The organism is Bradyrhizobium sp. YCK136, from assembly GCF_044570075.1.
Lineage (GTDB): Bacteria > Pseudomonadota > Alphaproteobacteria > Rhizobiales > Xanthobacteraceae > Bradyrhizobium > Bradyrhizobium diazoefficiens.
The window spans coordinates 8,379,356-8,434,594 of the sequence record NZ_CP172424.1 but is presented as its reverse complement, the minus strand read 5'-3'; the positions used below and the strand labels follow the sequence as shown (position 1 = coordinate 8,434,594).

The following is a 55,239-nucleotide window of genomic DNA, read 5'->3' as shown; positions in this document are numbered from 1 at the left end:
CGATCAGCGACAGCGTGGTCGAGCCGATCGCAACCAGCATCGTCGTCCACAGCCAGCGCGGATAGGCGGTGTCGAACAGCAGGTGCTTGATGTGCGCCAGCGTCGGCGAGGAGATCCAGAACGGATTGTGCGCCTTGTAGTTCATCAGCTCGGCGTTCGGCTTGAACGAGGTGATCGCCATCCAGTAGAACGGAAACAGCAGGATCAGCACGAAGCAGCCGAGCGGCAGGTAGATCATCATCAGCCGCCGCAGCCCGGAATCCCAGGCCATGGTGTCGGGCGCCGCCTTGGTGTCGGGTGTGGCTTGCGCGACCGTATCAGTCATTGCTCTCTCCCTGCTGCCAATCGCGGCGCGCCAGGCCGAAATAGGAGAACAGCGTCGCGAACACCAGGAACGGGATCATCGACACCGCGATGGCGGCGCCTTCGCCGAGCTCGCCACCGGCAATGCCGCGCTGGAAGGCCAGCGTTGCCAGCAAATGGGTGGAGTTGCCGGGGCCGCCGCGGGTGATGGCGTAGACGAGCTGGAAGTCGGTGAAGGTGAAGATGATCGAGAACGTCATCACGATGGCGAGGATCGGCATCATCATCGGGAAGGTGATGTAGCGGAAGCGCTGCCAGGCGCTGGCGCCGTCGAGCATCGCAGCCTCGTAGAGCGAGGGCGAGATGGTCTGGAGGCCCGCCAGCAGCGAGATCGCGACGAAGGGAATGCCGCGCCAGATATTGGCGACGATCAGCGAGAAGCGCGCCGGCCAGGGCGAGCCGAGGAAGTCGATGTTGCTCGACCGCCAGTGCAGCACGTCGACCAGGAGATAGGAGATGATCGAGAATTGCGGATCGTAGATCCACCAGAACGCCAGCGCCGAGAGCACCGTCGGCACGATCCAGGGCAGGAGAATGATCGCCCGCAGCAGGCTCTTGAACGGAAAATAGTTGTTGAGCAGGAGCGCCAGCCAGAAGCCGAGCGCGAACTTCCCGAACGTCGCTATGCCCGGGTAGACCACGCTGTAGAATACCGCGTTCCACCACAGGGGGTCGGTGAGCAGATACTGGAAGTTTTCCAGGCCGACATAGTCGCCCTTGCGGCCGATCGTGGTGTCGGTGAAGGCGAGCCAGATGCCGAGGCCGAGCGGATAGGTCAGGAACACCGCCAGCAGCCCGATCGCGGGCGCAAGGCACATCACGATCAGGAACGGCTTGTAGTCGAACAGGCGCACCAGCCAGGACGGCTGCCGCTGGGCCAGGGCGAGAGGGGGAAGTGTGGTCACGGACATCGTGTCGTTGTCCTGTCGTTGAAGGTCACCCCGCCGTCATTGCGAGGAGCGAAGCGACGAAGCAATCCAGACTGCCTCCGCGGACACGCTCCGGATTGCTTCGCTTCGCTCGCAATGACGGCCGCGCCGCCGGCCGTTACTTCTGCCGCCGGAAGCACCGCTTGCAGCGCTGTTCGGCTTCCGCGGCTGCGGCCTCCGGCGTGGCAGCGCCGGTCGCGACCGACGCGCACATCTGAATCAGCACGTAGTCGGCGCTGACGGCGCCGGTCGCCGTCGAGATCGGGCCCCTGTAGCCGTCATAATAGGTGCTGTTCATGGTGTCCTTGAACAGCTTCACCTTGGGGTCCTGCGACCACACGGCGGCGTCGGCATAGGCGGCCAGCGGCTGGGCCCAGTAGCCGGAGTTGGCATTGAGCCACGGCTCGTACTGGTCCTTTTCCAGCATGTATTGCAGGAAGGCCTTTGCGGCGTTGGGATACTGGCTGTGCTTGAACACCATGGCGTTCAACGTCAGGCCGGCCATCGGCGAGATCTTGGCGACGCCCTTCGGCAGCAACTGATGCTCGCTGTCGTCGGCGATCGCCTTGGTCGCCGGATCGTTCTTCAGCGAGAAGTACAGCGAGACGCCGTTGGCGGTCAGCGCGATCTCCTGCGAGGAGTAGGCGCGGTTGTTGCTGACGTCGTTCCACGAGGTCGTGCCGGCGATGAAGGTCGGGTAGAGCTGCTTGACCCAGTTCAGCGCGGCAATCGTCTCCTTGCTGTTGATGGTGACGTTACCCTCTTCGTCGAGCAGGGCGGCGTTGTGTGACCACAGTGCCCAGTTCGCAAAACCGTTGCCGTCGCCCTTGGCGTTGCCGAGCGCGAAGCCGGCCGGCTTGCCGGCCTTCTGCAGCTTCTGGCAGAGGTCGACGATGCCGGCGTGGTCCTCCGGCACCTTGTCGAAGCCGACCGATTGCAGGATCGACTTGCGGTAGATCAGCGGACCCGCGGTGGCGCCGAACGGCAGTCCGATCCAGGCGTCGCTCTTGTTCCTCTTGCCGTAGCGCTGCGCCAGCGGCAGCCAGCCGCCGTAACGCTTGCCGACATAGTCGGCGACGTCGGTCAGCTCGATCAGCTTGTCGATGTAGATGTGCGGCGCGTCGGAGAAGCCGATGATGATGTCGGGGCCGGCACCGGAATTGGCGGTCACCGCGGTCTGCTGGTTGATGTCCTCCCAGCCGACGAAGTCGACCTTGACCTCGACCCCGGTCTCCTTGGTGAACTTGGCCGCGTTGGCGCGGAACACGTCCTCGTCGGCCTGTACGAAACGCACCGGCCGCAGCATGCGCAAGGACGCGCCCTTCTCGATCGCGAGCTTGGGGGCCGGGACATCGGCGGCTTTGATATTGGATGTTTGCGCTGCAACACCGGTGGCCGCGAGCGTTGCAGCGGACAGGCCCAGCGCCAAGGCATCACGACGTGTGATGTCGTTCCTCATCAGTTCCTCCCTGTTGTCTCCCTTCCCGGCGTTGATCGCCGGTGAAGGGTCGTTCCGTCCCGGCGCCTGTTGCGCCGGCCGCCTAGCTGTTCGGTCCGCGATCCATGCTGACGGGCTGCCAGCGGCGGAGCGCGGTGCTTTGCAGCACCGACGGATTGACGCAGCTTACCGGCCACATGCCCTGAAGCACCAGTGACAATTCGTAGCCCACGCGGCGCTTGCGTGCCTCGTCGAACCGTGCCGAGGCCGAGGCGACATGGGCGGTCAGGGTCACGTTCTCCATGCTGAGGATGGGATTGTTGTGCGAGGGCGGCTCCTTCTCCAGCACGTCGAGGGCGGCGTGCGCGATCCAGCCCTCCTGCAGCGCCTTGATCAGGCTCTCCTCGTCCACCGTGGCGCCGCGACCGGTGTTGATGAAGATCGAGCCCTTCTTCATCTGCCGGAAGTGCTTCTCGGTCAGCATGTGATGCACCTCGGGCCGCGCGGGGGCGTGCATCGAGACGAAGTCGGATTGCGACAGCACCTCGTTCAGCGTCGCGGGGATGACGCCGTGGTCGTACATCAGCGTTTCCTGGATGAAGGGGTCGTAGGCCATCATGCGCAGGCCGAAAGGCGCGGCGCGCTTCGCAACCGCGCGTGCGACGCGTCCGAACGAGATGAAGCCGAGCGTCTGGCCCATCAGCCGCGGGATCTTCAGCAACGTCGGCCGGCCCTCGGCCCAGCGGCCGCTGCGCACCATCCTGTCCTGCTCGACCAGGCGGCGGAAGCCGGCGAGCAGCAGCATCATGGCGTGGTCGGCGACCTCCTCGATGAAGGTGTCGGGGATGTTGGTGACGGGAATGCCGCGCGCGGTGGCGGCCTTCACGTCGACGCTGTCCACGCCGACCGAGCCGAGCGTGATGACCTTGCAATGCTCCAGTGCGTCGATGATCGACTTGGTGATCGGGATGCCCTTGGCATAGATGGCGTCGGCGTTTTTCGCGGCGGCAATGAACTCGGCCTCGTTGGCCGGAGCTTCGACGATCTCGGCGTCGATCGGATCGAGCGCCTCGCGCTCGTAGGAATAATCGCTGCCCGCGACCGTGAAGCTCGCGCCCTTCGGCGTCACCACCCTGTATTTCGGCATTTCCTGCTCCCGATTTGGTTTGTCGGTTCTTGTTGCGGCCCGGCCTTCTCGGCGGGCCTTTGCGTCTTTTACGCGAAATCGGGGTGCGTGCGTACAATCGCCGGTTGCCGGCTTGACCATTATTTGCCGGTTTTCGCGGCATCGTCAGGGCTTCTACGGAGGCACGTAAGTAACTTGCTAAGGGGTCACACACTAAAAGTTGATTCAAATAAAAAGGTTTGCGCGAGCCCGCGTCACCCGAGGAGCCCATCGTGAAGTTGAGCAATCTGAAGATCGCCCCCAAGCTTGGCATCCTTGTCGGTGTTACCCTGTTCGGCCTTTGCATCTCCGGAGTTCTCGCCGGCTACCTGATGAAGCAGGAGATGGTGAATGCGCGCATCGACCAGGCCAAGGCGATCGTCGAGTTGGGGCGCAACTACGCCGCTGCGCTGAAGAAGCGCGTCGATGCCGGCGAGATGACGAAGGACGCGGCCATGGCCGAGCTTCGCCGCTACGGCAATGCGATGACCTACGACAACGGCGCGGGCTACCTGTTCGGCACGTCCTATGACGGCATCACGCAGCTTGCCCCCGATCCGAAGCAGATCGGCGCCAACCGCATGGATGTGGTGACCAACGGCCGCAAGCTGTCGGTCGAGCTGATGGATGGCGTCAAGGCCAATGGTTCGATCCTGCTGTATTATGAATACATGAAGCCCGGCCAGGAGAAGCCGATCCGCAAGCTCGGCTACGCGGTCGCCGTTCCCGGCTTCGACATGTATCTCGGCACCGGCGCCTATCTCGAGGATATCGACGCCAAGATGGGGCCGGTCTACTGGCTGCTCGGCCTCGCCATGCTCGGCATCGTCATCGTCGCCGGCAGCGTCGCCTGGATGATCGGACGCAGCATCAGCCGTCCGCTGGCGCTGCTCGGCGCCCGCATGAAGGATCTCGCCGACGGCAAGCTCGAGGGTGACATTCCCGGCGTCGGCCGCGGCGACGAGGTCGGCGCAATGGCCTCGACCGTTCAGATCTTCAAGGACAATGCGGTCCGTATTCGTGACCTCGAGAAGACCGAGGCGGACGCCAAGGAACGCGCCGCGGCGGATCGTCGCAGCGCGATGGAAGAGATCGCCAACGACTTCGAACGCAGCGTCAACGGCATCGTTCGCTCGGTCTCCTCGGCCGCGGCCGGCATGCAGAGCACGGCGCAGTCGATGACGGCGACCGCGAGCGACGCCTCCTCGCGCGCGGCGACAGTCGGCGCGGCTTCGCAGAAGGCCTCCGGCAATGTCGGCACGGTTGCCGCCGCCGCAGAAGAGCTGTCGAGCTCGGTTGCGGAAATCTCCCGCCAGGTGACGCGTTCGACCGAAGTGGCGAGCCGGGCGGTCAACGACGCCGAGCGCACCAACGCCACGGTGCAGGAGCTCTCCACCGGCGCGGAGAAGATCGGCGAGGTGGTCAAGCTCATTCATTCGATCGCGGCGCAGACCAACCTGCTCGCGCTCAACGCCACCATCGAGGCGGCGCGCGCCGGCGAGTCCGGCCGCGGCTTCGCCGTCGTCGCCTCCGAGGTCAAGGCGCTCGCCAACCAGACCGCGAAGGCCACCGAGGAAATCTCCGCCCAGGTCGCGGCGATGCAGACCTCGACCAGCGATGCGGTCGCCGCGATCGGCGGCATCACCCAGACCATCGCCGAGATGAGCGAAATCACCGCGGGCATTTCCGCCTCGATCGAGCAGCAGGGCGAGGCGACGCGCGAGATCGCCCGCAACATCCAGTCGGTCGCGGCCGGCTCGAGCGAGATCAATGCCAATATTGGCAGCGTCACCTCGGCCGCGGAAGCGACCGGCACCGCCGCCACCGACGTGCTCACCAACGCCCGCGAGCTGGACAGCCAGTCCGGCGCGCTACGCAGCGCGGTGGACGGCTTCCTCGCCAAGGTGCGCGCGGCGTAAGGCTGAACGAACTCGCGCGACAATCCACGAATTCGTCATGCCCGGGCTTGTCCCGGGCATCCACGTTCTTGGGACAGTCATTCCGGGGCGATGCGAAGCATCGAACTCTGGTGCGCAATTGCGCACCCGAGAATCTCGAGATTCCGGGTTCGCGCTGCGCGCGCCCCGGAATGACAGCGCCTACTGCTTCTCGATCCCCGCTTCCCGGATCAGCCTCTCCCACAGCACCAGCTGCTCGTTCACGAAGGTGCCGAGCTGTTCCGGCGTGCCCGAGAAGGCATCCATGCCGAGGGTGGCGAGTTGCGCCTTGATCTCCGGCTTCTCGACGATCTTCCTGATCTCGGCGTTGAGCCGCGTCACGATCTCCTTCGGCATGCCGGCCGGACCTAAATAGCCCTGCCACGAGGAGATGTCGAAGTCCGGCACGCCGGCCTCCTGCATCGAGGGCAGGTTCGGCACCAGCGGAGAGCGGTCCTTGGTGGTGACGGCGAGCGCGCGCAGCGCGTTGCCGTTGACGTGCGGCAGGCCGGTCAGGATGTCCACGAACATCATCGAGACGCGGCCGCCCATGACGTCGTTGAGCGCCGGCGGCGAGCTCTTGTAGGGCACGTGCAGCAGGTCGAGCCCGGCATTGTGCGCGAAGGTCGCCCCCGACACGATCGCCGACGACGAGCCCGAAGCGTAGCTCAGCCTGCCCGGATTGGCCTTGCCGTAGGCGACCAGCTCGCCGACGGTCTTGGCCGGCACCTCGGGGTGAATGACCAGCATGAAGGGCAAATCGCCGGTGCGCGCGATCGGGGTGAAATCCTTGACCGGATCGTAAGTGAGACTCTTGAGCAGGTAGGGATTGGCCGAATGCGTCGTGTTGGTCGTCACCAGCAGCGTGTAGCCGTCGGGGGCGGCGCGCGCGACAAAAGTCGCCGCGATCATGCCGTTGGCACCCGCCTTGTTCTCGATCACGATGCCGACGCCGAGCGCCTGCGACAGATGCTGCGAGATCAGCCGCGTCGTGGTGTCGGTGCCGCTGCCGGCCGCGAAGGGCAGCACCAGCGTGATGTTGCGGCTGGGGTAATTGTCGGCCTGTGCGGCGGTCGAGGCGGCGAGGCAGAGCGCGGCCGTGCCGATGGTGCGCAGGTTTCGAATCAACGCTGAAAGCATGTCTGGTCGTTCCCTCTTTTTCGTTGGCGGCGAACCTAGTACCCGGAATCAGAGCTGAGTGATACGGCGGCCTTTGAAACGGCGTTGACGGACCTTTTTCTTGGTCCAGACGAAGGGCTCGGCTCTGTCGTTGTATGCGTTGACGTAGGCATCGATGTGTTCCTGAAGCTGCTTGAGGCTCGTGAAGGAGGTGCCGCTGAGCGACTGCCCCTGCAAGATGGAAAACCATACTTCGACCTGATTGAGCCATGACGCACTTGTCGGCGTGAAATGAAATTGCACGTTGGGGTGGGCCTTGAGCCAGTCCTCGTTCTTTTTATGGGTGTTGAGGTTGTCGAGGATGACGTGAAGCTTGCGGTTCGGAAAAGCCGCGGTGACGCTGTTCATGAAATCGAGAAACTCGACGCGGCGCCGGCGTTTTGAATGGGTCGCGATGATCTTTCCGGTGGCGACTTCGAGCGCCGCAAACAATGTTGTGGTGCCATGCCGCTTGTAATCGTGGCTTTGGCCGGTCAAGGCGCGGCCATTGGGCAACTTCAGATAACCCTGCGCTCGCTCCAAAGCCTGGATCGAGGGCTTCTCGTCCACGCACAGCACAATGGCCTTCGCCGGCGGCGCGACATAGAGGCCGACAACATCGGCGGCTTTGGCCGTAAAGTTCGGGTCGTTGCTCTCGCACCAGGACTTGCGAGCCACCAGGTCAATCTTGTGGCTGCGCAGGAACCGCCAGACATATTGGACATCGACATCGCCCAGCGCCTCGGCCAGCAGGGGGCCGGTCCAGCGCGCAAACCCTTGCGGTGGCGGCTTATCCAGCAGCTTCAGAATCCGCTTGTCGGTCGTCTTCGTATAGATCGGCTGCTTGCCAGGCCGCGGCTTGTCTTGCAGCCCTTCAAGGCCATGGTCGGCATAGCGATGCCGCCAAAGGCTGACAATCCGCGGCTGGACCCCAACTTCCTTGGCGATCGACCGGGTGCTGCGCCCATCCGCCGCCAACAGAACTATCCGCGCCCGCTTCAAATCGCGCTGCAACGTCACCGGTGAGCGACAGCACGCCTCAAGCACCTTGCGATCTTTCCTCGAAAGGTGGACTTCTCTTGCTTCGGGTATCATCCCGACCTTGAATCACGACTCACGTTCCAAGAAAAGTGGGTACTAGCTTCTCTTTGTTGGAATCGGAAGGCTCGAGTTTGTCGCCTTGTCTCCGCGTCGCGGAATTATTTCACCGCCGCACCCTGGCGCGAGGCGATCACGACGCCGGCGAGCACCAGCGCGTAGCCGATCAAATGAAACGGCTGGAGCTTTTCGCCGAGCAGCAGGATCGCCATCGCCGAGCCGAACACCGGCACCAGATGGAAGAACGGCGCGGCCCGGTTCGGCCCGATCAGCGCCACGCCGCGGTTGAAGAAGAGATAGGCGAGCGTCGAGGGGAAGATCAGGATGTAGCCGAACGTCGCCAGCGTCACCCCGTCGAATTGCATGACGTTGCCGCTCCAGGCCTCCCAGACGGCGGTGGGCAGCAGCATGATCGCGCCACAGCAGGTCGTGAAGGACAGGAAGGAGAGCTGATGGACTTTCGGCCGGCGCGGGATGAAGGCGGAGTAGAGTCCGAACGCCACCAGCGAGGACGCGAACATAATGTCGCCCCTGTTGAAGCTGATGCTGGCAAGGGCGGAGAGATCGCCGCGCAGGATGATGGTCAGCACGCCGAGAAGCGAGATCGCGATGCCGGCCAGCTGCGCAGCCGTCAGCCGCACGCCGAACAGCGCCAGCGACCACAGCGCGACGAACAGCGGTCCGGCCGACTGGATCAGCAGCGCGTTCAGCGCTTCCGTGTATTGCAGCGCCCAGTACGAGATCGCGTTGTTGAAGGCAAAACCCACCAGCGACAGGAACAGCATCAGGGGCAGGCTCTTGCGCAGAGCCGGCCAGTCGCGTTTCAGATGCGGCCAGGCGAACGGCAGCAGGATGAGGAACACGCCGAACCAGCGGATCGTGGTCACCGTCAGCGGCGGCACATGCGCGCCGACATGGCGCGCGAGCACGATGTTGCCGGCCCAGAACAACGAGCTCAGGCTGAGCAGCAGATAGGGCTGGTTGTTGAGCCAACTGGCCGGATTCGAGGCTGGTGGCGCGGGCGAAGCGATCGTCATTGGGGTCGGATACAACCTTGCGCCGGATTGCCGTCGCGACACAAGTCACGCCGCCGCAATGCTACAATGCACGCATGACCTGAGGAGGTGCCATTGGCGGTCAATATGTTGAACATCGCGGGCCTGGAAGGGCTCGATCCGAAGGCGCCGGTGGTGATGCTGAACCTGATGCGCTTCCACGCGCGTTCGCGCGACGGCGACGGTTCGGGGTGGGACGCCTATCTGCGCTACAGCGCGATCACCGTCCCCATGATCAAGGCGCGCGGCGGCACGCTGCTCTGGACCGGCGAGGCCAAGGCGGTCGCGCTCGGCCCCCAACAGGGCAACGACTGGGATTTCGTCGCGCTGGTCTCCTATCCCACCGTTGCAGCCTTTCTCGACATGATGACGTCGGAGGCTTACGAGCGTGAAGCCGATCCCCACCGCGTCAACGGCTGCGCCGAGCATGTCATCATCGCGGCGAGCGAGGCGTACAGCAAGTTCAAGATGAAGTAGCGCGCGCTCTTGCGTGTGAGCCTTTCGCGAAGGCAGAGCCGCCGGCCTATTTCTTCCGCTCCGCGCGCGCATCCGGCATCGACGCATCCACAGCGGCGTGGCACGCCGTCTGCAACAGGCGGCAGACCTCCTCCGTCGACCGCTGCGGGCTCAGCGCCGCGAAGGTCGGATAGCTCGTCAGTACGAAGATCAGGTCGACGGCATCCTGCATGGCCCGCTTTGCGGCACGGCTCTCGGTGATGCGTGTCACCAGTCCCGTCACAAGCTCACGCCGCCGTTCGTTGCGCGCGACCAGCGCATTGCCGAATTCGGGATCGGTTGCGATCGCCTGGTTGAGGCCGCCGATCGCGGGGTCGTGCGCCCAGAAGGTGCAGAAGATCGCGACGACGCGATCGAGCGCGGCGCGTGGATCCGGCAACGCCATCACGTCGGCCAGTTCGAACAGCCCGCCCTGCCGTGCGATGTCGTCGAACACGGCCTCCAGCAGTCCGCGCCGGGATCCGAACTGGTTGTAGACGGTCAGCCGCGTGACGCCGGCCGCCTTCGCCACCACGTCGAGCGAGAAGTTCGCGATGCTCGCATCCCTGCGCAGCAGGCGCGCGCCGGCCGCGATGATGCGTTCGCGCGTCTCCGCGGCCGCGGAGGCGCGGACCGAGCTCACATAGCTGCGCTTCGGCATCGCCCTGCCATTGTCTTGACGTATTGATTATACATAATGTATATCCAATTTAGAAGCCGGTTTGGAGCTTGCCATGCAGACTGCCCTCGTAATCGCACTGTCGCTTCATGTGTTGTCGTCCGTGTTCTGGGCCGGATCAAGCTTTGCGCTGGCGCGAACTGGAGCAGCCGGGGGCGAGCAGCTCGTCGGTCCGCAACTCGGCGCGGCGATGATTGCGATCCTCACCGGCGGCTATCTCGGGCATCTCGTTCATTCCGGCAGTTTTGGCGCGGCCGAGCAAGTGCTCGCGCTTGGTGCGGTTTGCGCGCTGATCGCAGCCGGCGTTCAGGCCGCAACCGGTCCTCGTGCGCTGCTGAGCTTGCGTCGTGGCACGAGCGAGGCGACCAATGTGCGTTCGCGCATCGCGACCGCCCAGCGCGTGGCCGCCGCTCTGCTCGCCATCACCGCCCTCTGCATGGGCGCGGCGCGCTACATCTAGGGGCTCGTTCATCCAAGGTAACAGCCGACGGCGAGGCGCCACAACGGCCCTGAGGCCGGCAGGCACTCTCGCAAGCAGAACTTTGCAATAGCGCGGCATCCCGCCGCCGAAGAAGGAAAAGCAATGTCCAGGATGATTCTGCTGAACCTGCCCGTGCGCGATCTCGCCGCATCGACGGAGTTCTATGTGGCGCTCGGCGGTACGGTGAACCCTCAGTTCTCGGGCGAGAGTTCGACCTCGCTCATGGTCACGGACGCGATTGGCGTGATGCTGCTGACCCACGACCACTATCGCCAATTCACCAAACGCCGGATTGGTGACCCGCGCCGCGACAGTCAGGTCTTGATCGCCCTCACGGTCGATGACCGCGACGCCGTCGATGCAACGCTGACTCGCGCGGTGGCGGCGGGTGGTCGCGCCGATCCCAACCCGGCACAGGATCTCGGCTTCATGTATAACCGCCACATTGAAGATCCGGACGGCTATGTTTGGGAAATCGTATGGATGAACCCATCAGCGAGCACCTGACCGCAGAACGCTGCGCGGCGAGCTGACAAGGGGGGGCTAGGAACGTGAGTCGTGATTCAAGGTCGGGATGATACCCGAAGCAAGAGAAGTCCACCTTTCGAGGAAAGATCGCAAGGTGCTTGAGGCGTGCTGTCGCTCACCGGTGACGTTGCAGCGCGATTTGAAGCGGGCGCGGATAGTTCTGTTGGCGGCGGATGGGCGCAGCACCCGGTCGATCGCCAAGGAAGTTGGGGTCCAGCCGCGGATTGTCAGCCTTTGGCGGCATCGCTATGCCGACCATGGCCTTGAAGGGCTGCAAGACAAGCCGCGGCCTGGCAAGCAGCCGATCTATACGAAGACGACCGACAAGCGGATTCTGAAGCTGCTGGATAAGCCGCCACCGCAAGGGTTTGCGCGCTGGACCGGCCCCCTGCTGGCCGAGGCGCTGGGCGATGTCGATGTCCAATATGTCTGGCGGTTCCTGCGCAGCCACAAGATTGACCTGGTGGCTCGCAAGTCCTGGTGCGAGAGCAACGACCCGAACTTTACGGCCAAAGCCGCCGATGTTGTCGGCCTCTATGTCGCGCCGCCGGCGAAGGCCATTGTGCTGTGCGTGGACGAGAAGCCCTCGATCCAGGCTTTGGAGCGAGCGCAGGGTTATCTGAAGTTGCCCAATGGCCGCGCCTTGACCGGCCAAAGCCACGATTACAAGCGGCATGGCACCACAACATTGTTTGCGGCGCTCGAAGTCGCCACCGGAAAGATCATCGCGACCCATTCAAAACGCCGGCGCCGCGTCGAGTTTCTCGATTTCATGAACAGCGTCACCGCGGCTTTTCCGAACCGCAAGCTTCACGTCATCCTCGACAACCTCAACACCCATAAAAAGAACGAGGACTGGCTCAAGGCCCACCCCAACGTGCAATTTCATTTCACGCCGACAAGTGCGTCATGGCTCAATCAGGTCGAAGTATGGTTTTCCATCTTGCAGGGGCAGTCGCTCAGCGGCACCTCCTTCACGAGCCTCAAGCAGCTTCAGGAACACATCGATGCCTACGTCAACGCATACAACGACAGAGCCGAGCCCTTCGTCTGGACCAAGAAAAAGGTCCGTCAACGCCGTTTCAAAGGCCGCCGTATCACTCAGCTCTGATTCCGGGTACTAGCCTAGCTCGCCTGCTTCCTTGACGCCGCGAACACGCCCGACAGCACCAGCGCGAAACCGATGAAGTGGAACGCCTGCGGGCGTTCGCCCAGGAAGACCATCGCCATGATCGAACCGAACACCGGCACGACGTGGAAGAACGGCGCGGCGCGGTTGGCGCCGATCAGGCGCACCCCGCGATTGAAGCAGAGATAGGCGAGGGTGGAGGGGAAGACCGCGACATAGAACAGGGTCAGCAGGTTCGGCGCGTCGAACTTCATCACGGGCCGCGCGGACAATTCCCAGATCTCCAGCGGAATGAGGCAGGCGGCGCCGGCGCCGAAGGTGAAGGCGAGGAACGACAGGCCGTGCATCGCCGGCCGCTTCAGGCTCAGCACCGAATAGAGCGCGAAGATCAGCAGCGCGAGGAGGAAGATGAGGTCGCCCTTGTTGAACTCGATGTTCGACAGCGTGGTGAAATCGCCATGCAGCAGGATGGTCAGCACGCCGCACATCGACAGCAGTACGCCGAAGGCCTGCGCCGCGGTGAGCCTGATGCCGAGGATCGCCAGCGACCACAGAGCCACGAGCAGCGGCGCGGCCGACTGGAGCAGCAGCGTGTTGAGCGCCTGGGTGTGCTCCAGCGCCCAGTATTGCAGGGTGTTGAAGGCGCCGATGCCGGTGATCGAGAGCGTCACCATCAGGCCGAGCTTGCCGCGGATCGCCGGCCAGTCCTGTGCGAGATGTTTCCAGGCGAACGGCAGCACCAGGAGGAACGCGAAGGACCAGCGCAGGAACGACAGCGTCACCGGCGGGATGTGGCCGGCGGCAAGCCGCCCGACGATGGCGTTGCCGGCCCAGCACAACGCGGTGATGCTGAGCAGCAGGTAAGGCTGGTTCGCGACCCAGTTGTGACCGGATGTTTCGGTGGTCGTGGTCTGGCCCGTGGCGGACATCGTGATTGTTATGGCCCCGCGTCATGCGCCGAAGCCCCGGCCCGGCGATGTCCGGGCCGGCTCATAGCCCGGCCTGCCCAGAGACACGGAAATGTGCCCGATATCAATGGGGCGAGGCGCATCGCCTCCATGCGTGGGACGAAGCGGCCGGAACCCCGCTCAGCGCTTGCGCCCGGTGCGGATCGCGAGCGGCTTCAGCAATTCGGCGCAGACGAGATAGACCACGACGAGAAGGGCGATGCCGATCATGACGATCGGCGGCGGTGCGACGAAGCCGAACCAGGTCCCCAGCGGCGTGAACGGCAGGACCATCGCGACCAGCAGCGCGATCAGCGAGGACGCCGCGAGCACGGGATCGGGCCAATTGCGCCAGGGCCGTCCGTTGGTGCGGATGATGAAGATCACGAGGATCTGCGTCGCCATGGATTCGACGAACCAGGCGGTGCGGAATTCCTCCGGCGAGGCCTTGAACAGGAACAGCAGCGCGACGAAAGTCAGGGCGTCGAACACCGACGACAGCGGTCCCATGATCGCGGCGAAACGCGCCAGCCGCGACATGCTCCACACCTGCGGCTGCGCCGTTGCCTGCGCCGAGACCCGGTCGAAGGGAATGCCGAGCTCGGAGAGATCGTAGAGCAGATTATTGAGCAGGATCTGCGTCGGCAGCATCGGCAGGAACGGCAGCGCGATCGAGGCGGCGGCCATCGACAGCATGTTGCCGAAATTCGAGCTTGCGCCCATGCGGACATATTTGAGGATGTTGGCGAAGGTGCGCCTGCCTTCCTCGACGCCGTCGGCGACGACCTCGAGATCCGAAGCGAGGAGGATCATGTCGGCGGCGGCCTGCGCCACGCCGGTCGCGCCGTCGACCGACAATCCGACGTCGGCGACCTTCAGGGCCGGTGCGTCGTTGATGCCGTCGCCGAGGAAGCCGACCACTTCGCCGCCCGCCTGAAGCGCCCTCACGATGCGCGACTTCTGGTCCGGCGCGAGGCGGCCCAACGCGTCCGTGGAGCGCACCTGCACGGCGAGCGCCGGGTCGCTGAGCGCCGCAACGTCGGTCCCCGACAGTACGCGCTCGGGGTTCAGTCCGACCAGGCTCGCGAGCCGCTTCACCACCACGGGGTCGTCGCCCGAGAGGATCTTCAGGCCCACGCCGCGCGCCGCGAGCTGCGCGATTGCGGCCGCGGCCGTCGGCTTCGGCGGATCGGCGAAGGCGCAAAAGCCCTCGAAGGCGAGATCGGTCTCGTCCTCCGTCTCGACCTCGCGCAGCACGCCGCTCCACGCCCGCGAGGCGATCGCCACGGTGCGCAGGCCCTCGCTCGCGAGCTCACGCACGCGCGCCAGCGCAGCAATGCGCGCTCTCGTCCATCGTGCACAATGTGAGCACGGCTTCCGGCGCGCCCTTGACGATGAGTAGCGTGCCTTCGGGGCCGGTCGCGAGCACCGATCCCAGCCGGCGCGAGAAGTCGAAGGCCTGCCGCCCGGCCAGCGTCCAGCCCTGCGCGGCGTCGGGCCGGCCGGCGACGAGCGCGGCATCGAGCGAGCCGCGATCGCCGCCGAGCGATGCTGCGATGGCGCCGAGCTGCGCAGCACGGGCGTTGTCCTTGCCCTCGCCGTCGAGACTTCCGGCGAGCGTGATCTCGGCCGAGGTCAGCGTGCCCGTCTTGTCGGTACACAGGACGGTCATGGCGCCGAGATCGTGGATCGCGGCCAGCCGCTTCACGATCACCTTGCGGCCGGCCATGCGCAGCGCGCCGCGCGACAGCGTCACCGTGGTGATCATCGGCAGCAGCTCCGGCGTCAGCCCGACCGCGAGCGCGACCGCGAACAGCAGCGAATCGAGCACAGGCCGGCCGAACACGACGCGGACGGTGAGCACGACCAGCACCAGCGCGAGCGTGGCCCGCGCGATCACGAGGCCGAACTCGCGCAAATCGCGCTCGAACGGGGAGGGAGCCTGCGCCTCGGCGAGCGCGGATGCGGCCGCGCCGAACACGGTGTCGCGGCCGGTCCTGACGACGAGCGCGATCGCCTCGCCCGTTTGCGCCACGGCGCCGCGGAACAGTGCGTTCGACGTGTCGTCGGGATCGGTGGCAGCGCCTGGGCGCTTCTGCACTGGATAGGGCTCGCCGGTGAGCGCGGCCTCCCCGGCCGTGAAGGCGGTGCTCTCCAGGATCAGCGCATCCGCCGGGATGATGTCGCCGGCGCGGACGCGCAGGAGGTCGCCCGGAACGACGTGGTCGACGTCGATCTCGCGGAAGGCGCCGTCGCGCCTGACCTCGGCCTTGAGCGCCACCGAACGGCGGAGGATCTCGGCGGCGCGGACTGCGTGGCCCTCCTGGATGGTGTCGAGCCCGATCGAGCCGGCGAGAATCAGCACGATGATGAGCCCGCCGATGTCGTCACCGGTCAGCATCGAGACGATGCCGGCGACCAGCAGGATCAGCGACAGCGGCTCCAGCAGCCGGCGCAGGATCGCGCGCATCGCGCCCTCGATGCGCGGCGGTGCATCGCTGTTCGGCCCGAACCGGCCGAGGCGCTTGGCGGCCTCGGTCGCGGTCAGGCCCTGCAAGGAGCAGCCGAGCTGGGTGCAGAGCGCATCCGTCGGGAGGCGCCAGAACTGGCTCGCCTGGCTGTTCGGTGGCTTGGTCACGGCATATCCGGCATGGAGGCTTCTAGGCCCGGGAAGGGTAAGCGGTGGAGGTGACAGCCATCCCTTGGCGCAATCGCGGGCCGGAACGGTTGATGCGTGTCAATTCCGATGTCGCGGGGCCGCGAATCTTTCAGGATTTTAAGGTTATATCAAAGGCTTGGGGTGCCTTTCCGACCTCGAAAAAGCCCCGTTCTTGCTTGCCTAGAGGGGCCGCTTCCTTTATCCGGTTGGCTGCCTTGCGTGCGAGCGGCCTTGGGCCGCGGAGAGGGCTTGGCGCAGGCATGATCCCGGAAAAGTGGGCACCGGTTTTCCGCGAGGATCATGCCTCCTAGAGACAGATTGAATAGGGATTACCCGCGAATGGCCAATGTTGTCGTCGTCGGCGCCCAGTGGGGCGACGAAGGGAAGGGCAAGATCGTCGACTGGTTGTCGGAGCAGGCGGACATCGTCGTCCGTTTCCAGGGCGGCCATAACGCCGGCCACACGCTGGTGATCAACGGCAAGACCTACAAGCTCGCGCTGCTGCCCTCGGGCGTGCTGCGCGAACACAAGCTGTCGGTGATCGGCAACGGCGTGGTGTTCGACCCCACCGCGTTCCTCGACGAGGTCACCAAGCTGCGCTCGCAGGGCGTCGCCGTCTCTCCGGAAAATCTGCGCGTGGCCGAGAACGTCACCCTGATCCTGCCGCTGCACCGCGAGCTCGACGCGCACCGCGAATCCGCCAATGCGGCGACCGCGATCGGCACCACGCGCCGCGGCATTGGACCGGCCTATGAAGACAAGGTCGGCCGCCGCGCCATCCGCCTGATGGACCTCGCCGACCTCGACACGCTGCCGCACAAGATCGACCGGCTGCTGGCTCACCACAACGCCTTGCGCCGCGGCCTCAATCTGCCGGAGTTCGACGGCAAGGATATCCTGAAGGAATTGACCGCGCTGGCGCCGCAGCTGCTGCCATATGCCGAGACGGTGTGGCGGCTGCTCGACATCAAGCGCCGCGAAGGCAAGCGCATGCTGTTCGAGGGTGCGCAAGGCGCGCTGCTCGACGTCGACCACGGCACCTACCCCTACGTCACCTCGTCCAACACGGTGGCGGCGCAGGCTGCGACCGGCTCGGGCCTCGGCCCCGGCGCGGTCGGCTATGTGCTCGGCCTGTGCAAGGCCTATACGACCCGCGTCGGCCAGGGCCCGTTCCCGACCGAGCAGGACAACGAGATCGGCCGCAAGATCGGCGAGCGCGGCCGCGAGTTCGGAACCAATACCGGGCGGCCCCGCCGCTGCGGCTGGTTCGACGCCGTGCTGGTCCGCCAGGCGGTCCGCACCTGCGGCATCAATGGCCTCGCGCTGACCAAGCTCGACATCCTCGACGGCTTCGACTCGATCGAGGTCTGCACCGGCTACAAGCTTGACGGCAAGGAGATCGACCACTTCCCGGCCGGCGAGGGCGCCCAGGCCCGGGTCGAGCCGATCTACGAGACCATCGAGGGCTGGAAGGAGCCGACCGCCAGTGCACGGTCTTGGGCCGACCTGCCGGCCCAGGCCATCAAATATGTCCGCCGGATCGAGGAATTGGTGGGGTGCCCGGTCGCGCTGCTTTCCACCAGCCCCGAACGCGAAGATACTATCCTGGTGCAAAATCCGTTTGAGGCTTAACGATCTCTTACCGGGACGCGCGTATAGTTGAGTAGAAATGGCTGATTACTATCCGCTGATCGCCCGCGCTATTGCCGCCTTGGATCCGAACGCTCCCGGCGAAAGCCGTCGCGCGCTCTATGAGCGGGCGCGCACGGCGCTGATCGCACAGCTGCGCAGCGTGCAGCCGCCGCTCTCCGAATCCGAGATCACCCGCGAACGGCTGTCGCTGGAAGAGGCTGTCCGCAAGGTCGAATCGGAGGCCGCCCAGCGTGCCCGCGAGGCCTCGCGCCCCGGTGGTGGCGGCACCCGCAGCAGCGGCAGCGGCGATGCCTTCCGCCGCGCCAGCACCCGTGCCACCGAAGGCAATCCGGCCGCAGCCCCACCGGCTGCTCCGCCGCGCGCCCGTCCGGCACCGCCGCCGCCGCGCGCCGACCGCCCGTCCTTCAACGTCGATGACCAGGGCGAGGCCCAGCGTCCGCCGCGCGCGCCCCGTTTCGATGCGCCGCGCCAGCCCGGTCCGCCGGCGCCGCCGCCGCCCGAGCCGCCGGTCCCGCCGCCTGCCGGACGCGAGCGCGCGGGTGGGCGCCGTCCGCCGGACATCGGACCTCCGCCGCCGCTGCCGCCCGCACCTGGCGTGCGCGGCTTCCGCGACATCACCGCCGACGTCAACGATCTCGGCGGCGCCGCCGCGCAGGCCAATCGCGCCGCGCGCCGCACCTATGCCAACGTGCCCTCGCCCTCGCCGGAATTCGACCGGATGGAGCCGAGCCTGGAGAACCGCGCCGGCGAGGGCGATGCGCCCTATTCCTATGACGAATCGGTCGAGGAGGCCGAGCGCTATGCGCCGCGGCAGCCGTCGGGGCGCCCGCACATCCCCGTCCTCGACCGCGACGCCAAGAAGCCCAAGCGCGCGCGCTCCGTCTTCCCGTTCAAGAGTGCGATCGCCGTCGGCATCGTGTTGATCCTGGTCGGCGCCGGCATTCTCTTCTGGGGCAAGCCGCTGCTCCAGACCGTGAGCGGCCTGTTCAAGTCCTCGCCGACCCAGGTGGTGGAGGCGCCGAAGGATGCGTCCCAGCCGCAGAGCAAGCCGAAGATCCCCGATCGTGTCGGCCAGCCCTCGGCCAGCGACCAGCCGGTCGCGCCGGTGGCGCAGAAGGTCGTGCTCTATGACGAGGATCCGTCCGATCCGAAGGGCAAGCAATATGTCGGCTCGGTGGTGTGGCGGCTCGAGCCGATCAAGGCGTCGGGCAACCAGAAGGCCGACGTCGCCGTGCGCGCCGACATCGAGATTCCCGACCGCAAGTTCAAGATGACGATGTCGTTCCGCCGCAACACCGACTCCTCGCTGCCGGCGAGCCACACCGCGGAATTGACCTTCATCCTGCCGCAGGATTTCCCGGGCGGCAGCGTCTCCAACGTGCCGGGCATTCTGATGAAGTCGAACGAGCAGGCGCGCGGCACGCCGCTCGCAGGGCTCGCGGTCAAGGTCACCGACGGCTTCTTCCTGGTCGGCCTGTCCAACGTCGACGCCGACCGCGCCCGCAACGTCCAGCTCCTGAAGGAGCGTTCCTGGTTCGACGTGCCCCTGGTCTACGCCAACCAGCGCCGCGCCATCATCGCGATCGAGAAGGGCGCCCCCGGCGAGCGCGCCTTCAACGACGCGTTCGCGCAGTGGGGCGATTAGACCACTGGTGCTGCGCACCGAACCGGAATGACATCCTGGATGGATGACTACTGCGCGGCCGCTTCCCGCTTGCGCGATGCCGCGGCGGCGGCGTGCTCGCGGTCCATCACGGCGCGGCAGCCGGGACTGACCTGCGCCTTGTTCCGCACCATGCACGCGGTGATCCGCGGGATGTCGGGAATTTCACTGGAGCACAGCCGCATCGCATCGCCCGAGCACATCTGCTGCGCTTCGGACGAGAAGGCGAAGCCGGGCGATGTCTGGAATGCGACGGCGGTGGTGGCGAGGGCGAAGAGAGTTGCGATGGTCCGGTTGCGTGTCATGCTGAATGTGTCCCCGAGTTCCGTGGGCTTGAGCCGCTTGGTTTTGGGGCGCCTCACGCGGCTTGACCTGCCACATGTCTCAGCCATCACGCCGGGAACCTCATCCCGCATGTGGTTGCTCGATCTCTCGTGATGTTCGAATCGAAAAGTGCTGCGCCGCCCGAGCCAAGTATGCGCCATTGTCGTATCGCTGCAATGGGCCGCGCGAACGAATTCGCAATTGTTGCGCGCACGTCACGCACAACGCGACGCGTTGCGTCAGATGAGGCGATAGGATGGCGTGCTTGTGGCGTCGCTCTCGCCAAGTGCGGCGGCGTGTTCCTCGACTGCGGTGACGCCCTTCGCCGTGAGCTCGAACAGATCACCGTCCTTCATCACGTAGCCGTCGGCGATCAACTGTCCCATCTTGCCTTGCCGGTCGTCGGCAAAGGCAATGGATTGACTGATGTCCCTGAGGATCGAGAGCTGTTCGTCGCGCAGCATGGCTTCACCTCTCCGTTCAAAGGGACTGTTTCCGATCTTCACATGCCGTGACTGGCGAACACCTTGCTGCACGACTTCGACAGCTTGGCCCGGTTGGCCTGCAGGCAGCTCTGCACCGCGCCGTCATTGCCGAGGTCCTTGCGGCACAGCCGCGAGGCATCGCGCGAGCAGGCGTTCTGCTCCTGCGGTGTGCCCATGTGGCCTTGCGCGAGAGCGGGCGCGCTCGACAGGCCACCAAGGGTTGCAAGCGTGATCGTCGCCAGAAGAAATTTGCGGGACATCGGCGGCTCCGGTCCGAGAGGGGTCATTCAGGTCCTGTCTGAACTCGTCGCCTTGCCACTTGTTCCCCCGGGGGAGGAGTCGGCGCCCGCTATTCAAGGTTCCCGAGGCGCTGCTATAACAGGGCCAAAGTGTGAGGGTCTTTGATGAAACGCTATCTGGTGTTTGCGCTGGTCGGGCCGTTTGTCGGCGGGTTCCTGCTGCTGCTGACGACGACCTACCAGTCCGGTTACTGGACCCAGACCAATCTTGGCGAGGTCGGCAAGCTGTTCGCAGTGTTCTTCAAGACCCTGCAATACAGCTATCTGTTCGGCTTCCTGCCGTCGCTGATGATCGGCGCGGTCGATGACATCCTGCTCCACATCCGCCGGGTCGGCCCGGTGCTGCGGATGCTGCTGGTCGGCCTGTTCGCTTTCGTCCTGGCCTCGCTGACCTACAGCTCGCGCGGGCCGGATTCGGGTGCGGTTCAGTTCATCCTGTACGGCTTGGTCGGCTTCGTGCCGTCGGTGCTTTCCTCCTGGCTCGTGCATAGATATGTCGAGGAGCCGCAAGCGGCGGCGGCGCCGACCTGACCCGCGCGACGTTCAGGCGCGGTGCAGCAACCTCGGCCGCGCTCGCGAGTTTCCCCTGGGCCATGACCATGTCCGACGACGATATTCTTGCTCCGCGCAAATCCCGTTCCGGGAGCCGTTCGCGCGCCACCTTCTCAGGCACGGAACCACGCGGGCCGATCATCGACCAGGACGGCCGCGAGATCCGGCCCGAGACGCTGGAGCAGGGATTTCGCGAGTTTCGTTTCGAGTTCGGCCAAAACAATCCCTTGGGAGGCAATCCGTTCGGCAACCTGACGCGCGAGCAGCGCATCGCGCGGCTCGAGGCGATCGCCAGGCTGCTCGACGTCGCCTTCATCCTGCCCGGCACCAACATCCGCTACGGCATCGACGGCCTGATCGGACTGATCCCCGTCGTCGGCGACATCATCACCACCGCGATCTCGCTGTGGCTGGTGCGCGAGGCGCGCGCGCTGGGCGCGCCCTGGTACCTCACGGCGCGCATGCTCGGCAATGTCGCGGTCGACGGCGTGGTCGGCATGGTGCCGCTTGCGGGCGACGCCTTCGACGTCATGTTCCGCGCCAACATGCGCAACATGCGCCTGCTCCGCCGCTGGCTCGACAAGCAGCCGCGGATTTAGGAGCTGGAAGTATCTCGATTGAGGTGAGCGAGCGGCAGGCTCGGTGCACCTCTCCCGCAAGCGGGAGAGGTCGGCGCGTAGCGCCGGGTGAGGGCTTTCGCCTCTTGAGAGTCCTCTATTGTGTAGACACCCTCACCCCAGCCCTCTCCCGCAAGCGGGAGAGGGAGAACTAAAAAACGCAAAAAGCGCGATAGCCTTTCGGCCATCGCGCCTTCTGCGCACATCGGGCTTGGCGAAAAAACTTACGCCGCGTCGGCGTCGGCCTCGGCAGCCGGTTCGGGCTTGCGGCGACGGGGCAGCGGGAAGGCTTCGCTCTCATAGAGCGAGCGGATGCCGTTCTGGTCGAAGCGCGCTTCCTCGACCTGGAGATAGGCGCCGTTCAGCGAATCCGTCGGCAACTGCTCCATCGCGAACTGCACGGCTTCGGCCGCGGTGCCGAACCGGCGATAGGTGAAGCCGGCACGCTTCTTCTTGCGGATCGCGGCGGGGAAGAGCTCGGCGGAGGTGTTGAAGTTGAACGGACGCAGTGGACGCATGGTCAAAGACCTCGTGATCTTCTCTGGGGCTTTAAGCGCGTGGGGTTTGGGAGGGCGGAGGCCAATCGCGTGGGCCCGCCGCACATGTCATTCTCGCCCTCTAATATAGGCCGTTTTGACAAAATTGCGACCCCTGCGATGGGAGATGATGAATCCGCGCATGGCAGCCCCGCAAGGGCTATAAACCAAGTAATTTCAATTGGTTGGATGGTTTATAGTTTGCCAAGAAGCAACAGTACGACCAGCACCACGAGCACGACGCCACCGATCCCCATGCCGGAATGGCCCATGCCGTAGCCGTAACCGCCGACGCGGCCGGACAGGCCGCCGAGCAGGTAGATGATCACCAGGATGATCAGGATGGTCCCGAGCGACATGGCATCCTCCCTGGCGGCCGCCAAATCGCGATGATCGGCCGCACCGCCAGAGAAGAAAAGCACATCGCGCCGCCGGGTTCCATGACGGAACCCAACGGCGCGCAACGTTTATTTCGGCTCGAGCTTCAGCGCCGCCGAGTTGATGCAGTAGCGCAGGCCCGTCGGCCCGGGGCCGTCAGGGAAGACGTGGCCGAGATGGCCGCTGCACTTGGCGCAGAGCACTTCGGTGCGGATCATGCCGTGGCTCACGTCCCTTTCCTCGTCGACATGGCTCTCGACGGCGGGCTGGGTGAAGCTCGGCCAGCCGCAGCCGGAATCGAACTTGGCGTCGGACTCGAACAGCGCGTTGCCGCAGCCGGCGCAGACATAGGTGCCGGCACGGTGGTCGTGCTCATATTCGCCGGAGAAGGGACGCTCGGTCGCCTTCTCGCGCAGCACCGCGTACTGGATCGGCGACAGCTCGCGCCGCCACTGCTCTTCGCTCTTGATGACTTTGTCGTCCGTGGTCTTCGTCTTGGCGTCGGGCATGGGTCTCCCGTTTCTTAGTGGTCTCGCGATCAGTTGGTGGCCTTGCTGGCATTCACCAGCGTCGGCTTCTCAATGTAGTTATCCGCGAACAGCTTTTTCAGGTTCTCGACCTTGGGCAGGTCGTTATAGGCGATGTAGGGCTGGTTCGGATGCAGCGTCAGATAGTCCTGATGATAGGCTTCCGCCGGATAGAACGCCTCCAGTGCGCCGACCTTGGTCACGATCGGCTTGCTGAACACCTTGGCGCCGTTGAGCTGGGCGATATAGGCCTCGGCCACCTTCTTCTGCTCCTCGGAGGTGGTGAAGATCGCCGAGCGATATTGCGTGCCGGTGTCTGGCCCCTGGCGGTTGAGCTGGGTTGGGTCGTGCGCCACCGAGAAGTAGATCTGGAGGATCTTTCCGTAACTGATCTTCTTCGGGTCGTACTTGATCTCGACCGATTCCGCGTGGCCGGTCCGGCCGCTCGAGACAGTCTGGTAGTCGGCGGTCGCCTTGGTGCCGCCGGCATAGCCGGAGACCGCGTTGACGACGCCCGCAGTGTGCTGGAACACGCCCTGCACGCCCCAGAAGCAGCCGCCGGCGATCACGGCGGTCTGGATGCCGCTCGCCGGCGCCGCGTCCATGGTCGGGGCGGGGATCACGACCGCATCCTCGGCGGCCCGGGACGGCACGGCAAAGGCCAGCGTCAGGGCGGTCGTAGCAGCCAGCAGAGACAGGAGCGCGGGACGGCGCATGGCGGATCCTCTTTCCGGAAGGTGGATATTCTAGGTCGGTTGGCGCCGGGCGAACAGCCTGCCCGGCGGCATTTCAGTCACTTGAGATACGGGGACAGGTGCCGATTGTTACGCCGCGGCGGACACGACTCTGTGAGAAAACGCGGCCCGCGACAGCCCGGCTTGGCGAGGTGAGGAACTCCGCGCTAGATGAACCCGCGCGACCGACGATCGACTTAAAAAAGTGGTGGCTGGAGCTGGCCTGACAACATGCTGCGCGTCGTTTCCCTGACCCTCGTCACCCTGATCTCCGCCGTCGCGGTCGCCGCGGCCGAGCCGCAGGCCGGCGACGATCTCGCCATCTGCCGTGACCGCCAGGCGGAGCTCCAGGCCAGGGCGCAGGCCTGCGACAATCTGCTCAACGCCGACCGCCTCGCCGGCAAGGACAAGGCGATCGCGCTGTCCGTGCGCGGCAACACCCTGATCAACAAGCGCGACTACGCCCGCGCGATCGAGACCCTGTCCATGGCCGTCGATCTCGATCCGGACAACGTCATCGTTCTCAACCTGCGCGGCCTTGCCTATGAACGCTCGGGCAAGGACGACCATCGCGATGGCGGACTACAACCTCGCGCTCCAGAAGCGCCCGACCTACGGCGTCCCCTACAACAACCGCGGCGTCATCCATCTGCGCAGGGGCGCGCTGCAAAGCGCGCTCGACGACTTCAACCTGTCGATCAAGTACACGCCAAAATTCCTGCTCGGCTGGACCAATCGCGCCCGCGTGCGCACGCTGATGAAGGATTTCGACGGCGCGATCGCCGATTTCGCGGAGGCCGAGAAGATCGATCCGGCCGCGCCGCAGGTCGCCGGCAACCGCTGCATCACCTGGGGCATGATGGGCAAGTACGACCAGGCCTTTGCCGATTGCAACGGCCTGATCGAGAAGCAGCCGAAGAACGTCTACGCGATCAACAACCGCGCCGATGTCAGCATGATGAAGGGCGACCTCGACGCCGCGCTGAAGGACTACAACACGGCCATCCAGATCAACCCGAACAATGTCCGCGCCCATTCCGGCCGCGGCCAGATCTATGAGCGCAGGAAGGATCTCGCCCAGGCCCGCGCCGACTACCGCGCGGCGGCCTATTCGCTGACGAAATTCGACGAGCTCGACGTCGCGCGCGCCCGCGCCGTCGCGCAGGAGCGGCTCGCCGCGCTGACGCCGCAGGCGCCGGCCGGGGCGACCGGGCGCCGCGTCGCGCTGGTGATCGGCAACGGCGCCTACAAGAACGTGCACGCCCTGCCCAACCCGCCGCGCGACTCGAAGTTGATCGCAAACGCGCTGCGCGATGTCGGCTTCCAGACCGTGATATCGGTCAGCGACCTGACCCGCGACAAGTTCTTCGAAGCGCTGCAGACGTTCGCCGCCGAAGCGGAGAAGGCCGACTGGGCGGTGGTCTATTACGCCGGCCACGGATTCGAGATCGGCGGGGTGAACTATCTCGTTCCCGTCGACGCCAAGCTGGCCGCCGACAGGGATGCCGAGGCCCAGGCCGTCGCCCTCGAGCAGGTGATCGCCGCCGTCGGCACCGCGCGAAAGGTGCGTCTGGTGATGCTGGATGCATGCCGCGACAATCCGTTCGCGCCGACCATGCAGCGGACGCTGTCGCTCAAGCTGGTCGACAAGGGCTTTTCCAACATCGAGCCCGGCGCGGGCTTCATGGTGGTCTACGCCGCCAAGCACGGTGAGACCGCGATGGACGGCGATGGCGGCACCGACAGCCCGTTCGCCACCGCGCTCGCCCGCGAGATCAAGGAGCCGCGCGTCGAGATCAGAAAGCTGTTCGACATCGTCCGCGACGACGTCTGGTCCGCCACCAGGCACGAGCAGCAGCCGTTCACCTACGGCTCGCCTCCGGGGCGCGAGGATTTCTATTTCGCCGCGGGGAAGTGACGAATTGAGTTGCAGAGCAACTCAATTCGTCATTCCGGGGCGACGCGAAGCATCGAACTATGGTGCGCAATTGCGCACCTGAGAATCTCGAGATTCCGGGTTCGGCTCTTCGAGCCGCCCCGGAATGACGGGGTAGGCAGGTGTCGTAGGGTGGGCAAAGCGAAGCGTGCCCACCATTTTTATTTCGTGCGTGGAGAGATGGTGGGCATGGCGCTTTGCGCCTTTGCCCCCCTACGGCATCGGAGTCTTAAACAACGATGCTCAACCTTTTCGCCGCGCGCGTGATCCCCGTGTACAGCCACCTGGCCCTCGAGTCCTGAAACGCAAAACTCTCGTCGAACAGCACGACGTCGTCCCATTGCGAGCCCTGCGACTTGTGCACGGTCAGCACGTAGCCGTAGTCGAACTCGTCATAGGGCTTGCGCTGTTCCCAGGCGATCTGCTCGACGCCGCCCTCGAAGCAGTCGGCGCGCACCGAGACCTTCGTCACCTTGTGGCCGAGATCCTCGTCAGGCGACAGCCGCATGGACAGGATGCGCGATTTCGAGCGCGAGGTGTTGCGCGACTTCACGCGCCACAGGCCGCCGTTGAACAGGCCCTTCTTGCGGTTGTTGCGCAGGCACACCAGCTTGTCGCCGGCGACCGGAAAGGCGTCCTCAATGTTCTGACGCTGGCGCACCCGCATGTTGTAGGCGCGGCGGGTGTTGTTGCGGCCGACCAGGACCTGGTCGGCGCCCATGACGCGATCGGGATCGAGCTCCTTGCGCGACACCACCTCGCTCTCGCCGTAGCGGCCGATGTCGAGCTCGCGGCCTTCGCGGACGTCCATCGACATCCGCACGATCGGATCGTCCTGCGCCTGGCGGTGCACCTCGGTCAGCATCGCGTCGGGCTCGGTGTTGGTGAAGAAGCCGCCGCCCTGGATCGGCGGCAGCTGCGCGGGATCCCCTAACACCAGCAGCGGACAGTCGAACGACATCAGGTCGCGCCCCAGTTCGGCATCGACCATCGAGCATTCGTCGATCACGATCAGCTTGGCCTTGGACGCGGGCGCGTCGTCCCACAGCTCGAAGCTCGGCTGCTCCTCGCCGGATTCGCGGGCGCGGTAGATCAGCGAGTGGATGGTGGAGGCCTCGTCGCAGCCCTTGTTGCGCATCACCAGCGCGGCCTTGCCGGTGAAGGCGGCGAACTTCACCTCGCCGTCGACGCCCTCGGCGATGTGCCGCGCCAGCGTGGTCTTGCCGGTGCCGGCAAAGCCGAACAGGCGGAACACCGGCGGCGTGCCGCCCCGGCCGGGCTTGGCCTTGAGCCAGTCGCCGACGGCCTTGAGAGCGGCATCCTGATGCGGGGTGAAAGTGGCCATGTCTGTCTTGAGGAGGGGCGAGCCGAAGCGATTCGCCATCCCCCAAAACTAACCATTCGCCCCGCCGGTTCAAGCGGGGCGGGCTATCCTATTGCCAGCCGGGAACGCCGCGCATGTCGGGCAGATGGTGGGCGATGCCCTTGTGGCAGTCGATGCAGGTCTTTTCCCCCGTGAACAGGAAGCGCTGGTGCGCCACCGAGGCCCGCGGCGACTGCTTGGTGATGTCCATGGAATCGGCGCTGTGGCAGTTGCGGCACTCGAGCGAATCGTTAGCCTTGAAGCGCGCCCATTCATGCGCCGCCAGCTCGAGCCGGTGGTCCAGGAATTTCTCGCGGGTGTCGATCGTGCCGAAGATCTTTCCCCAGACCTCCTTGGAGGCCTGCATCTTGCGCGCGATCTTGTCGGTCCAGTTGTGCGGCACGTGGCAGTCCGGACAGGTCGCGCGCACGCCGGAGCGGTTGCTGAAGTGGATGGTCGACTTCAGCTCGGCGAAGACGTTGTCCTTCATCTCGTGGCAGCCGGTGCAGAACTTCTCGGTGTTGGTCAATTCCAGCGCGGTGTTGAAGCCGCCCCAGAAGATCACGCCGGCCGCAAAGCCCGCCAGCACCAGCACGCCGAGCCCGAACACCGAGCTCGGCCGGATCAGCACCCGCCAGAGCTCGCGCGCGAAATCCCAGCTTCGCGCGACGAAGCCGCGCTTGGCTTTTGCCTCGTCAGCGGTCGTCGTCATCGGCGGCCACCTGGGCTTGCGCGCGACAGCAGCGTGTCGATGTCGGTGAAATCGTTGCTGACGGGCGGGGTCGCGGTGTTCTGCGGCACGTGGCATTCCGTGCAGAAGAAGCGCCGCGGCGAGATCGAGGCCAGGAACTGGCCGTCGCGGTCCATGAAATGCGTGATCGAGACCATCGGCGCCTGCGATTCCGCGGTGCGCGCCCGCGCGTGGCACGACAGGCATTTGTTGCCGTTGAGGTCGACCTGGTAGCCGTCGATCGTGTGCGGGATCACCGGCGGCTGCTCCGGATAGTTGCGCACCTCCCGCTCGGAGGTGTTGCGGTTCGGCAGCATCGGCGGCGCCGGCCCCTCGTCATTGAGCGGGGCCGGGCCGCGCAGGCCCGACGTCACCGTCTGCGCGGTCAGCGAACTCGCGCCCGCGGCGATCGCGACCGCAAGCAATGCGATTCCAAATCGTTTCATCATGACACGTTCACCCGCTCGATGCGCACAGCGCATTTCTTGAAGTCGGTTTGCAGCGAGATCGGATCGGTGGCGTCCAGCGTCACCTTGTTGATCAGCTTGGATTCGTCGAACCACGGCACGAAGACGAGGCCGCGCGGCGGCCGGTCGCGGCCGCGCGTCTCGACGCGGACGCGGATGAAGCCGCGGCGGGACACCACCTTCACCTCGTCGCCGCGCCGGATCTTCGCCTCCTGCGCATCGTCCGGATGCATGAAGCAGACGGCCTCGGGGAAGGCCTTGTAGAGCTCGGGCACGCGGCGCGTCATGGTGCCGGAATGCCAGTGCTCCAGCACGCGGCCGGTCGAGAGCCAGAACGGATATTCGCCGTCGGGCGATTCCGCCGCCGGCTCGTACGGCAGCGCGAAGATGCGCGCCTTGCCGTCCGGATAGCCGTAGAACTGCACGTCGGTGCCCTGCTTGACGTAGGGATCGCTGCCCTCGCGGAAACGCCATCTCGTTTCCTGGCCGTTGACGACAGGCCAGCGTAGGCCGCGCTCTTTGTGATAGGCGTCGAACGGCGCGAGGTCATGGCCGTGGCCGCGGCCGAACGAGGCATATTCCTCGAACAGGCCCTTGTGCACGTAGAAGCCGAACGCCTTGGACTCGTCGTTGAGATAGCCCTGCTCGATGTCGGAGACCGGGAACTTGTCGACCTGGCCGTTCTTGTAGAGCACGTCGAACAGCGTCTTGCCGCGCACCTCCGGCTTCTTGGCGATCAACTCCTCGGGCCAGACCTCCTCGATCTTGAAGCGCTTGGAGAATTCCATGAGCTGCCAGAGATCGGACTTCGACTCGCCCGGGGCAGGGACGAGCTGATGCCAGAACTGCGTCCGCCGCTCGGCATTGCCATAGGCGCCTTCCTTCTCGACCCACATCGCGGTGGGCAGGATCAAGTCGGCCGCGAGTGCGGTGACCGACGGATAGGCATCCGAGACCACGATGAAATTGTCGGGATTGCGGAAGCCCGGATAGGTCTCCTCGTTGGCGTTGGGGCCGGCCTGGAGGTTGTTGTTGACCTGCACCCAGTAGGCGTTGATCAGGCCGTCCTTCAGCATCCGGCTTTGCAGCACGGCATGCGCGCCGGGCTTGTCGGGAATGGTGCCTTCGGGCAGCTGCCAGATGTGTTCGGCCTTGGTGCGGTGTTCCTTGTTGGTGACGACCATGTCCGCGGGCAGGCGGTGCGAGAAGGTGCCGACCTCGCGCGCGGTGCCGCAGGCCGAGGGCTGGCCGGTCAGCGAGAACGGGCTGTTGCCGGGCGAGGAGATCTTTCCGGTCAGAAGATGGATGTTGTAGACGAGGTTGTTGCACCAGACGCCGCGGGTGTGCTGGTTGAAGCCCATGGTCCAGAACGAGACCACCTTGGTCTTGGGATCGGCATAGAGCTCGGCCAGCGCCTCCAGCCGGTTGAGCGGCACGCCGGACATCTCGGCCGCCTTCTCCAGCGTGTACTCCGACACGAACTTGACGTACTCGTCGTAGCTCATGTCCGTGGAGTCGTTGGCCTTCGCCGCGCCCGTCGCCTTCTTCTGCAGCGGATGCTCGGGCCGCAGGCCGTAGCCGATATCGGTCTGGCCGCGCCTGAACACGGTGTGGGCCGCGACGAAGTCCTTGTTGACGCGGCCGGTCTTGATGATGTGGTTGGCGATGGCGTTCAGCAAATAGAGATCGGTCTGCGGCTTGAACACCATGCCGATGTCGGCGAGGTCGAACGAGCGGTGCTCGAAGGTCGAGAGCACGGCGACGCGGACATGCGGCGCGGACAGCCGGCGGTCGGTCAGCCGCGTCCACAGGATGGGGTGCATCTCCGCCATGTTGGAGCCCCACAGCACGAAGGCGTCGGTGGCCTCGATGTCGTCATAGCAGCCGGGCGGCTCGTCGATGCCGAAGGTACGCATCATGCCGGCGACGGCCGAGGCCATGCAGTGCCGCGCGTTGGGGTCGATGTTGTTGGTGCGGAAGCCGCGGTGCTCGACCTGCTCTCCAACGGCCGCTGCGAATTCGGCATGGGCGAGAGCGCCTCGATCACCGAGCTGGAGCCATTCGGCCGCGACATGGAGACCAAGAAGGAGGTGTTCGAGGAGGCCGTAGCCGCGATCTTCCCGATGTTCAGGGACGCGGGCAGCGAGCATCACGGCAAGTATTTCGACATCCCCTTGCGCAATGTGGTGCCGAAGCCGGTGCAGAAGCCGCATCCGCCGCTGTGGATGGCCTGCTCGCAGCTTCCGACCATCGAGCGCGCCGGCCGTCACGGTTTTGGCGCGCTCGGCTTCCAGTTCGTCAGCGCCGACGCGGCTCATGCCTGGGTGCACGCCTATTACAACGCCATGACCAAGCGGCTGCACCTGCTCGCGGACTACGAGATCAACCCGAACATGGCGCTGGTGTCGTTCTTCATGTGCGCGAAGACCGACGAGGAGGCCCGTGCCCGCGCCGACGGCGCCACCTTCTTCCAGTTCGCGCTACGCTTCTATGGCGCCGCGCAGAACCGCCAGCGGCCCGCGCCCTACACCGTCAACATGTGGGACGAGTACAACAAGTGGAAGCGCGACAATCCAGAGGCCCAGGAGGCGGCGCTGCGCGGCGGCCTGATCGGCTCGCCGGAGACGATCCGCAAGAAGCTCAGGCGCTTCCAGAGCTCGCATATCGACCAGGTCATCCTGCTCAACCAGGCCGGCAAGAACAGCCACGAGCACATCTGCGAATCGCTCGAATTGTTCGGCCGCGAGGTGATGCCGGAGTTCCAGAACGATCCCGCCCAGGCCGCCTGGAAGAGGAGCGTCATGGGCGGCGAAATCAAGCTGGAAGAGATCGACACCCAGGCCTTCACCGACCGCTACGGCAAGCTCGCCGTCAACGTCGCCCCGGCGAGAGCGGCGGCCGCGGGATAGGGGGCACGTTTGACGTCGGCCATGCCCTTATTGGCGGGGCGGGGCCTCCGCATGGGGCCAATCGCCCACTCCTGCGCTGCCGCAACCTTTGCTGGTCGATCATCTCATCGAAACCCTTAGGATGCAGACGATCGTTAACCGTATGATGGGTTCAAGATCCTGTTTGCGCGGGAGGATATGCCGGTTGGGACCGCAATAGTCCGTGCTTGATCTCGCTCAAGGGCTCTGTTTGGATATTTTGGTTGGCCAATTCGAATTTCGGGTCATCGTAGTGAAGCTGAGAAATGGATACCGTTGCTCATGACGGCTCGTTCACCGGAAAGCATCGCGACCGTCCACCGCGCTGGCGTCGGCAATCGGTTGCTGGCGGCGTTGCCGCCGGCGGATCTCGGCTTGCTCACGCCCCACTTCCAGAAGGTCTCGTTCGAACCCGATACCGTCCTGGTGCGGTCGGGCGATGAGCTCGACCCGGTTTTCTTTCCCCATAGCGGCGCAATCGCCTTCATGCTCGACATGCCGGACGGGCAAACGGTTGCAACCACGTTGATCGGACGGGAAGGCGCCTTGGCCTCGTTCTCCGCGCTCGGCCCGTCGCTGTCATCGGTGACGGCGGTTGCTCGCGTGGCCGGCACGGCATCGCAGATCTCGGCCGCCAGGTTTCGGGCTGCCTATGCGCGAAGCGAGGCCATCAGGAATGTCGTGCAGGTCCACGTCCGCGCGTTGCTGTTGCAGCCCCAGCACGTCGCGGCCTGCAACGCGCTGCACCTGGTGGATGGCCGCATGGCGCGGTGGCTCCTGCAGCTCCACGACCGCGTTCCCAGCGATCTCCTCCCGGTGACGCAGGAGGCGCTCGCGCAGTTGCTCGGGGTGCGGCGGACGACGGCGGCGCTGACGATGAGCAAGCTGCGCGCGGCCGGCGCCGTCCCGTCCGACCGGCGCGGGTTTGTAGAGATCGACCGGGCGCGGCTCGAGCGCGTTGCATGCGATTGTTATGCGCTGATGCAGGACAAGATCGATCGGATGTATTGCCAGGAATTGGCGGCGCCGCAGCCTGCCCTTGCGCCATTCCCGGAAACAACCGCGGCAGTCAAGGCGCAGATGAGGTCCGCTGCGCCCCGTCAATGAGGACACGCTCTGGACGGTTCGGCGTCTACCACGCCGGAGCGAGCTTGCGCCGTCGCGCCGCGATCTCATGCGGGCTCCCCGCCCTGCTCGATCATGAACGGTGGGCTGCAACTGGGCCAGACCCCGTGCCGATTTACACGCAATCTGCGCCTTTCTGCGGTTTCTTGTGACCGGATGGAATCAGCCCTTCGCGCCAGAGCCCCTCAGGGTGTCCCACGCGGCCCGACTTGCTTGATCGAACGACTTGCGGGACTCCGCCAACGCCGCGCTTAGCACGGACCAGGACTCGCTGCCCGCCTGCTTCAGCTTCTGGAGACGTGCTTCCGCTTGGGACGCGTCAGACTTCAGCTGCTTGAGCGCGGCATCGAGATCGGTGATCCGCGCTCCGGCCACTTTGCCGGCCGCCTCACGGAATCGATTCGCGGCCTCGTGCCACGCCTTGCCCTGCGCCGCTGCGATGTCTTTGAACGTGGCCTGCTGCTGCTCGATCTGCTTGCCGGCGCTCTCAAAATAGGTCTTCATCTGCGCTTCGAAGCCGATCCAGTGCTCTTCGAGATCGGGTTTGGTGCGCGCCCAGGCTGCTTCGCCGGCTTCCGCTTGCGTCTTGAGGTGCGCCTGAAATTTATCCCGCCTCTTTTTGAGATCGACGATGAGCTGCTCTGCCTTCACCTTGGACTCCGCCTTGGCCTCCGTCGCCTTCACCTCAAACGAAGCCAATGCGGCATCCATCTCGTCGATTCGCTCCTTGGCCGAATTGAGGTAAAAATGCATGCTGCTGTGCTCTGACATGACCCATCTCCATTGATTAGCGGATGCGCTGGCGATCATCACATGGCTTCATCGTTCTCGACTTTGAACCTGCGTCAAGCGACTCGTTGCGTCTGCGTCCGAAGCGACGTCATCTCAAGCAGCGACATGAGGAAGGAGCATTGACGTTCCAGATGAAGCTGATTTCTTGCCTATCGCGTCCTTGAGACTGCGGGACGGGTTATCCAACTTGGACGCCGCGTAGAACTCGAGTGGCTCTGCCACCTTGGCATGAGGCGGCAATACGTCCTCGTTGAACGCGTGCTCGCACTTGCGCAGAGCGACGGACATTTTCCGGTCTCCGCCAAGATCAAGTGGCCTGCCATTTCTCATACCATGCTGTAGAGTGCGTCCGCGCACGCCGATATGCTGGACGGCCAGGCCGCTGGATTCGTCGATGTCACCGTCGATTGCGTCTGATGCCATGTCGTGCACTTTCCGTGCTGCGCGCGCGGATCGCCTCACTGCGCGGACAGCCATGAGTCGACCGCCGCAGGCCTACGCCGCCGTCCAGCCGCCATCGATCGCGAGATTGGCGCCGGTGATCTGCGCGGCCTCGTTACTGCACAGAAAAAGTGCGAGCGAAGCCACCTGTTCGACAGTGACAAATTCCTTGGTGGGTTGGGCCGCGAGCAGCACGTCGCTGATGACCTCATCTCTTCTCATCTTGCGTGCATTCATCGTGTTCGGGATCTGCTTTTCCACCAGCGGGGTCCAAACATACCCGGGGCTGATGCAGTTGCACGTGATCTTCGAACGCGCAAGCTCCAGCGCGACGGTCTTGGTCAGGCCGGCGATCCCGTGCTTGGCTGCGACGTAGGCTGACTTGAACGGCGAAGCTACACGCGAATGCGCCGAAGCCGTCGTGATGATCCGGTCCCAGCCACGCTTCTTCATGCCCGGCACCGCCGCACGGATTGCATGGAATGCGGCGGATAGATTGATGGCGATGACCGCATCCCATTTCTCGAGCGGAAACTCTTCGATTGGAGAGACGTGCTGGACGCCGGCATTGTTGACGAGGATATCCACGGCCCCGAACGTCGCTTCACCCAGCGCGATCAGCCCGGCGATTTCGCTTGGCTTCGCCATGTCCGCGGGCGAATAGATCGCCTTGACGGCGAACTCGCGTTCGATTGCCAAGCGCTCCTTCTCGACATCGGCCGCCTCGCCCATTCCGTTTAGCACGATGTTTGCGCCGGCACCCGCGAAGGCACGCGCACATGCGAGGCCGATGCCGCTCGTCGAGCCGGTCACGATCGCAGTTTTGCCCTTAATAACCATCTCAGTCACTTTGCTCCGTGTGTTGCGCCAGCTGGCGAAGCCTCGCGGTTCAGGCGCGCGTTGGTTTTGTGGATTTCCGATCAGATGACCAGACTTCGTTCTGAAGCCCGGAATGGACGCCGCGCTGGCTCTTGCAGATAGTCATGGACCACTCTGCCCAGTCCCAGCGTGAGGTCTGCACGGATGTGAAGCGCCGAGACGATCTCCAGAACGGGCAGATCAGCGACCGGCGCCAAGGCGTGCGGTGTCAGGGAGAGAGCCGCGGGTCCGGTCCAGGCGCCCTTCAACGCGATCTGCTCGAGGCGATATTCAACGAGCTCGCAGATGCGCGGGCTGCCATCGACATGCGGGATGATCTTGAGCAGAAAATTCGGCTCCTCGAGCGCGGCCTTGACCTGGCCAAGATCGGCTTCGCGGTGCTTGTAGCCCATTGTGCCCGTCGCCACCCGCAAGGGCCCGTAGTCGAGCGTACCGATCAGCGTGTCGATCTCGGTCCGCAATGTCGGCTGGCCGAGCTTTTTCGGAAAGCCCCAGAGCTCGCGTCCCCCGGCAATCGGTCCTTCGTCGTTGAGGAACATGCAGTGGTTGTAGCCGCCCGTGTGGCCACGGAACGAGACCGGGATGACCTGGCCGCTTTCCGTGTAGTCGCCGAAGCCATTCGAATCTGGCATGCGGATGAATTCATACTTGACGAGCGGGTTGCGGTCATCGAGTTCCAGCGGTTCGGGCACTACAGCGCGCAGCCTTGCCGGGTCGGTGCGATAGGTGATGATCAGGTACTCGCGATCCACAAACCGGTAAGGGCCCGGCGGATAGGCCGGGCTGGTGAGCGGCATCGCAAAGGCGCGCTTGCGCACATCGTTCTCACGCATGGGGGTCTCCGTGCATCAAATCAGCGCTCTATTCACGGCCATCATGCTCTAGATCGAACGTGAAAACGCCGTCCGGGGTGACCGGGCGTGCGAGCACCTCGGGATGACGCAAGGTGCGAAGCGCATCGTGGTAGCCGGCGCGCCAATGGTCTTGCATCGAAAGGCGGGAGAACTCGTAGTCCTTGGAGTGGCCTTCGTGGTTGCGCGCCCGATAGATCAGGTGAACGATGTTGTAGACGTTGGGAGACACCGCGGTGTTCAGGAGCTTCACATCCTCGTGCTCCCTGAGTTCTTCGGGAATCCGGTCCAGGAGCGTCGTGAGCGCACGTCGCAGGCGCTGCACGTGCTTGAACTGGTCGGTGCTCGCGCGCGTGCGACTGGAATATTGAATTTCCTTCTGACGCGTGACGACCTCGGGCAGATTGCCCGGAAGCTGCCCCTTCGCGCTCCAGAGATCGACCTGAAACGCCAACATGTCCTGCGGCACACCCCCATCGATCACCCATTGCAGCGGCGTATTGGAGACAAGGCCGCCGTCCCAGTAATGCTCGCCCTCGATCTCCACGGCGGGAAAGCCCGGTGGCAGCGCGCCGCTTGCCATGATGTGCTCTGGGCGAATCGTGTGGGTGCTGTTGTCGAAATAGACGAAATTGCCCGTTCTCACGTTGACTGCTCCTGCACTGAACCGCGTCATCCCCGCGTTGATGCGATCGAAGTCAATCAGGCGCTCCAGCGTGCTCTTCAACGCGACGGTGTCGTAGAAGCTGGTTGCTTCGGTCGTGCCGCCGGCGTGGAGCCATGGCAGGAGGGGGCGCGCGGAGAAGAACCCGTTTGCGCCGCATGCCGCGGCAAGGCCCGCGCTCATCTGGTTGAGGATATTGCGCGCATTCTCGCTGCGCGCATCGAGAAATGGGTTTCCGGCCCAGTCCCAAGGTGCAGTCGAAGTTACCCGCGTCCAGAAATCGCGCAGCCGATCAACACGTGACTCGGCCGGGTTGCCCGCGATGATCGCGGCATTGATCGCGCCGATGGAAATGCCGGCAACCCAATCGGGGTGGATGCCAGCTTCCGCCAGCGCCTCGTACACCCCCGCCTGGTAGGCGCCGAGAGCGCCGCCGCCTTGCAACAGCAGGGCTATGCAATCGAATGGCAGCCGCCGTTGGGTGGCCGGCAGGTGTGTGCAACTCACGAGATCGTGCTTCAGTGGCGCGCTGTCACGTTCGTGGCTAGCGCTGAGTTGACCGCTGTCCGACCTTGGGTGGCTCGAGCATCACTTCCTTCAGGTGATCGCCGGTAGCGATGACGACCACGAAGTTGAGCTTGCCATCCTGTTTCATCAACCCGCCAGCGAGCGCCTGTCCGTCCGCCGCGCTTTCCGCGACCCGCACCGCGTCCGACAACTCCTGCTTGATCCACTTCAGGGCTATGATGTTGGCGAGATCCGCGCGATCGAGCTCCTTGAGCGATGACGCGATCTCCCTTTGCGATACCCTTCCGGTGTTCGCATCTATGACATTCTCAAAGACCCGCTCGTTCTTGATCGTGCGCACGCGGTAGACCGGCGGACCGGATATCTCGAAGCTGATGTCTGCGGTCCTCGACCCATCGTGCAGACCCTCCGCAATCGCCATGGCCTGTCCGATCGGGACCTTCGTGGTGTGGAACTGCTCCAACACGCGGCGAATGGCCGCCTCCTCGACGTTGCCCTGCGCGGTCGCGCTTTGCTGTTCGGCGTCGGTAGGGACCTGCGTGACGCCGGCCAGAGCACCGGTGCCGGCGAGGGCCGCGGAACAAACGATGAGGGCAAACAGCTGCTTCTTTGGCATCGCGCATAATCCTGTGGTGTTCTTCATGATCGGTGGTCTAGTTCGGCACGACGGCGTACCGGCTGATCTGGAAGCCCGGATGCCGAGCAGATCGCCACAACTTTCGAGGCCGCGCCGGAGCGAGCTTGTGCCGTCGCGCCGCGATCCGATGCGGGCTCCCCCGCCCTGCTTGGTCACGAACGGCGGGCTGTAACTGGGCCAGGCTCTCGCGAACGCGTAGATCGGCCGCCGCCGGGTTGCCGTCATCGTCGCGCACAACGGGGCCGCCGACTTCAGTTTCGGGCAACTGCGGTGGAGCCTGGGCGATATCGTGCTCGGCGGGCGCGGGACGCAGTCCGAACCCGCTGGTGTCGATGACGGCCGCTTCGGGGCCCCTCCGCTCCGAGTGGATCCGGATCGGCGGCAACGCAGAATGCTGCTCCGTGAGCCGGCTCGGCGAAGGTGCGGGCAACACCCAGTCGGCCGCCAGAAGCAGCAGGAGCAGCGCCCCTCCAGCGGAGAGAAAATACGCCCGCAGGGGCAGCTCGGGCTCGACGGCGGCGCTCGCACGTCGCGACAGGACAGACTTCCTGCTCACGGCCTGTTCCCAGACATGAAATGATTCCGTCTCGTTTTCAGAAGCTCGTGGGCCGCGGGTGCCGGCACGCGCGTTCGGCGTCGAGATAGCCGCGCTCGTCGAGCCATTCGATCGGGCAATAGGCCATCGCCTTCGGGTCGATCACGTGCCCGTCGCGCTTGAGGGCCGCACGCGTGCCGGTGCGTCCGCTCCAGACCGAAGAGCCGGTGGCCGGCTCCACGTCCATGACGTCGAACACTTCGATGAAGTTGAGCATGTCGAACGTCCAGGATGCTCACGCGGCGGGCGGGGAAGGGGGCTCGACGCCTTCAAGCGCGACGCCTCTGCGGACGAGTTCGGATTCGATCGCGTCGAAGATGGACTCGACCGGCGCGAGCCACACCGTGACCCAGCAGATGATGCAATCGCGAGCAAGCAACAGCCCTGACGTCATGCGCGGCCCCTCCGGCTGGCCGCATGCCGCACCGGCGCGGGTTCGCCGACGGCGAGCGCGTGCACCCAGGCGAGCACCGAAATGGTGAGACCCAGCAGCAGGCTCACGCCCACGAGCGACACGGCCACCATCAGATTGAGCGAGGCGACGGCAATCCCGGGCCAGGGATTTTCCCGCACGAGCGCCAGGAACAGGCTTGACATCTTCGGTCTCCTAAATAAACTACACCGTATATTTCATATACAGCGCGGATCGCGGGATGTGTCAAGAGCCGGGACTCACAAGCCCGTGTTCGTCCTGGCCGGGCGAGGGGACTTCGGAGTGAGGCCGAGGTTTCCTTTGAAAGCGGATGCCTCAACTTGAGAAAGGATTCGATATGTTCAAGAACCGGTTGGTGCTCGCACTCCTGGTGCTCGTTGCGTCGGGCGCCGCTGCGTTCGCGCAGGAGGACCGCGGCACGGCTGAGCAGAGAGCGGCGTGCACGTCTGACGCGTTTCGCCTGTGCGCCGGCTACATCCCCGATCCCACCAATGTGGAAGCTTGTCTCAGGCAAAGAAAGTCGGACCTGAGCGAAGCCTGCAGAGCCGTGTTCGACCATGCAGCCGCTGCGGCTTCGGTCAGGACCGTCGGGTCGCACCGATAGCGCGGCGCAAGGAATGAGGAACGATCGTATGAATACGATATATGCGCCTGCTTTCGCCGCGTTCGGAGGCTCGGCCTTCGGAGCGATTTCCACGATCGTGACGGGATGGATGTCCCGGCGCCGCAGACTCCGCGAGCGCCATCAGGCGCACGCGGTGTCGAAGCGCGAGAAGCTCTATCGCAGCTTCATTGAGGAGGCGTCCCGACTTTACGCGGACGCGCTCACCAGCGACAAATCCGAGATCCCGGCATTGGTGAACTTGTATGCGCTTATCGGGCGCATGCGGATTCTGTCCGAGGATGAGGTGGTCCATGCCGCAGAGCGGGCTGGCCGGCTGATCATCGAGACCTACCTTGCCCCGAACACCCCGTTCGTCGACCTGCCGGGCTTCCTGGAGGAGATGGATCCGTTGCGTGAATTCGGCGAAGCCTGCCGGCGTGAGATGCACGCGATTCCGTTGCGTTGAGGCCGAGCATGCTGAAGGCGCAGACGACCCGCCAGACTGGATTGTCCTGCACGCGTGAACGAATCGTGCAGGCTGCAATCCGCTTGTACCGGGAGATCGGGTACCGGAAAACCACGGTTGCCGACGTCGCTCGCGACGCTTCAATGTCCCCCGCAAATCTCTACCGGTTCTATCCCTCCCGCCGGGCGCTCGAGGAGGCCGTCGTGACGGAGCTGCTCGACGAGGTGTTGGCGGCGGCCGCAAGTGCAGCGCGAAGCGGCCGCTCGGGCCTGGAGCGCCTGAATGCAACGTTTGGCGCGATCTCCCGGCTGCATGAAGACCGGCTGGCAAACGATGTCCGCTTGCACGAACTGGTGGTGGCCGCAGGACAGGCGAACTGGCTGGCCAGCCTGTCTCATGCGGATCGGCTTCGTGGTGTCGTGCGGTCGATCATCGCGGCGGGGCAGGTGAGCGGGGAGTTCCGCGGCGGGAGCCCGATGGCGCTCGCCTGCTGCCTGCTGGACGCGATGGATGCTTACCTCAACCCCTCCCGTGTCAAGGCGACCGCCCTTCGGCCAACGTTCGACGAGATGATGCGCTTTTGCGCGGGGGCGCTTTGCAACGCCGCGTTCGCTGGCCCGGCGCCCCATCAACTCATCAACGTTCAGGCCAGTATGCGCTACAAACCCGCCTGTTAAACCCGACGCTCGATTGGCTCACGGCGTCCAGTCTGCCTCACAGGCCGCAAGGAAGAAGCCGACGCGTTCGCGCATGAAGGACGGCAGCTCCCGTCTCAGCTCCTTCGGTGTTTCCCCGACCAGCGAGCGAAACAGCATCGGCAGCAGGATCAGATCCAGGAAGATCTGAGCGGTGGCAAGGCTTCGCTTGCCGCCGAAGGGCCCCTTTGGAGCGCGCGCCAGCTTCTGCGTCGCTTCATTCAAGAGTTGGGAAACGGCGTTGACGGAGCGATCGCGCGCGGCGTCGTGGACGTTGCGGCTCAACTCGGGAAAACGCTGCGCTTCAGCAATCGTGGCGCGAACCATGCCCAACGATTCCTCGATGAGCTTTTCCACGATGGTGGTGCCGAGGTTCGAGAGCTTGTCATGAAGGGTGCGGCCCTCGGGCTCGACGCCTTCGAAATCCGTCAGCCTGCTGATGGTGCGGGCCACCACCGCCGCGAACAGCGCCTCCTTGCCGGGGAAGTGCGCGTAGATGGTTGGCTTGCTCGCCGGCGCCAGCTCGGAAATGTCGTCGATGCTGGCACTGCGATAGCCCTTCTCGAGAAAAAGCTGCTGGGCTGCGTCAAGGATCCGGACCTGGACGTCGCCGGCAAGGTCTTTGGTCGGTCTGCCCCGTTTCGGGGTGCTCTTCTTGGTCATCCGTCGATCCTCCAGTCACGAGTCTGTGCGCGCGCAGATCGCACTTGACATGGCGGGCCGGAAAAGGCAACAGAAAGAAAATATACGGTATAGTTTATTTAATCGCCGCGACGTCCATCAGGACCCGCGGCGGCACCTCCCGGACAGTCGAAGCCGCAAACCTGTGTGCATTGGCCTTGCGACCGTCCGGTCGACCTCAGGAGAGAGCGAATATGTCGTGCCCCGACCCGGACCGCCCACAACACGGCATCCTGCTGCGCGAGTTGCATCACAGGGTCGATAAGGGGATCGCCTCGGCGATCGATCTGGTCTCGGCGGCGGTCATCCGCGCCGACGGAGCGGAAGCAAAGGCCGCCCTGAGCGACGTCGTGGAGCTGCTGCACGGACATGCGGAGCTGCATCGGGCGCTGGCCATGCCGGACGGCGATGTCCTCAACGATGCCGCGACTTACATTCGCCGACTGGGCTGCGCCATGCACCAATCCTTTCTGGATCGAATGGGGATCCGGCTGACGCTCACCACCGAGTCTCTCCCGCTTCAGCCCGAGCGGTGCGGACGGCTTGGCTGATCGTCCACGACCTCATCGTCAACGCAGCGAAGCATGCGTACTTCGACGCGCGCTCCGGCGAGATCAAGGTCAAGCTGTCGCGCATCGGCTCGGTCGCGAACTGCGTGGTGCTGGACAACGGCTCGCGGCCGGCGCGGGCCTTGGGCCGGGAGTTCGAGATCAGCAATGACCTTGCGAAAGGGCTCGGCGGACGGATCGAGCACGGCTTCGCTGCCGAGTTCACATCCGTCGTGGTCGCGTTTCACCTGAGCGAGCGGGAGCGGCAGGCAAGCTGGTCGATGGCGGCGCGCCGCATGAGGCGGCCGCGCCGGCTGAAGACCAACGCGTCCGTGACGCCCGGCTCGGGCGCCGGCCTCCCGGATCAGATCGAGCGTCCGGCCGCGATGCGCGCGGATCCAGATTCACTGCGAGCGCGCCCGAACGAACGGGCCACGCTGAGCAGGGGCCCGGACGTCCTGGGCAATCTCCTGTCACCCTCTCACCGTACGGACGCGCTATGAACCCGCGTTATTCGAACCTCTCCAAAATCGGTCGAACCGAGCGCTTGCTGAGGCCTCTCGGCGGCCTGGCCCTCGCACTTGTTGCTGCCGCGCTCGGCGGCTGCGACGATCACGCTGCCAGTCCTTCCGCGCGCGCCGCTGTCGTGCGCACGGAAATCGTGCAGCCGAGGGATCGGCAATCCTCGCTTACCCTGACCGGTGAGGTGCAGGCCCGCTTTCGGGCGGATCTGTCGTTCCGCGTCAGCGGGCGTGTCCTCGCGCGCTATGTCGATGTCGGGACCCACGTGAGGGCCGGCGAAGTGCTGGCCATTCTCGACCCGGCCGAGCAGGAGGCCGATGTCGATGCCGCCACCGCGGCCGTTCTCGCCGCAGAATCCCAGCTGCGTGTGGCAAAGGCGACTTACGATCGGCAGAAGGCGCTGATCGCAAGCGGCTTCACCACGCGCACGGCCTACGACCAGGCGCAGGAAGGGTTGCGAACCACGGAAGGTGCGCTTGAAGCGGCAAGAGCGCAGCTCGGAACCGCGAAGGACGTGCTCGGCTATACCGCGCTGCGAGCCGAAGCCGACGGCGTCGTCACCGCACGCAGTGTGGAAACCGGTCAGGTCGTACAGGCAGCCCAAGCGGTATTTTCGCTGGCGCAAGACGGGGACCGGGACGTCGTCTTTGACGTCTATGAGTCCATTTTCCTCGGTGCTGCCGACGGAAGCAGCGTTTCGTTGGTGCTGATCTCGGATGCGACCGTGACGGCAGGCGGTCAGGTTCGGGAGGTCTCGCCGGCGGTCGACGCGAGGAGCGCGACCATTCGGGTCAAGGTGGCGATCAACGACCCGCCTGCCGCAATGACGCTTGGAAGCGCCGTCGCGGGAACTGTGAGAGTGAAGACCGAGCCGCAAATCGCATTGCCCTGGCGCGCATTGATGGCGGCGGGCACCAGCCCTGCGGTCTGGACCGTCGATCCGGCAACGCGGACCGCCTCGCTGAAGCCGGTGACGGTCGGTGGCTACGAGGCCGGAGAAGTGTTGATCAAGGCAGGTCTGGATCCGGGCGAGCGCGTCGTCGTCGATGGCGGCAAGCTTTTGAGCGTGGGCCAGCCCGTGACCTATGAAGGAGACCCCTCATGACGGGCCGCACAACGATCGTGGCGGGCACGCTTGCATGCGCGCTCGCGCTTGCCGGATGCCAGCAGGAGACGAAGGCGCCCGAGGCCGTGCGGCCCGTCCAGTCGCTGCTTCTCGCAGCGGACCACGCGGACGATGCCGTTGCGGTGGGCGTTATCGAACCGCGCTACAAAACCAATCTCGGCTTCCGCGTGCTGGGACGTCTGATCACGCGTCCCGTCTACGTCGGTGACCTCGTGACTGAAGGACAGACGGTTGGCACGATCGACTCGACCGCCCTTGAGCTCGCCGTTCGCGCGGCCAAAGGCCAGCTTGCCAAGGCCGAGGCGCAGTTCGCGACCGCTCGCGCGACGGAGGAACGGCAGCGAACGCTCATCACCACCGATGCAACCACGAAGCAGGCGCTCGATAACGCCGAGCAGGCGCGTGCCGGCGCCGAAGCGACGGTTGCGCGCGAACAGGCCAATCTGACCAAGGCGGTCGAGCAGCTCGGCTATTCGCAGATCAAGGCCGACTTCGCCGGTGTGGTCACCGCAGTCGGTGCGGACGTCGGCCAGGTGGTGTCCCCCGGCCAAAGCGTGGTGACGATCGCAAGGCCCGATATTCGCGAAGCGGTCGTCGATATCGGGCCGGACTATCCGCTGCCGCTGGAGGTCGGTCTGCCGTTCATGGTCAGCCTGCAGCTCCTGCCGGCGGTTCAAGTGGAAGGCACCGTTCGCGAGATTGCGCCGCAAGCCGATCCGGCAACACGCCTGCGGCGGGTCCGCATTGCGCTCAGCAATCCGCCTGACAGCTTCCGGCTCGGCGCGACTGTCACGGCAAAGCTCGGCAGGCAGCAAGGCCCGGTTCTCTGGCTGCCTGCGTCGGCGCTGCTCGCCAAGGATGGCGCCAATTTCGTCTGGATCGTCAATCAGCCCGCCAGCACGGTGTCGCTGCAAAAGATCGATGTGGCGGCTGGCCAAACCGGGGCGCGCGTCACCGGTGGACTTGCTGCTGGCGCACGCGTCGTCACCGCCGGGGTCCACAGTCTCAAGCAAGGACAGCACGTCCGTATCGAACAGGATCAGCAGCCATGAAGTCGTTCAATCTCTCCGACTGGGCGCTCGGTCATCGCTCGCTCGTCTGGTATTTCATGATCGCCTTCATGGCGGCGGGACTTTTTGCCTATCTTCAGCTGGGACGGCAGGAAGATCCCGACTTCACCATCAAGACCATGGTCGTCCAGGCGCAGTGGCCGGGTGCGTCACCCGAGGAGATGACGCGCCAGATCACCAACCGGATCGAGAAGAAGCTCGAGGAGCTGGAATCGCTCGATTACACCAAGAGTGTGACGGTTGCGGGTCAGACCACCGTCTTCGTCTATCTGCGCGACAGCACCAAGGCTGCCGACGTGAAGCCGACCTGGATTCGTGTTCGCAACATGATCGCGGACATCAAGGGCGACTTCCCGCAAGGGGTGATCGGGCCCGGCTTCAACGATCGCTTCGGCGACGTGTTCGGCAACATCTATGCCTTCACCAGCGACGGCCTGAGCCAACGTCAGCTGCGCGATCATGTGGAGGACATCCGTGCCAAGGTCCTGACCGTGCCCGATGTCGGCAAGGTGGACATCCTGGGCGCACAGGACGAGGTGATCTATCTCGAGTTCTCCACCCGCAAGATCGCGGCCCTTGGCCTCGACGTTCACGCGATTATGAGCTCCTTGCAGGGGCAGAATGCGGTTGCCCCATCCGGCGTATTCCAGGAGGGGCCCGAGCGGATCAGCGTACGCGTGAACGGCCAGTTCACGTCGGAGGCAAGTCTGAAGGCGGTCAATCTGCGCATCAACGATCGCTTCTTTCCCCTGACCGACGTCGCAACCATCACGCGCGGTTATGCCGATCCGGCCAGGACCTTGTTCAGGTACAACGGCGAGCCGGCGATCGCGCTTGCCATCGGCATGAAGTCCGGCGCGAATCTGCTGCATTTCGGCGAGGCGCTGAAGGAGGAGATGTCGAGAATTACCGCCGACTTGCCGGTCGGCGTCGGCGTTCACCTCGTCGCCGATCAGCCCGTCGTTGTCGAGCATGCCGTGTCCGGCTTTACCGAGGCGCTGTTCGAGGCCGTGATCATCGTTCTCGGCATCAGCTTTCTCAGCCTGGGCATGCGCGCCGGCCTTGTCGTCGCGATCGCGATTCCGCTGGTTCTCGCCATCACCTTCGTCGTGATGGCCTATGCCGGCATTTCGTTGCAGCGAATTTCGCTTGGCGCCCTGATCATCGCGCTCGGCCTGCTGGTCGATGACGCCATGATTGCCGTCGAGATGATGGTCGCGCGGCTCGAGGTCGGCGATCCCCTGGAAAAGGCGGCGACGCACGTCTACACCTCGACCGCCTTTCCCATGCTGACCGGAACGCTGGTGACCGTGGCCGGCTTCATTCCGATCGGGCTCAATAACAGCAATGCAGGCGAGTTCACCTTCACGCTGTTCGTGGTCATCGCCGTCTCCCTGATCGTCTCGTGGATCGTGGCGGTGCTGTTCACGCCGTTGCTCGGCGTCACCATCCTGCCTGCCAGGATGAAGGGCCATCACGAGCAGAAGGGGCGCGTAGCGCAGTTGTTCACGCGTCTCCTGCTCGTCTGCATGCATCGCCGCTGGACGACGATTGGCGTTACTGTCGCCGCCTTTCTGCTGGCGCTGTTCGGCATGAATTTCGTGCAGCAGCAGTTCTTCCCGTCTTCGGATCGCGCCGAGCTCGTGATCGACTGGAATCTGCCGCAGAACGCATCCATTGCCGATACCAACTCGCAGATGGCGCGCTTCGAGCGCGAACAGCTCCAGGGCAGCAATTCGGTCGACCACTGGTCGTCCTATGTCGGCACCGGCTCGCCGCGCTTCGTCCTGTCCTTCGACGTGCAGACCGCCAACACCTGGTTCGGCCAGATGGTGGTCGTGACCAGGGGCGGCATCAAGGCGCGCGACCAGGTCAAGGCGCAGTTCGAGGACTACCTGAGGAAGACGTTCCCCGGCACCGATACCTACGTCAAGCTGCTCGAGGTCGGCCCCCCGGTGGGGCGTCCCGTGCAGTTTCGCTTGAGCGGGCCCGACATCGCGAAGGTGCGAGACCTCGCGCAGAAGCTCGCCGGTATCGTGCGGAGCAGCCCCGATCTCGGCAATGTCGTGTTCGACTGGATGGAGCCGGCCCGCGTCGTCAAGGTGGACGTTCTCCAGGACAAGGCGCGGCAGCTCGGCGTCACCTCGGAGGACATTGCCTCCACCTTGAACTCCGTGCTCGAGGGCACGCCGATTACCCAGGTGCGCGACAGCATCTATCTCGTCAGCGTCACGGGACGTGCGACGGCGGCTGAACGTGCCTCCATCGACACCCTGCGCGACCTGCAATTGACCGCGCTCGGCGGCCAGGCCGTGCCGCTCGGTGCGGTGGCCAATTTGCGTTACGAGCTCGAGCAGCCGACGATCTGGCGGCGCGCGCGGATCCCGACCATCACGTTGAAGGCCGGCATCGTGGGCAACGCGCAGCCAAAGACCGTCGTGGATCAGCTCGCGCCGAAAGTCGCGGAGTTCACCAAGACGCTGCCGGCGGGCTATTCGGTGCACATCGGCGGGTCCGTCGAGGAGAGCGCCAAGAGCCAGGCGCCGATCGTCGCCGTCGTTCCGCTCATGCTGTTCGTCATGGCCACGGTGCTGATGATCCAGCTGCAGAGCTTCCATCGCCTGTTTCTGGTGTTCGCGGTCGCGCCGCTGGCCGTCATCGGTGTCGTCATGGCGCTGCTGCCGAGCGGTGCTCCGCTCGGCTTCGTCGCCATCCTCGGCGTGCTCGCCCTGATCGGCATCCTCGTCCGAAATTCGGTGATCCTGATCGTGCAGATCTAGGATCTCAGGAAGGAGGGGCGACCGGCCTGGGACGCAGTGGTGGAAGCGACCGAGCATCGTATGCGGCCAATTCTGCTGACGGCGGCCGCGGCAAGCCTCGCGCTGATTCCGATCGCGCGCGAGATTTTCTGGGGGCCGATGGCCTACGCGATGATGGGCGGCATCATCGTCGGCACGCTGCTGACGCTGCTGTTCCTGCCGGCGCTGTATGTGGCCTGGTTCCTCATTCACCCCGATCACAACGATAACTCATCCATGCACGAGCCCGCAGCGCCTGCGCACGACATTTCGCCGGAGCCGGTCCCCGCGGCCACGCCGGTGCCGGTTCTCGAACCACAGATTTAACAAGGGAAAGTACAATGCTTCGCAACACAGGTCTGATGCTGTCCATCGGTGCGGCACTTGCAACGGTGACGTTGACGTCAAATCCGGCGTCCGCGCAATTCCCGCCGCCGCCGCCCATGGCGGGGCCTCCGCCGATAGCAGCCGGAGGTCCTCCGGCCTTCGCGGCTCGTCCGCCAATCGGACCTGGCGGTGTGCCACATGCCGGCCTCGGCGGCCCGGCGCCTCGCCTCGGTGCTGGAGCTGCGCCGCGCGAGGCTCTCGCTGGAAGCGGGCGCGGCAGCCCGGCGGTGGCGAACGCCGCTCGCGCCACATCCGTCACCTACAACCGCTTCGGAGGCTACGGCCGCTACGGTGGAGCCCGGTACGGCTATCGCGCCGCGTATGCGGCCAGCGCCTACGCCGGAGCCGCTGCCGGCTACGCCTATGGCGGCTCGCGCTATTCCTCTGACAGTGACTGCTACTACGTTTACAGACGTTACCGGCGCGTGATGGTGTGCGAATAGACCGCACACCGACCGCTACGGCGAGCTCGCCATCAACGCCGCCCCGGCGAAGGCGGCGGCGGGGTAGGGCGTGTACTCCCCCAATCCCTTGTTGCACGCGTTTTTTGCCGCCGAGTTTCCGCCAGCGTAATGGCGCCGCTAGCCACCAGGACAATGACGATGACCGTGGCAAGCGCCTCCACCGAGGCTAGTACCCACTTTTCTTGGAACGTGAGTCGTGATTCAAGGTCGGGATGATACCCGAAGCAAGAGAAGTCCACCTTTCGAGGAAAGATCGCAAGGTGCTTGAGGCGTGCTGTCGCTCACCGGTGACGTTGCAGCGCGATTTGAAGCGGGCGCGGATAGTTCTGTTGGCGGCGGATGGGCGCAGCACCCGGTCGATCGCCAAGGAAGTTGGGGTCCAGCCGCGGATTGTCAGCCTTTGGCGGCATCGCTATGCCGACCATGGCCTTGAAGGGCTGCAAGACAAGCCGCGGCCTGGCAAGCAGCCGATCTATACGAAGACGACCGACAAGCGGATTCTGAAGCTGCTGGATAAGCCGCCACCGCAAGGGTTTGCGCGCTGGACCGGCCCCCTGCTGGCCGAGGCGCTGGGCGATGTCGATGTCCAATATGTCTGGCGGTTCCTGCGCAGCCACAAGATTGACCTGGTGGCTCGCAAGTCCTGGTGCGAGAGCAACGACCCGAACTTTACGGCCAAAGCCGCCGATGTTGTCGGCCTCTATGTCGCGCCGCCGGCGAAGGCCATTGTGCTGTGCGTGGACGAGAAGCCCTCGATCCAGGCTTTGGAGCGAGCGCAGGGTTATCTGAAGTTGCCCAATGGCCGCGCCTTGACCGGCCAAAGCCACGATTACAAGCGGCATGGCACCACAACATTGTTTGCGGCGCTCGAAGTCGCCACCGGAAAGATCATCGCGACCCATTCAAAACGCCGGCGCCGCGTCGAGTTTCTCGATTTCATGAACAGCGTCACCGCGGCTTTTCCGAACCGCAAGCTTCACGTCATCCTCGACAACCTCAACACCCATAAAAAGAACGAGGACTGGCTCAAGGCCCACCCCAACGTGCAATTTCATTTCACGCCGACAAGTGCGTCATGGCTCAATCAGGTCGAAGTATGGTTTTCCATCTTGCAGGGGCAGTCGCTCAGCGGCACCTCCTTCACGAGCCTCAAGCAGCTTCAGGAACACATCGATGCCTACGTCAACGCATACAACGACAGAGCCGAGCCCTTCGTCTGGACCAAGAAAAAGGTCCGTCAACGCCGTTTCAAAGGCCGCCGTATCACTCAGCTCTGATTCCGGGTACTAGGGTGTCGTACCAGCTGTTCCAAGCTCAAGCATGCGCTGGCCTCTATCTGATCGGGCGTCCACCAGCGATAAAATGCGCTCTGTCGAGAGGACGTGCCTTCGCGCACAGGGACAACGCTACGTTTCGCCGCGCGCGCTTTGATCGCGCGGCAACATGTCCACCCGGCGCCCGAATATCGAGCGAACGTAGGTTCCGGTCGCCGTACACAGAGATCGCCCGCGGCTATGTCGAAGATGTTGGCCGACTGTGAAGTAGCTTACATCCCGTGTTCTTGGCCCGGGCTAACGTGGCGGAAGCTTCTTGCTTTGAAGGAGGCATCCAATGCTCGCAGCAATCAAATGGAACTCCCGATACAACGCGCGCGAATGGGGGATGATGGTTGGGGCGCTCGCCGTCCAACTCCGTGCACTGAATGCAAATCGACGGAAGGGCGAAAGCAAGCCGAGGCGGCCGCCCTGGAAATACTTCGACGATACCCATCATTGGGACACAGCCGCGGAGGAATGGGTCCCCAACAATGATCGGTGATCAGGCTTCAAGATCCCTTTCGCTGATGGACCTGGTCGAGCGGTGCGGTCACGTACAAGCAGCTGGATCGGGATGTGCGTCGGGACTTCCCGAAGAGTGACGCAGCAGCGCTCCGCCGACGGGGCGTAGCGCTGCGGCGCCGGGGCCGGGACCCGGAGGCGGCATGGTAACGGCCAGCTTCCGGCACGCCGCCCTTGCTGATATTCTCCGCCAAAAGACGTTTGGCGGAGGATAACGATGCGGCCCCACGGGATGGCCCCGAATATAGCGGCTGGCGATGTCACGCCCGCGGTGCTCGCCATCGGACGGCCGGATTTTCCGAGCGTGCTGATCGATACGCTGCGCCGGCAGGCCGATGTCGGCCATTGCATGGTGTTTGCGCTGAGCCGGGCCGGCGCTGCCCGCTCGATGCCGGCAACATCCCGATCGGCGGCGATCTCGGTGCGGCCTATGCCGGGCAGTTCCACGAATCCGATCCCAATCGCGATGCGCTGTTCGAAGGCGAGGGCGGCGCGTCGATCGTGCTTCCGACTTTCGCCCCACGCATGTACGGCGCGCGCTACCGCAAGATCTTCTTCAACGATTCCGGCATCGTCGACAAATGGGCGACCGCGATCTGGGTCGAGGACACCTGCTTCTACGTCAATTTCTATCGCATCGCCGCGCAGGGCCGCTTCAGCGACGCCCAGCGCGAACGCCTCCAGGCGATCGCACCTGCGATCGGGGCGAGCGTCGCGCGCCATTTTCAGCGGAGCGCAACGCCCGATCAGTCTCTCGCCGCGCTGTTCGCCACGCACGCGCCGCTCGCCGATCTCACGCCGCGCGAGCGGGAGGTTTGCCGGCGCATCCTCGAAGGCTTCAGCTCCGAGGCGATCTCGCAGGCGCTCGGCATCAGCCTGCATTCGACGCTGACCTACCGCAAGCGCGCCTATGAGCGGCTGGGTATCTCCTCGCAGAATGAATTGTTTTCGATCGTGCTGCGCCTGCTCGCGGGGCCGAGCGGCCTGAACTAAGGGATACTCTCAGGTCCGCTAACTCGAAATGGGTAGTTTCCTCAATGAACCCGATTTGCGATGATGCAGGGCAATTGCGGTGGCCGCCGCGGTTGTGGGGGGCGGCCTTGGTTTCTATCAGAGTCAGCGACGGGCCGCTTAGCTCCGAAAGGTTTGTGCGACTTTAGATCCTCGAGCTGTAGTCCCAATTCGCAGTTCTAGGAGGCCGCAATGGCAAATGTCTATTCAGTTCTGTCAATGTCCTTAGTTGCTACCGTTCTCATGGCTGGCAATGTCCAGGCCCAAAGCATTCCTCCGGAAGGCTCCGTCTTCGTTATATTCACCGCCACGCCCATTCCAGCCCCCAGGCCGATCGGCATCGGCAGAGAGTTTGCCCTCGTGAACCAAACACGCGCCATCTCTTCGTCCGTCGGCACTGCAGTGATCAATCCGATCTGAGCGCATCTGCATTGTCGCACCGATCGGACGTAGGGGTGTCGATCAACCGCTTGGTAAACGGGAAAGTAGCGATCTTCGATCTTTATCAGGGAGATCAAATGTCAGCCATGATGGACAATCCAACTGCCTGGTCCAGGCGTCGACGATGTCCGATCCACGATCGCTAACGCCGGAGATGAATTTCCGCCAAGGCACCAGATATGCCGGCGTCCTGGTCGCGATTGGAGTGATCTATTTCGTCCTGGCAAAAGGCGGCCTCGCTCTCGCCTCTGTTCATCCCAGTGCAACGCCAATTTGGCCGCCGACGGGTCTCGCGCTGGCGGCGGTGCTGTTGTGGGGATATCGGACCTGGCCCGCAATTTTCATTGCAGCGGTGATCGCCAATGCGACCACCGCCGGCTCTGTTGCCACCGCAATTGCGATTGCTTCCGGCAACACTCTTGAGGCCGTCGTTGGCGCTTATCTGGTCAATCGATGGTCGCGCGGACGTCATACGTTCTCGAGACCAAATTCCGTCGCGAAGTTTGCTCTGATCTGCATCGTGATCGCGACGCCGATCAGCGCCAGCATTGGACTGACCAGCCTGGCGACCGCCGGGTACATCGATCGGACCAATTTCGCGAACGCCTGGGTCACATGGTGGCTGGGAGATGTGACCGGCGCGCTGGTCATTGCCCCCGTTGTCGTGCTTTGGGCATCAAGCTACGACCATGCTTTCAACCGCAATGATTGTTTGGAGACGGTCGGCGTCCTCGCAACAGCGGCGGCTGTTGGACTCATTGCTTTCAGTCCCCTGATCGAGCAAACGCCGAGCAGAGATCCACTGGGTTTTCTCGCGATCCTGCCAATGTTGTGGGCGGCACTGCGCCGCGGTCCACGTGACACCGCAACGGTTGCGCTGGTGCTTGCCGGCATCACGGTTTGGGGGACGCTCACGGGCGGCGGCCCCTTCACGACCACGGACCTCAACGTTTCATTCCTGCTGGTGTTGATGTTCCTGATCAGCATTACGGTTCCGAGCTTGTTACTGAGCGCCGACGTCGAGGTCCGCAAGAGGGGGGAGAAACGTCTGCGCCGCGCGCAGGTCGAACTCGAACGGAAGGTCGCAGAGCGTACGCAGGAGCTTGAGCTCGCCAATGCAGCAAAATCGCGCTTCCTTGCCATGGCAAGCCACGATTTGCGGCAGCCATTGCACGCACTTGGCTTGTTCATTGCCCAGCTGCGCATGCCGCTCAGATCGGGGGAACGGACAAGGACGATCGAGCTGATCGATGCAACGCGCAAGGAAATGGATGAAATGCTCAATTCGCTGCTGGATATGTCCAAGCTGGATGCTGGAATCCTTATACCCACAATTACTGAATTCCCGATCGCGCGCCTGTTGCAAAAAATTGAGACGACGTTTGATCAGGCAACGCGAGAAACAGGCTTGCGTCTACGCGTCAGGCGAAGTGACGCCTGGGTGCGGAGCGACGCCATGCTGCTCGAACGCATACTGCTCAATTTGGTATCCAACGCTGTGCGCTATACGTTGCGGGGTGGGATCATTGTCGGCTGTCGCCGGCGCGGTCAAATGTTGCGCATCGAAGTATGGGATAGTGGTCCCGGCATTCCCGAGGATCAGAAGCAGAATATCTTTGGCGAGTTCTTTCAACTGGCCGCCCGAGACCGGAACCGGTACGGCAGCATGGGGCTCGGCTTGGCTATTGTCGACAGGCTTCGCCTGCTTCTCAACCATCCAATCGACTTAGCTTCGACCGTGGGCCGAGGTTCGCGATTCGCGATCCTGGTTCCGATGGCCGATGAATGCGATACATCCGCCGAGCCCGTCGACTCTCCCCACCCCGCGGCCTTTGCAGTCGAAGGCAAGCTCGTTCTTGTTATTGCCGATGCTCCAATTGTCCAACAGGGAACGGGCGGATTGCTTGGCAGATGGGGATACACCGTCCTTACCACCGGATCCGACGAAGCGGCACTTATCCGACTTGCGGAGCGCCAGCAACGCCCCGATCTCATCATCTCGGATTATCATCTTGCGAATGGAAAGACCGGGATCCGAGCCATTGAAAAAATCAATGCGGCGTTCGGTTCATCCATTCCAGCTATTCTCATCAGCGGCGATACGGCACCTGAACCAGCACGTGAGGTCAAGGATAGGGGATACATTTTGCTGCACAAGCCTGTCGACCCGATGCGGCTCCGCGCTGTCATGCACGAGCTCTTGATGGATCACGGCGATGGGAGGGATACCCGGGCGGCTTCATGACTCAGATTTCGGCGGCGATTCCCAGCCCATTTTCCCCACTTTGATGACTGCCTCGGTGCGGCTCGTTACGCTGAGCGCCTTGAGAACGACCGTGATGTGATTTTTCACTGTCGGCACTGCCATGTTGAGCGTCTTGGCAATGATCTTGTTGCTTTTTCCCTTCATCAGAAGCGCAAGCACTTCAATCTGCCGATCGGTCAATCCGAGGCCCCTGAGAAAGTCGGGCGTCGTCGGTTTATTTGCAAGCCGCCGAGACGGTGCTTCCTCCAGAATTTCAGAGGGAATGTAAATGCCGCCAGAGAACACCAACTCAATTGCGTTGAGCATGACCTCTCGTTCGGTCGTCTTAGGGATGAAACCCAGCGCGCCAAGTTTGAAAGCGCGCTTGACTGTGTCTTGATCATTCGAGGACGAAAGAATGATGATAGCAATGGTCGGATAGCTGTCTCGCAGTTCGCGGAGGACAGAGAATCCATCTCTGTCAGGCAAATTGATATCAAGCAGGATGAGGCTGATGTCGGGATGTTCCTCGACTATGTCCACTGCCTGACGGCTGCTCGAAGCTTCAAATATGACGGCTTCTCGCTTCAGCTGTCTCAAGACCGCGCACAACGCCTCGCGTATCAATGCATGATCGTCAACAATAAGGACTTTCATGAAAAGCTCTCCGTCATCCCATGGCACGGAGATCCAATTTGAGAAATCATACACCCGCCCTTGGGTCTTTGGCGAGGAAGAGGCTGGCGGGGAGACCGGCCTCGAGACCGTCCACTCTTCATCGCTGGTCCAGCCAGCGGCTCACGGTTAGACACTCAAGATAGAAGTTGAATGCCGTTGTATGCTGTAATTGTAATCAGCTCACGGGACGCCCAAAAAAGCGAGTGCGGATCACCAGAGTCGCGGATTCAGACTGCGGATATCTGTAAGTACCTTGATCATAGGACCTAGGAACCCCTCCGTGAGGACCTCCGGCTGATTTACGCGCGGTGCCGTTGAACGATAATCGTCACCCGACAGCTCCCGCGCCAGGAGGTTCTACCAGGCGTCGCCGTAATTCGCGGCCGGGTTCGGCGCGGCTGATGCTTTTCGTCAGTTTCGGTCCCTCTTGAAACGTGTTCGGACGCCGGACGGGGAACCAGATGCTTGATCGAACTGCCACCCTGAAGCCATTCGCAGGCGCGGTGCCGGAGCTGAACGGCTACGGCCGCGATCTGCGCATTGATGCCTGCCGCGGCATCGCGCTCTGGTGGATCTTTCTTGACCATGTTCCCAACAACATCGGGAGTTGGCTGACGCTGCGCAACTACGGCTTCAGCGATGCGGCGGAAGTATTCATGTTTCTTTCGGGTTTGACCTGCGCGCTGTCCTACGGCAAGGCACGGCAGAGCGGGGGCTGGACCGGCGTGATCGGCCGGACGCTGTGGCGAAGCTGGGATATTTATGTCGCATTTCTACTGCTTACCCTCGCCTGCGCCATCGTGGTTCACCTCGCAGGCGGCGGCCCTCTTGCCGATAAGAGCAATACGCGCATTCTGTTGGATCAGCCGGGCGTGACGCTCGCGCACGCGGCGATCCTGCAATACCGCCCGGTGAATACCGACATCTTGCCGCTCTTCGTGCTTTATCACCTTTTGTTTGCGCCGCTGCTGTGGCTGCTGCTGCGAGCGCCGAACGCAACGCTGGGCGCGTCGCTGCTGCTTTACGCACTGGTGCACGTCTTCGGCTGGACCATCCCGGCATGGCCGAACGGCCACTGGTTCTTCAATCCGCTGGCCTGGCAGCTGCCGCTTGTGCTTGGCGCGTGGTGGATCATCGAGGGCAAGAGAGTTCGACCGTGGGTGACCTCACGCACCGTGCTTGTTCCTGCGGTTCTTTATCTGCTGATCAGCCTCATCATCGCATTGAGCTGGAGCGTCAAACCGCTGGAAGCGTTGGTCCCTCGGGCACTCCTGACGCTGTTTTACCCGATGGACAAATCGAATCTCGCTCCATTGCGACTGCTGCATTTTCTGGCCCTTGCAGTCTTGGCCGTATGGCTCATGCCTCGCGATTGGCGAGGGCTGACGACGCCGGTGATGCGTGGCGCCATTCTCTGTGGCCGGAATTCGCTGCCAATCTACTGCCTTGGCGTTCTGCTGACGCTGGC

At 64.1% G+C, this 55,239-nt stretch carries 54 protein-coding genes and 5 pseudogenes (2 of these 59 only partly in view); 26 read left to right on the top strand and 33 right to left on the bottom strand.

The annotated features are described in order from the left end of the window. From ACFLEY_RS40715 to ACFLEY_RS40700, 4 genes are all read right to left on the bottom strand, one after another. Positions 1-325, bottom strand: the beginning of a protein-coding gene (locus tag ACFLEY_RS40715; RefSeq protein ID WP_011089803.1) for a carbohydrate ABC transporter permease. Its footprint begins 572 nt before the window's first position; 325 of the gene's 897 nt are visible here — the first part of the coding sequence; it begins with the start codon at positions 323-325; the stop codon falls past the left edge of the window. After that, positions 318-1,274: a carbohydrate ABC transporter permease gene (locus ACFLEY_RS40710; protein WP_211433928.1), complete on the bottom strand. Its 957-nt coding sequence runs from the start codon at positions 1,272-1,274 to the stop codon at positions 318-320. The genes ACFLEY_RS40715 and ACFLEY_RS40710 overlap by 8 nt, the downstream gene beginning before the upstream one ends. A gap of 136 nt (positions 1,275-1,410) precedes the next feature. Next, entirely contained in the window at positions 1,411-2,751 is a 1,341-nt protein-coding gene (locus tag ACFLEY_RS40705; protein ID WP_211433927.1) for an ABC transporter substrate-binding protein, read from the bottom strand. An 82-nt stretch (positions 2,752-2,833) separates the two neighbouring features. Then, positions 2,834-3,877: a C-terminal binding protein gene (locus ACFLEY_RS40700; RefSeq protein ID WP_060910294.1), complete on the bottom strand. Its 1,044-nt coding sequence runs from the start codon at positions 3,875-3,877 to the stop codon at positions 2,834-2,836. Between the two features lie 251 nt (positions 3,878-4,128). On the opposite strand from ACFLEY_RS40700, the gene ACFLEY_RS40695 reads away from it, so the two are divergent. Then, positions 4,129-5,814: a methyl-accepting chemotaxis protein gene (locus ACFLEY_RS40695; RefSeq protein WP_060912880.1), complete on the top strand. Its 1,686-nt coding sequence runs from the start codon at positions 4,129-4,131 to the stop codon at positions 5,812-5,814. 180 nt (positions 5,815-5,994) lie between these two features. Here ACFLEY_RS40695 and ACFLEY_RS40690 read toward each other — a convergent pair whose 3' ends face one another. The 3 genes from ACFLEY_RS40690 to ACFLEY_RS40680 form a co-directional block, all read right to left on the bottom strand. Next, the gene (locus ACFLEY_RS40690; protein ID WP_060910295.1) at positions 5,995-6,972 is read right to left on the bottom strand and encodes a tripartite tricarboxylate transporter substrate binding protein; all 978 of its coding nucleotides are present in this window, start codon (positions 6,970-6,972) and stop codon (positions 5,995-5,997) included. A gap of 48 nt (positions 6,973-7,020) precedes the next feature. Continuing rightward, positions 7,021-8,085, bottom strand: a complete 1,065-nt coding sequence (locus tag ACFLEY_RS40685; RefSeq protein ID WP_026192128.1) for an IS630-like element ISRj1 family transposase — start codon at positions 8,083-8,085, stop codon at positions 7,021-7,023. A gap of 104 nt (positions 8,086-8,189) precedes the next feature. Continuing rightward, positions 8,190-9,125, bottom strand: coding sequence for a DMT family transporter (locus tag ACFLEY_RS40680; RefSeq protein WP_060910296.1), 936 nt, complete (start codon positions 9,123-9,125; stop codon positions 8,190-8,192). Positions 9,126-9,218: 93 nt separating this feature from the next. Here ACFLEY_RS40680 and ACFLEY_RS40675 point away from each other — a divergent pair, with 93 nt between their 5' ends. Further along, on the top strand, positions 9,219-9,620 hold the full coding sequence (locus ACFLEY_RS40675) for a DUF1330 domain-containing protein (protein WP_060910297.1): 402 nt from the start codon (positions 9,219-9,221) through the stop codon (positions 9,618-9,620). 46 nt (positions 9,621-9,666) lie between these two features. Here ACFLEY_RS40675 and ACFLEY_RS40670 read toward each other — a convergent pair whose 3' ends face one another. Further along, a complete protein-coding gene (locus tag ACFLEY_RS40670; protein ID WP_060910298.1) occupies positions 9,667-10,299 on the bottom strand; it encodes a TetR/AcrR family transcriptional regulator in 633 nt (210 codons plus the stop codon). Between the two features lie 73 nt (positions 10,300-10,372). Here ACFLEY_RS40670 and ACFLEY_RS40665 point away from each other — a divergent pair, with 73 nt between their 5' ends. From ACFLEY_RS40665 to ACFLEY_RS40655, 3 genes are all read left to right on the top strand, one after another. Beyond that, a complete protein-coding gene (locus ACFLEY_RS40665; protein WP_011089794.1) occupies positions 10,373-10,777 on the top strand; it encodes a hypothetical protein in 405 nt (134 codons plus the stop codon). A gap of 123 nt (positions 10,778-10,900) precedes the next feature. After that, positions 10,901-11,305: a VOC family protein gene (locus ACFLEY_RS40660; RefSeq protein ID WP_060910299.1), complete on the top strand. Its 405-nt coding sequence runs from the start codon at positions 10,901-10,903 to the stop codon at positions 11,303-11,305. Positions 11,306-11,372: 67 nt separating this feature from the next. Then, positions 11,373-12,437 (top strand): IS630-like element ISRj1 family transposase, encoded by a 1,065-nt coding sequence (locus ACFLEY_RS40655; protein WP_026192128.1) that lies wholly within the window; start codon positions 11,373-11,375, stop codon positions 12,435-12,437. Between the two features lie 14 nt (positions 12,438-12,451). Here the strand turns inward: ACFLEY_RS40655 and ACFLEY_RS40650 are convergent, their stop codons facing one another. Beyond that, entirely contained in the window at positions 12,452-13,384 is a 933-nt protein-coding gene (locus ACFLEY_RS40650; protein ID WP_060910300.1) for a DMT family transporter, read from the bottom strand. Positions 13,385-13,543: 159 nt separating this feature from the next. Next, positions 13,544-16,040: pseudogene (gene mgtA, locus ACFLEY_RS40645) on the bottom strand (magnesium-translocating P-type ATPase). A gap of 360 nt (positions 16,041-16,400) precedes the next feature. Between mgtA and ACFLEY_RS40640 the strand changes: the two are divergent. Next, the gene (locus ACFLEY_RS40640; RefSeq protein WP_028173071.1) at positions 16,401-17,693 is read left to right on the top strand and encodes an adenylosuccinate synthase; all 1,293 of its coding nucleotides are present in this window, start codon (positions 16,401-16,403) and stop codon (positions 17,691-17,693) included. Between the two features lie 37 nt (positions 17,694-17,730). Further along, positions 17,731-19,359: a hypothetical protein gene (locus ACFLEY_RS40635; protein ID WP_060910302.1), complete on the top strand. Its 1,629-nt coding sequence runs from the start codon at positions 17,731-17,733 to the stop codon at positions 19,357-19,359. A 47-nt stretch (positions 19,360-19,406) separates the two neighbouring features. Here ACFLEY_RS40635 and ACFLEY_RS40630 read toward each other — a convergent pair whose 3' ends face one another. The 3 genes from ACFLEY_RS40630 to ACFLEY_RS40620 all read right to left on the bottom strand — a co-directional run bounded on the left by ACFLEY_RS40630 (position 19,407) and on the right by ACFLEY_RS40620 (position 20,446). Then, on the bottom strand, positions 19,407-19,682 hold the full coding sequence (locus ACFLEY_RS40630) for a hypothetical protein (RefSeq protein ID WP_370139528.1): 276 nt from the start codon (positions 19,680-19,682) through the stop codon (positions 19,407-19,409). Positions 19,683-19,940: 258 nt separating this feature from the next. Continuing rightward, positions 19,941-20,165 carry a hypothetical protein gene (locus tag ACFLEY_RS40625; RefSeq protein ID WP_028173074.1) on the bottom strand — a complete coding sequence of 75 codons (225 nt, stop codon included), beginning with the start codon at positions 20,163-20,165 and terminating at the stop codon, positions 19,941-19,943. Positions 20,166-20,203: 38 nt separating this feature from the next. Continuing rightward, the gene (locus tag ACFLEY_RS40620) at positions 20,204-20,446 is read right to left on the bottom strand and encodes a hypothetical protein (RefSeq protein ID WP_028173075.1); all 243 of its coding nucleotides are present in this window, start codon (positions 20,444-20,446) and stop codon (positions 20,204-20,206) included. A 144-nt stretch (positions 20,447-20,590) separates the two neighbouring features. On the opposite strand from ACFLEY_RS40620, the gene ACFLEY_RS40615 reads away from it, so the two are divergent. Both ACFLEY_RS40615 and ACFLEY_RS40610 read left to right on the top strand, forming a co-directional pair. After that, positions 20,591-21,016 carry a DUF5413 family protein gene (locus ACFLEY_RS40615; RefSeq protein WP_011089784.1) on the top strand — a complete coding sequence of 142 codons (426 nt, stop codon included), beginning with the start codon at positions 20,591-20,593 and terminating at the stop codon, positions 21,014-21,016. A gap of 62 nt (positions 21,017-21,078) precedes the next feature. Further along, the gene (locus ACFLEY_RS40610) at positions 21,079-21,636 is read left to right on the top strand and encodes a DUF4112 domain-containing protein (protein ID WP_028173076.1); all 558 of its coding nucleotides are present in this window, start codon (positions 21,079-21,081) and stop codon (positions 21,634-21,636) included. Between the two features lie 242 nt (positions 21,637-21,878). Here the strand turns inward: ACFLEY_RS40610 and ACFLEY_RS40605 are convergent, their stop codons facing one another. The 4 genes from ACFLEY_RS40605 to msrA form a co-directional block, all read right to left on the bottom strand. Then, positions 21,879-22,172, bottom strand: coding sequence for a hypothetical protein (locus ACFLEY_RS40605; RefSeq protein ID WP_028173077.1), 294 nt, complete (start codon positions 22,170-22,172; stop codon positions 21,879-21,881). A 212-nt stretch (positions 22,173-22,384) separates the two neighbouring features. Beyond that, entirely contained in the window at positions 22,385-22,549 is a 165-nt protein-coding gene (locus ACFLEY_RS40600) for a DUF3309 family protein (RefSeq protein ID WP_053815155.1), read from the bottom strand. Positions 22,550-22,657: 108 nt separating this feature from the next. Then, positions 22,658-23,077 (bottom strand): peptide-methionine (R)-S-oxide reductase MsrB, encoded by a 420-nt coding sequence (msrB, locus tag ACFLEY_RS40595; protein WP_060910303.1) that lies wholly within the window; start codon positions 23,075-23,077, stop codon positions 22,658-22,660. 29 nt (positions 23,078-23,106) lie between these two features. Then, complete coding sequence (msrA, locus tag ACFLEY_RS40590; RefSeq protein ID WP_011089780.1) at positions 23,107-23,811, bottom strand: peptide-methionine (S)-S-oxide reductase MsrA; 705 nt, start codon at positions 23,809-23,811, stop codon at positions 23,107-23,109. 249 nt (positions 23,812-24,060) lie between these two features. Between msrA and ACFLEY_RS40585 the strand changes: the two are divergent. Further along, positions 24,061-25,747 (top strand): annotated as a pseudogene (locus ACFLEY_RS40585) (tetratricopeptide repeat protein). Positions 25,748-25,994: 247 nt separating this feature from the next. On the opposite strand, the gene ACFLEY_RS40580 reads toward ACFLEY_RS40585, so the two are convergent. The 4 genes and pseudogenes from ACFLEY_RS40580 to napA all read right to left on the bottom strand — a co-directional run. Further along, positions 25,995-27,110 (bottom strand): ATP-dependent RecD-like DNA helicase, encoded by a 1,116-nt coding sequence (locus ACFLEY_RS40580; protein ID WP_028173081.1) that lies wholly within the window; start codon positions 27,108-27,110, stop codon positions 25,995-25,997. A gap of 88 nt (positions 27,111-27,198) precedes the next feature. Then, complete coding sequence (locus ACFLEY_RS40575; protein ID WP_396604415.1) at positions 27,199-27,840, bottom strand: NapC/NirT family cytochrome c; 642 nt, start codon at positions 27,838-27,840, stop codon at positions 27,199-27,201. Further along, on the bottom strand, positions 27,837-28,307 hold the full coding sequence (locus ACFLEY_RS40570) for a nitrate reductase cytochrome c-type subunit (RefSeq protein ID WP_028173083.1): 471 nt from the start codon (positions 28,305-28,307) through the stop codon (positions 27,837-27,839). Before ACFLEY_RS40570 ends, ACFLEY_RS40575 begins: the two co-directional genes overlap by 4 nt. Continuing rightward, positions 28,304-30,307, bottom strand: a pseudogene (gene napA, locus ACFLEY_RS40565) (nitrate reductase catalytic subunit NapA); the annotation flags it as partial. The gene ACFLEY_RS40570 and the pseudogene napA, both read right to left, overlap by 4 nt. Here napA and ACFLEY_RS40560 point away from each other — a divergent pair. Continuing rightward, positions 30,269-31,234, top strand: coding sequence for an LLM class flavin-dependent oxidoreductase (locus ACFLEY_RS40560; protein WP_396604414.1), 966 nt, complete (start codon positions 30,269-30,271; stop codon positions 31,232-31,234). The pseudogene napA and the gene ACFLEY_RS40560 overlap by 39 nt on opposite strands. 300 nt (positions 31,235-31,534) lie before the next feature. After that, entirely contained in the window at positions 31,535-32,359 is an 825-nt protein-coding gene (locus tag ACFLEY_RS40555; RefSeq protein ID WP_060910304.1) for a Crp/Fnr family transcriptional regulator, read from the top strand. Positions 32,360-32,539: 180 nt separating this feature from the next. Here the strand turns inward: ACFLEY_RS40555 and ACFLEY_RS40550 are convergent, their stop codons facing one another. From ACFLEY_RS40550 to ACFLEY_RS40505, 10 genes are all read right to left on the bottom strand, one after another. Next, positions 32,540-33,148, bottom strand: coding sequence for a hypothetical protein (locus ACFLEY_RS40550; protein WP_060910305.1), 609 nt, complete (start codon positions 33,146-33,148; stop codon positions 32,540-32,542). Between the two features lie 114 nt (positions 33,149-33,262). Next, complete coding sequence (locus ACFLEY_RS40545; RefSeq protein ID WP_028173090.1) at positions 33,263-33,592, bottom strand: hypothetical protein; 330 nt, start codon at positions 33,590-33,592, stop codon at positions 33,263-33,265. A gap of 72 nt (positions 33,593-33,664) precedes the next feature. Next, positions 33,665-34,450 carry a 3-hydroxybutyrate dehydrogenase gene (locus tag ACFLEY_RS40540; RefSeq protein ID WP_060910306.1) on the bottom strand — a complete coding sequence of 262 codons (786 nt, stop codon included), beginning with the start codon at positions 34,448-34,450 and terminating at the stop codon, positions 33,665-33,667. Positions 34,451-34,530: 80 nt separating this feature from the next. Beyond that, positions 34,531-35,322, bottom strand: a complete 792-nt coding sequence (locus ACFLEY_RS40535; RefSeq protein WP_060910307.1) for an acetoacetate decarboxylase — start codon at positions 35,320-35,322, stop codon at positions 34,531-34,533. Positions 35,323-35,350: 28 nt separating this feature from the next. Further along, the gene (locus ACFLEY_RS40530; protein WP_396604413.1) at positions 35,351-36,511 is read right to left on the bottom strand and encodes a DUF3734 domain-containing protein; all 1,161 of its coding nucleotides are present in this window, start codon (positions 36,509-36,511) and stop codon (positions 35,351-35,353) included. 37 nt (positions 36,512-36,548) lie between these two features. Continuing rightward, the gene (locus tag ACFLEY_RS40525) at positions 36,549-37,148 is read right to left on the bottom strand and encodes a PepSY domain-containing protein (RefSeq protein WP_060910308.1); all 600 of its coding nucleotides are present in this window, start codon (positions 37,146-37,148) and stop codon (positions 36,549-36,551) included. A gap of 37 nt (positions 37,149-37,185) precedes the next feature. Beyond that, positions 37,186-37,725, bottom strand: a complete 540-nt coding sequence (locus ACFLEY_RS40520) for a hypothetical protein (RefSeq protein WP_211434037.1) — start codon at positions 37,723-37,725, stop codon at positions 37,186-37,188. A gap of 37 nt (positions 37,726-37,762) precedes the next feature. Continuing rightward, entirely contained in the window at positions 37,763-37,981 is a 219-nt protein-coding gene (locus ACFLEY_RS40515; protein ID WP_028173096.1) for a hypothetical protein, read from the bottom strand. 18 nt (positions 37,982-37,999) lie between these two features. Continuing rightward, positions 38,000-38,158 (bottom strand): hypothetical protein, encoded by a 159-nt coding sequence (locus ACFLEY_RS40510; RefSeq protein ID WP_165448173.1) that lies wholly within the window; start codon positions 38,156-38,158, stop codon positions 38,000-38,002. Beyond that, on the bottom strand, positions 38,155-38,361 hold the full coding sequence (locus ACFLEY_RS40505; RefSeq protein ID WP_028173097.1) for a hypothetical protein: 207 nt from the start codon (positions 38,359-38,361) through the stop codon (positions 38,155-38,157). The genes ACFLEY_RS40510 and ACFLEY_RS40505 overlap by 4 nt, the downstream gene beginning before the upstream one ends. Before the next feature lie 173 nt (positions 38,362-38,534). Between ACFLEY_RS40505 and ACFLEY_RS40500 the strand changes: the two genes are divergently transcribed. The 3 genes from ACFLEY_RS40500 to ACFLEY_RS40490 are packed head-to-tail and all read left to right on the top strand — an operon-like array spanning position 38,535 to position 39,944. Beyond that, positions 38,535-38,801, top strand: a complete 267-nt coding sequence (locus tag ACFLEY_RS40500; protein ID WP_039187265.1) for a hypothetical protein — start codon at positions 38,535-38,537, stop codon at positions 38,799-38,801. 28 nt (positions 38,802-38,829) lie between these two features. Continuing rightward, a complete protein-coding gene (locus ACFLEY_RS40495) occupies positions 38,830-39,267 on the top strand; it encodes a hypothetical protein (protein WP_049832451.1) in 438 nt (145 codons plus the stop codon). 8 nt (positions 39,268-39,275) lie between these two features. Further along, complete coding sequence (locus ACFLEY_RS40490; RefSeq protein WP_060910310.1) at positions 39,276-39,944, top strand: TetR/AcrR family transcriptional regulator; 669 nt, start codon at positions 39,276-39,278, stop codon at positions 39,942-39,944. 18 nt (positions 39,945-39,962) lie between these two features. Here ACFLEY_RS40490 and ACFLEY_RS40485 read toward each other — a convergent pair whose 3' ends face one another. Further along, positions 39,963-40,625 carry a TetR/AcrR family transcriptional regulator gene (locus ACFLEY_RS40485; protein WP_060910311.1) on the bottom strand — a complete coding sequence of 221 codons (663 nt, stop codon included), beginning with the start codon at positions 40,623-40,625 and terminating at the stop codon, positions 39,963-39,965. Between the two features lie 212 nt (positions 40,626-40,837). On the opposite strand from ACFLEY_RS40485, the gene ACFLEY_RS40480 reads away from it, so the two are divergent. The 10 genes and pseudogenes from ACFLEY_RS40480 to ACFLEY_RS40435 all read left to right on the top strand — a co-directional run bounded on the left by ACFLEY_RS40480 (position 40,838) and on the right by ACFLEY_RS40435 (position 53,093). Next, positions 40,838-41,194: a hypothetical protein gene (locus ACFLEY_RS40480; protein WP_249163227.1), complete on the top strand. Its 357-nt coding sequence runs from the start codon at positions 40,838-40,840 to the stop codon at positions 41,192-41,194. After that, complete coding sequence (locus tag ACFLEY_RS40475) at positions 41,176-41,694, top strand: hypothetical protein (RefSeq protein WP_249163228.1); 519 nt, start codon at positions 41,176-41,178, stop codon at positions 41,692-41,694. Before ACFLEY_RS40480 ends, ACFLEY_RS40475 begins: the two co-directional genes overlap by 19 nt. Next, positions 41,691-42,818: an efflux RND transporter periplasmic adaptor subunit gene (locus ACFLEY_RS40470; protein ID WP_060910312.1), complete on the top strand. Its 1,128-nt coding sequence runs from the start codon at positions 41,691-41,693 to the stop codon at positions 42,816-42,818. The genes ACFLEY_RS40475 and ACFLEY_RS40470 overlap by 4 nt, the downstream gene beginning before the upstream one ends. Continuing rightward, positions 42,815-43,891, top strand: coding sequence for an efflux RND transporter periplasmic adaptor subunit (locus ACFLEY_RS40465; RefSeq protein ID WP_060910313.1), 1,077 nt, complete (start codon positions 42,815-42,817; stop codon positions 43,889-43,891). Before ACFLEY_RS40470 ends, ACFLEY_RS40465 begins: the two co-directional genes overlap by 4 nt. Then, positions 43,888-47,034 (top strand): annotated as a pseudogene (locus ACFLEY_RS40460) (efflux RND transporter permease subunit). The gene ACFLEY_RS40465 and the pseudogene ACFLEY_RS40460 overlap by 4 nt, the downstream one beginning before the upstream one ends. 14 nt (positions 47,035-47,048) lie before the next feature. Then, positions 47,049-47,537, top strand: a complete 489-nt coding sequence (locus ACFLEY_RS40455; RefSeq protein ID WP_060910314.1) for a hypothetical protein — start codon at positions 47,049-47,051, stop codon at positions 47,535-47,537. Between the two features lie 233 nt (positions 47,538-47,770). Further along, on the top strand, positions 47,771-48,835 hold the full coding sequence (locus ACFLEY_RS40450; protein ID WP_026192128.1) for an IS630-like element ISRj1 family transposase: 1,065 nt from the start codon (positions 47,771-47,773) through the stop codon (positions 48,833-48,835). A 778-nt stretch (positions 48,836-49,613) separates the two neighbouring features. Beyond that, positions 49,614-50,389, top strand: a pseudogene (locus tag ACFLEY_RS40445) (helix-turn-helix transcriptional regulator). A gap of 210 nt (positions 50,390-50,599) precedes the next feature. Further along, positions 50,600-50,827, top strand: a complete 228-nt coding sequence (locus ACFLEY_RS40440) for a hypothetical protein (RefSeq protein WP_129557482.1) — start codon at positions 50,600-50,602, stop codon at positions 50,825-50,827. Positions 50,828-51,002: 175 nt separating this feature from the next. Then, positions 51,003-53,093 carry an MASE1 domain-containing protein gene (locus ACFLEY_RS40435; RefSeq protein ID WP_162494247.1) on the top strand — a complete coding sequence of 697 codons (2,091 nt, stop codon included), beginning with the start codon at positions 51,003-51,005 and terminating at the stop codon, positions 53,091-53,093. Here the strand turns inward: ACFLEY_RS40435 and ACFLEY_RS40430 are convergent. Beyond that, on the bottom strand, positions 53,088-53,750 hold the full coding sequence (locus ACFLEY_RS40430; RefSeq protein ID WP_060910316.1) for a response regulator transcription factor: 663 nt from the start codon (positions 53,748-53,750) through the stop codon (positions 53,088-53,090). The two genes, ACFLEY_RS40435 and ACFLEY_RS40430, sit on opposite strands and share 6 nt — an antisense overlap. Before the next feature lie 482 nt (positions 53,751-54,232). Here ACFLEY_RS40430 and opgC point away from each other — a divergent pair, with 482 nt between their 5' ends. Then, a protein-coding gene (opgC, locus tag ACFLEY_RS40425; RefSeq protein WP_060910317.1) for an OpgC domain-containing protein crosses the window boundary here: on the top strand, positions 54,233-55,239 show its 5' portion. 367 nt of this gene lie beyond the right edge of the window; only the first 1,007 of its 1,374 coding nucleotides appear in the window; it begins with the start codon at positions 54,233-54,235; its stop codon lies beyond the right edge, outside the window.

Excerpts from the sequence above, each read along its gene's own strand:
- ACFLEY_RS40500 (WP_039187265.1), top strand. The coding sequence starts at position 38,535 with ATGTTCAAGAACCGGTTGGTGCTCGCACTCCTGGTGCTCGTTGCGTCG.
- ACFLEY_RS40440 (WP_129557482.1), top strand. The coding sequence starts at position 50,600 with ATGGCAAATGTCTATTCAGTTCTGTCAATGTCCTTAGTTGCTACCGTT.
- ACFLEY_RS40580 (WP_028173081.1), bottom strand. The coding sequence starts at position 27,110 with ATGGCCACTTTCACCCCGCATCAGGATGCCGCTCTCAAGGCCGTCGGC.
- ACFLEY_RS40660 (WP_060910299.1), top strand. The coding sequence starts at position 10,901 with ATGTCCAGGATGATTCTGCTGAACCTGCCCGTGCGCGATCTCGCCGCA.
- ACFLEY_RS40625 (WP_028173074.1), bottom strand. The coding sequence starts at position 20,165 with ATGCTGCGCGACGAACAGCTCTCGATCCTCAGGGACATCAGTCAATCC.
- ACFLEY_RS40635 (WP_060910302.1), top strand. The coding sequence starts at position 17,731 with ATGGCTGATTACTATCCGCTGATCGCCCGCGCTATTGCCGCCTTGGAT.
- ACFLEY_RS40535 (WP_060910307.1), bottom strand. The coding sequence starts at position 35,322 with ATGCGTGAGAACGATGTGCGCAAGCGCGCCTTTGCGATGCCGCTCACC.
- ACFLEY_RS40480 (WP_249163227.1), top strand. The coding sequence starts at position 40,838 with ATGTCGTGCCCCGACCCGGACCGCCCACAACACGGCATCCTGCTGCGC.
- ACFLEY_RS40435 (WP_162494247.1), top strand. The coding sequence starts at position 51,003 with ATGAATTTCCGCCAAGGCACCAGATATGCCGGCGTCCTGGTCGCGATT.
- msrB (WP_060910303.1), bottom strand. The coding sequence starts at position 23,077 with ATGCCCGACGCCAAGACGAAGACCACGGACGACAAAGTCATCAAGAGC.
- ACFLEY_RS40575 (WP_396604415.1), bottom strand. The coding sequence starts at position 27,840 with ATGACGACGACCGCTGACGAGGCAAAAGCCAAGCGCGGCTTCGTCGCG.
- ACFLEY_RS40540 (WP_060910306.1), bottom strand. The coding sequence starts at position 34,450 with ATGGTTATTAAGGGCAAAACTGCGATCGTGACCGGCTCGACGAGCGGC.
- ACFLEY_RS40495 (WP_049832451.1), top strand. The coding sequence starts at position 38,830 with ATGAATACGATATATGCGCCTGCTTTCGCCGCGTTCGGAGGCTCGGCC.
- ACFLEY_RS40555 (WP_060910304.1), top strand. The coding sequence starts at position 31,535 with ATGACGGCTCGTTCACCGGAAAGCATCGCGACCGTCCACCGCGCTGGC.
- ACFLEY_RS40640 (WP_028173071.1), top strand. The coding sequence starts at position 16,401 with ATGGCCAATGTTGTCGTCGTCGGCGCCCAGTGGGGCGACGAAGGGAAG.
- ACFLEY_RS40510 (WP_165448173.1), bottom strand. The coding sequence starts at position 38,158 with ATGACGTCAGGGCTGTTGCTTGCTCGCGATTGCATCATCTGCTGGGTC.
- ACFLEY_RS40465 (WP_060910313.1), top strand. The coding sequence starts at position 42,815 with ATGACGGGCCGCACAACGATCGTGGCGGGCACGCTTGCATGCGCGCTC.
- ACFLEY_RS40605 (WP_028173077.1), bottom strand. The coding sequence starts at position 22,172 with ATGCGTCCACTGCGTCCGTTCAACTTCAACACCTCCGCCGAGCTCTTC.
- ACFLEY_RS40700 (WP_060910294.1), bottom strand. The coding sequence starts at position 3,877 with ATGCCGAAATACAGGGTGGTGACGCCGAAGGGCGCGAGCTTCACGGTC.
- ACFLEY_RS40655 (WP_026192128.1), top strand. The coding sequence starts at position 11,373 with ATGATACCCGAAGCAAGAGAAGTCCACCTTTCGAGGAAAGATCGCAAG.
- ACFLEY_RS40690 (WP_060910295.1), bottom strand. The coding sequence starts at position 6,972 with ATGCTTTCAGCGTTGATTCGAAACCTGCGCACCATCGGCACGGCCGCG.
- ACFLEY_RS40705 (WP_211433927.1), bottom strand. The coding sequence starts at position 2,751 with ATGAGGAACGACATCACACGTCGTGATGCCTTGGCGCTGGGCCTGTCC.
- ACFLEY_RS40515 (WP_028173096.1), bottom strand. The coding sequence starts at position 37,981 with ATGCTCAACTTCATCGAAGTGTTCGACGTCATGGACGTGGAGCCGGCC.
- ACFLEY_RS40505 (WP_028173097.1), bottom strand. The coding sequence starts at position 38,361 with ATGTCAAGCCTGTTCCTGGCGCTCGTGCGGGAAAATCCCTGGCCCGGG.
- ACFLEY_RS40525 (WP_060910308.1), bottom strand. The coding sequence starts at position 37,148 with ATGCCAAAGAAGCAGCTGTTTGCCCTCATCGTTTGTTCCGCGGCCCTC.
- ACFLEY_RS40490 (WP_060910310.1), top strand. The coding sequence starts at position 39,276 with ATGCTGAAGGCGCAGACGACCCGCCAGACTGGATTGTCCTGCACGCGT.
- ACFLEY_RS40430 (WP_060910316.1), bottom strand. The coding sequence starts at position 53,750 with ATGAAAGTCCTTATTGTTGACGATCATGCATTGATACGCGAGGCGTTG.
- ACFLEY_RS40600 (WP_053815155.1), bottom strand. The coding sequence starts at position 22,549 with ATGTCGCTCGGGACCATCCTGATCATCCTGGTGATCATCTACCTGCTC.
- ACFLEY_RS40685 (WP_026192128.1), bottom strand. The coding sequence starts at position 8,085 with ATGATACCCGAAGCAAGAGAAGTCCACCTTTCGAGGAAAGATCGCAAG.
- ACFLEY_RS40680 (WP_060910296.1), bottom strand. The coding sequence starts at position 9,125 with ATGACGATCGCTTCGCCCGCGCCACCAGCCTCGAATCCGGCCAGTTGG.
- ACFLEY_RS40620 (WP_028173075.1), bottom strand. The coding sequence starts at position 20,446 with ATGTCCCGCAAATTTCTTCTGGCGACGATCACGCTTGCAACCCTTGGT.
- ACFLEY_RS40455 (WP_060910314.1), top strand. The coding sequence starts at position 47,049 with ATGCTTCGCAACACAGGTCTGATGCTGTCCATCGGTGCGGCACTTGCA.
- ACFLEY_RS40610 (WP_028173076.1), top strand. The coding sequence starts at position 21,079 with ATGACCATGTCCGACGACGATATTCTTGCTCCGCGCAAATCCCGTTCC.
- ACFLEY_RS40485 (WP_060910311.1), bottom strand. The coding sequence starts at position 40,625 with ATGACCAAGAAGAGCACCCCGAAACGGGGCAGACCGACCAAAGACCTT.
- ACFLEY_RS40670 (WP_060910298.1), bottom strand. The coding sequence starts at position 10,299 with ATGCCGAAGCGCAGCTATGTGAGCTCGGTCCGCGCCTCCGCGGCCGCG.
- ACFLEY_RS40615 (WP_011089784.1), top strand. The coding sequence starts at position 20,591 with ATGAAACGCTATCTGGTGTTTGCGCTGGTCGGGCCGTTTGTCGGCGGG.
- ACFLEY_RS40650 (WP_060910300.1), bottom strand. The coding sequence starts at position 13,384 with ATGTCCGCCACGGGCCAGACCACGACCACCGAAACATCCGGTCACAAC.
- msrA (WP_011089780.1), bottom strand. The coding sequence starts at position 23,811 with ATGCGCCGTCCCGCGCTCCTGTCTCTGCTGGCTGCTACGACCGCCCTG.
- ACFLEY_RS40470 (WP_060910312.1), top strand. The coding sequence starts at position 41,691 with ATGAACCCGCGTTATTCGAACCTCTCCAAAATCGGTCGAACCGAGCGC.
- ACFLEY_RS40665 (WP_011089794.1), top strand. The coding sequence starts at position 10,373 with ATGCAGACTGCCCTCGTAATCGCACTGTCGCTTCATGTGTTGTCGTCC.
- ACFLEY_RS40545 (WP_028173090.1), bottom strand. The coding sequence starts at position 33,592 with ATGGCATCAGACGCAATCGACGGTGACATCGACGAATCCAGCGGCCTG.
- ACFLEY_RS40630 (WP_370139528.1), bottom strand. The coding sequence starts at position 19,682 with ATGACACGCAACCGGACCATCGCAACTCTCTTCGCCCTCGCCACCACC.
- ACFLEY_RS40550 (WP_060910305.1), bottom strand. The coding sequence starts at position 33,148 with ATGTCAGAGCACAGCAGCATGCATTTTTACCTCAATTCGGCCAAGGAG.
- ACFLEY_RS40450 (WP_026192128.1), top strand. The coding sequence starts at position 47,771 with ATGATACCCGAAGCAAGAGAAGTCCACCTTTCGAGGAAAGATCGCAAG.
- ACFLEY_RS40710 (WP_211433928.1), bottom strand. The coding sequence starts at position 1,274 with ATGTCCGTGACCACACTTCCCCCTCTCGCCCTGGCCCAGCGGCAGCCG.
- ACFLEY_RS40570 (WP_028173083.1), bottom strand. The coding sequence starts at position 28,307 with ATGATGAAACGATTTGGAATCGCATTGCTTGCGGTCGCGATCGCCGCG.